At 38.9% G+C, this 57671-nt stretch carries 58 protein-coding genes (1 of these 58 only partly in view); 9 read left to right on the top strand and 49 right to left on the bottom strand.

What is annotated here, in order from left to right; genetic code table 11:
- The first annotated feature begins 526 nt into the window (after positions 1-526).
- Positions 527-808, top strand: coding sequence for a DUF6520 family protein (locus tag BM386_RS01480; RefSeq protein ID WP_091691292.1), 282 nt, complete (start codon positions 527-529; stop codon positions 806-808).
- A 46-nt stretch (positions 809-854) separates the two neighbouring features.
- On the opposite strand, the gene BM386_RS01475 is transcribed toward BM386_RS01480, so the two are convergent.
- From BM386_RS01475 to BM386_RS23410, 4 genes are all read right to left on the bottom strand, one after another.
- Positions 855-2234 (bottom strand): RagB/SusD family nutrient uptake outer membrane protein, encoded by a 1380-nt coding sequence (locus BM386_RS01475; RefSeq protein ID WP_091691291.1) that lies wholly within the window; start codon positions 2232-2234, stop codon positions 855-857.
- 41 nt (positions 2235-2275) lie between these two features.
- A complete protein-coding gene (locus BM386_RS01470) occupies positions 2276-5470 on the bottom strand; it encodes a SusC/RagA family TonB-linked outer membrane protein (RefSeq protein WP_139235823.1) in 3195 nt (1064 codons plus the stop codon).
- An 11-nt stretch (positions 5471-5481) separates the two neighbouring features.
- Complete coding sequence (locus BM386_RS01465; RefSeq protein WP_139235822.1) at positions 5482-7212, bottom strand: TlpA family protein disulfide reductase; 1731 nt, start codon at positions 7210-7212, stop codon at positions 5482-5484.
- 567 nt (positions 7213-7779) lie between these two features.
- Complete coding sequence (locus BM386_RS23410; RefSeq protein WP_139235821.1) at positions 7780-7971, bottom strand: hypothetical protein; 192 nt, start codon at positions 7969-7971, stop codon at positions 7780-7782.
- A gap of 333 nt (positions 7972-8304) precedes the next feature.
- Between BM386_RS23410 and BM386_RS01460 the strand changes: the two genes are divergently transcribed.
- Complete coding sequence (locus tag BM386_RS01460) at positions 8305-8850, top strand: helix-turn-helix domain-containing protein (RefSeq protein WP_091691288.1); 546 nt, start codon at positions 8305-8307, stop codon at positions 8848-8850.
- Between the two features lie 181 nt (positions 8851-9031).
- Here BM386_RS01460 and BM386_RS01455 read toward each other — a convergent pair whose 3' ends face one another.
- Positions 9032-9265 (bottom strand): hypothetical protein, encoded by a 234-nt coding sequence (locus tag BM386_RS01455; RefSeq protein WP_139235820.1) that lies wholly within the window; start codon positions 9263-9265, stop codon positions 9032-9034.
- A 230-nt stretch (positions 9266-9495) separates the two neighbouring features.
- Here BM386_RS01455 and BM386_RS01450 point away from each other — a divergent pair, with 230 nt between their 5' ends.
- From BM386_RS01450 to BM386_RS01435, 4 genes are all read left to right on the top strand, one after another.
- Positions 9496-9828, top strand: coding sequence for a hypothetical protein (locus BM386_RS01450; protein ID WP_139235819.1), 333 nt, complete (start codon positions 9496-9498; stop codon positions 9826-9828).
- Positions 9829-10410: 582 nt separating this feature from the next.
- On the top strand, positions 10411-10650 hold the full coding sequence (locus BM386_RS01445; RefSeq protein ID WP_091691285.1) for a hypothetical protein: 240 nt from the start codon (positions 10411-10413) through the stop codon (positions 10648-10650).
- Between the two features lie 55 nt (positions 10651-10705).
- On the top strand, positions 10706-11086 hold the full coding sequence (locus BM386_RS01440) for a hypothetical protein (RefSeq protein ID WP_091691284.1): 381 nt from the start codon (positions 10706-10708) through the stop codon (positions 11084-11086).
- Entirely contained in the window at positions 11086-11379 is a 294-nt protein-coding gene (locus tag BM386_RS01435) for a hypothetical protein (protein ID WP_091691283.1), read from the top strand. Before BM386_RS01440 ends, BM386_RS01435 begins: the two co-directional genes overlap by 1 nt.
- Before the next feature lie 48 nt (positions 11380-11427).
- On the opposite strand, the gene BM386_RS01430 is transcribed toward BM386_RS01435, so the two are convergent.
- Positions 11428-12144 (bottom strand): Cthe_2314 family HEPN domain-containing protein, encoded by a 717-nt coding sequence (locus BM386_RS01430; protein WP_211482870.1) that lies wholly within the window; start codon positions 12142-12144, stop codon positions 11428-11430.
- Between the two features lie 231 nt (positions 12145-12375).
- Between BM386_RS01430 and BM386_RS01425 the strand changes: the two genes are divergently transcribed.
- The gene (locus BM386_RS01425) at positions 12376-12765 is read left to right on the top strand and encodes a helix-turn-helix domain-containing protein (protein WP_244545432.1); all 390 of its coding nucleotides are present in this window, start codon (positions 12376-12378) and stop codon (positions 12763-12765) included.
- 422 nt (positions 12766-13187) lie between these two features.
- Here the strand turns inward: BM386_RS01425 and BM386_RS01420 are convergent, their stop codons facing one another.
- From BM386_RS01420 to BM386_RS01230, 38 genes are all read right to left on the bottom strand, one after another.
- Positions 13188-14372, bottom strand: coding sequence for a hypothetical protein (locus BM386_RS01420; protein ID WP_091691911.1), 1185 nt, complete (start codon positions 14370-14372; stop codon positions 13188-13190).
- Positions 14373-14478: 106 nt separating this feature from the next.
- Positions 14479-15606 (bottom strand): glycosyltransferase, encoded by a 1128-nt coding sequence (locus tag BM386_RS01415; RefSeq protein WP_091691280.1) that lies wholly within the window; start codon positions 15604-15606, stop codon positions 14479-14481.
- Positions 15603-16829 (bottom strand): glycosyltransferase, encoded by a 1227-nt coding sequence (locus BM386_RS01410; RefSeq protein WP_091691279.1) that lies wholly within the window; start codon positions 16827-16829, stop codon positions 15603-15605. Before BM386_RS01410 ends, BM386_RS01415 begins: the two co-directional genes overlap by 4 nt.
- Positions 16826-17755 (bottom strand): glycosyltransferase family 2 protein, encoded by a 930-nt coding sequence (locus BM386_RS01405; RefSeq protein ID WP_091691278.1) that lies wholly within the window; start codon positions 17753-17755, stop codon positions 16826-16828. The genes BM386_RS01410 and BM386_RS01405 overlap by 4 nt, the downstream gene beginning before the upstream one ends.
- A gap of 121 nt (positions 17756-17876) precedes the next feature.
- The gene (locus BM386_RS01400) at positions 17877-18557 is read right to left on the bottom strand and encodes an FkbM family methyltransferase (protein WP_091691277.1); all 681 of its coding nucleotides are present in this window, start codon (positions 18555-18557) and stop codon (positions 17877-17879) included.
- 57 nt (positions 18558-18614) lie between these two features.
- Positions 18615-19565, bottom strand: coding sequence for a glycosyltransferase family 2 protein (locus BM386_RS01395; protein WP_091691276.1), 951 nt, complete (start codon positions 19563-19565; stop codon positions 18615-18617).
- The gene (locus BM386_RS01390; protein ID WP_091691275.1) at positions 19562-20221 is read right to left on the bottom strand and encodes a class I SAM-dependent methyltransferase; all 660 of its coding nucleotides are present in this window, start codon (positions 20219-20221) and stop codon (positions 19562-19564) included. Before BM386_RS01390 ends, BM386_RS01395 begins: the two co-directional genes overlap by 4 nt.
- Before the next feature lie 9 nt (positions 20222-20230).
- A complete protein-coding gene (locus BM386_RS01385; protein ID WP_280140984.1) occupies positions 20231-21106 on the bottom strand; it encodes a glycosyltransferase family 2 protein in 876 nt (291 codons plus the stop codon).
- A gap of 1 nt (position 21107) precedes the next feature.
- Positions 21108-22016: a glycosyltransferase family 2 protein gene (locus tag BM386_RS01380; protein ID WP_170857004.1), complete on the bottom strand. Its 909-nt coding sequence runs from the start codon at positions 22014-22016 to the stop codon at positions 21108-21110.
- A gap of 1 nt (position 22017) precedes the next feature.
- Complete coding sequence (locus tag BM386_RS01375) at positions 22018-23211, bottom strand: glycosyltransferase (protein WP_091691272.1); 1194 nt, start codon at positions 23209-23211, stop codon at positions 22018-22020.
- Positions 23208-24131 carry a class I SAM-dependent methyltransferase gene (locus tag BM386_RS01370; protein WP_091691271.1) on the bottom strand — a complete coding sequence of 308 codons (924 nt, stop codon included), beginning with the start codon at positions 24129-24131 and terminating at the stop codon, positions 23208-23210. Before BM386_RS01370 ends, BM386_RS01375 begins: the two co-directional genes overlap by 4 nt.
- A 168-nt stretch (positions 24132-24299) precedes the next feature.
- Positions 24300-25109 carry an FkbM family methyltransferase gene (locus BM386_RS01365; protein ID WP_091691270.1) on the bottom strand — a complete coding sequence of 270 codons (810 nt, stop codon included), beginning with the start codon at positions 25107-25109 and terminating at the stop codon, positions 24300-24302.
- 179 nt (positions 25110-25288) lie between these two features.
- A complete protein-coding gene (locus tag BM386_RS01360) occupies positions 25289-26173 on the bottom strand; it encodes an FkbM family methyltransferase (RefSeq protein WP_091691269.1) in 885 nt (294 codons plus the stop codon).
- 2 nt (positions 26174-26175) lie between these two features.
- Entirely contained in the window at positions 26176-27957 is a 1782-nt protein-coding gene (locus BM386_RS01355; protein WP_091691268.1) for an ABC transporter ATP-binding protein, read from the bottom strand.
- Complete coding sequence (locus BM386_RS01350; protein ID WP_091691267.1) at positions 27950-28687, bottom strand: glycosyltransferase family 29 protein; 738 nt, start codon at positions 28685-28687, stop codon at positions 27950-27952. Before BM386_RS01350 ends, BM386_RS01355 begins: the two co-directional genes overlap by 8 nt.
- Entirely contained in the window at positions 28684-29649 is a 966-nt protein-coding gene (locus tag BM386_RS01345) for a hypothetical protein (RefSeq protein WP_139235817.1), read from the bottom strand. Before BM386_RS01345 ends, BM386_RS01350 begins: the two co-directional genes overlap by 4 nt.
- Positions 29650-30033: 384 nt before the next feature.
- A complete protein-coding gene (locus BM386_RS23865; protein WP_244545459.1) occupies positions 30034-30303 on the bottom strand; it encodes a polysaccharide biosynthesis protein in 270 nt (89 codons plus the stop codon).
- 129 nt (positions 30304-30432) lie between these two features.
- Positions 30433-31395 carry a glycosyltransferase family 10 domain-containing protein gene (locus tag BM386_RS01335; protein WP_091691265.1) on the bottom strand — a complete coding sequence of 321 codons (963 nt, stop codon included), beginning with the start codon at positions 31393-31395 and terminating at the stop codon, positions 30433-30435.
- Positions 31396-31461: 66 nt separating this feature from the next.
- Positions 31462-32394, bottom strand: coding sequence for a hypothetical protein (locus BM386_RS01330; protein ID WP_139235816.1), 933 nt, complete (start codon positions 32392-32394; stop codon positions 31462-31464).
- A gap of 3 nt (positions 32395-32397) precedes the next feature.
- Complete coding sequence (locus tag BM386_RS01325) at positions 32398-34026, bottom strand: MBOAT family O-acyltransferase (protein ID WP_244545430.1); 1629 nt, start codon at positions 34024-34026, stop codon at positions 32398-32400.
- Positions 34027-34335: 309 nt separating this feature from the next.
- Positions 34336-35304, bottom strand: coding sequence for a hypothetical protein (locus tag BM386_RS01315; protein ID WP_091691262.1), 969 nt, complete (start codon positions 35302-35304; stop codon positions 34336-34338).
- 25 nt (positions 35305-35329) lie between these two features.
- Positions 35330-35470 (bottom strand): hypothetical protein, encoded by a 141-nt coding sequence (locus BM386_RS23550; protein WP_170857002.1) that lies wholly within the window; start codon positions 35468-35470, stop codon positions 35330-35332.
- A 464-nt stretch (positions 35471-35934) separates the two neighbouring features.
- Positions 35935-36219 carry a GIY-YIG nuclease family protein gene (locus BM386_RS01305; protein WP_091691260.1) on the bottom strand — a complete coding sequence of 95 codons (285 nt, stop codon included), beginning with the start codon at positions 36217-36219 and terminating at the stop codon, positions 35935-35937.
- A gap of 167 nt (positions 36220-36386) precedes the next feature.
- Positions 36387-36686 carry a hypothetical protein gene (locus BM386_RS23405; RefSeq protein ID WP_139235815.1) on the bottom strand — a complete coding sequence of 100 codons (300 nt, stop codon included), beginning with the start codon at positions 36684-36686 and terminating at the stop codon, positions 36387-36389.
- 80 nt (positions 36687-36766) lie between these two features.
- Positions 36767-38197 carry a hypothetical protein gene (locus tag BM386_RS01295; protein WP_091691258.1) on the bottom strand — a complete coding sequence of 477 codons (1431 nt, stop codon included), beginning with the start codon at positions 38195-38197 and terminating at the stop codon, positions 36767-36769.
- A 614-nt stretch (positions 38198-38811) separates the two neighbouring features.
- Positions 38812-39552 (bottom strand): ATPase, encoded by a 741-nt coding sequence (locus BM386_RS01290; protein WP_091691257.1) that lies wholly within the window; start codon positions 39550-39552, stop codon positions 38812-38814.
- Positions 39549-39767: a hypothetical protein gene (locus BM386_RS01285; protein WP_091691256.1), complete on the bottom strand. Its 219-nt coding sequence runs from the start codon at positions 39765-39767 to the stop codon at positions 39549-39551. The genes BM386_RS01290 and BM386_RS01285 overlap by 4 nt, the downstream gene beginning before the upstream one ends.
- Before the next feature lie 492 nt (positions 39768-40259).
- The gene (locus BM386_RS01280) at positions 40260-40601 is read right to left on the bottom strand and encodes a HepT-like ribonuclease domain-containing protein (protein ID WP_091691255.1); all 342 of its coding nucleotides are present in this window, start codon (positions 40599-40601) and stop codon (positions 40260-40262) included.
- On the bottom strand, positions 40591-40962 hold the full coding sequence (locus tag BM386_RS01275; RefSeq protein WP_211482869.1) for a nucleotidyltransferase family protein: 372 nt from the start codon (positions 40960-40962) through the stop codon (positions 40591-40593). Before BM386_RS01275 ends, BM386_RS01280 begins: the two co-directional genes overlap by 11 nt.
- A gap of 473 nt (positions 40963-41435) precedes the next feature.
- A complete protein-coding gene (locus BM386_RS01270) occupies positions 41436-41843 on the bottom strand; it encodes a type II toxin-antitoxin system VapC family toxin (RefSeq protein WP_244545429.1) in 408 nt (135 codons plus the stop codon).
- On the bottom strand, positions 41828-42115 hold the full coding sequence (locus BM386_RS01265) for a hypothetical protein (RefSeq protein WP_091691254.1): 288 nt from the start codon (positions 42113-42115) through the stop codon (positions 41828-41830). Before BM386_RS01265 ends, BM386_RS01270 begins: the two co-directional genes overlap by 16 nt.
- A gap of 255 nt (positions 42116-42370) precedes the next feature.
- Complete coding sequence (locus BM386_RS01260) at positions 42371-42658, bottom strand: type II toxin-antitoxin system RelE/ParE family toxin (protein WP_091691253.1); 288 nt, start codon at positions 42656-42658, stop codon at positions 42371-42373.
- Positions 42648-42875 (bottom strand): hypothetical protein, encoded by a 228-nt coding sequence (locus tag BM386_RS01255; RefSeq protein WP_091691252.1) that lies wholly within the window; start codon positions 42873-42875, stop codon positions 42648-42650. Before BM386_RS01255 ends, BM386_RS01260 begins: the two co-directional genes overlap by 11 nt.
- A gap of 544 nt (positions 42876-43419) precedes the next feature.
- The gene (locus BM386_RS01250; RefSeq protein WP_091691251.1) at positions 43420-44118 is read right to left on the bottom strand and encodes a hypothetical protein; all 699 of its coding nucleotides are present in this window, start codon (positions 44116-44118) and stop codon (positions 43420-43422) included.
- An 11-nt stretch (positions 44119-44129) separates the two neighbouring features.
- Positions 44130-44843 (bottom strand): hypothetical protein, encoded by a 714-nt coding sequence (locus BM386_RS01245; protein WP_091691250.1) that lies wholly within the window; start codon positions 44841-44843, stop codon positions 44130-44132.
- Between the two features lie 11 nt (positions 44844-44854).
- Positions 44855-45121: a hypothetical protein gene (locus BM386_RS01240; protein WP_091691249.1), complete on the bottom strand. Its 267-nt coding sequence runs from the start codon at positions 45119-45121 to the stop codon at positions 44855-44857.
- A 108-nt stretch (positions 45122-45229) separates the two neighbouring features.
- A complete protein-coding gene (locus tag BM386_RS01235) occupies positions 45230-45964 on the bottom strand; it encodes a LytR/AlgR family response regulator transcription factor (protein ID WP_091691248.1) in 735 nt (244 codons plus the stop codon).
- Between the two features lies 1 nt (position 45965).
- On the bottom strand, positions 45966-46787 hold the full coding sequence (locus BM386_RS01230) for a sensor histidine kinase (RefSeq protein ID WP_091691247.1): 822 nt from the start codon (positions 46785-46787) through the stop codon (positions 45966-45968).
- 557 nt (positions 46788-47344) lie between these two features.
- Here BM386_RS01230 and BM386_RS01225 point away from each other — a divergent pair.
- A complete protein-coding gene (locus BM386_RS01225) occupies positions 47345-49885 on the top strand; it encodes a coiled-coil domain-containing protein (RefSeq protein ID WP_091691246.1) in 2541 nt (846 codons plus the stop codon).
- A gap of 536 nt (positions 49886-50421) precedes the next feature.
- On the opposite strand, the gene rffA is transcribed toward BM386_RS01225, so the two are convergent.
- The 5 genes from rffA to BM386_RS01200 form a co-directional block, all read right to left on the bottom strand.
- Positions 50422-51672 (bottom strand): dTDP-4-amino-4,6-dideoxygalactose transaminase, encoded by a 1251-nt coding sequence (rffA, locus tag BM386_RS01220; protein WP_091691245.1) that lies wholly within the window; start codon positions 51670-51672, stop codon positions 50422-50424.
- 756 nt (positions 51673-52428) lie between these two features.
- Positions 52429-53301, bottom strand: coding sequence for a methionyl-tRNA formyltransferase (locus tag BM386_RS01215; RefSeq protein ID WP_091691244.1), 873 nt, complete (start codon positions 53299-53301; stop codon positions 52429-52431).
- Entirely contained in the window at positions 53298-54224 is a 927-nt protein-coding gene (locus BM386_RS01210; protein ID WP_091691243.1) for a glycosyltransferase family 2 protein, read from the bottom strand. The genes BM386_RS01215 and BM386_RS01210 overlap by 4 nt, the downstream gene beginning before the upstream one ends.
- Positions 54225-54960: 736 nt before the next feature.
- Positions 54961-55467 carry a winged helix-turn-helix domain-containing protein gene (locus BM386_RS01205; RefSeq protein WP_091691907.1) on the bottom strand — a complete coding sequence of 169 codons (507 nt, stop codon included), beginning with the start codon at positions 55465-55467 and terminating at the stop codon, positions 54961-54963.
- Between the two features lie 393 nt (positions 55468-55860).
- Complete coding sequence (locus BM386_RS01200) at positions 55861-57429, bottom strand: hypothetical protein (protein ID WP_139235814.1); 1569 nt, start codon at positions 57427-57429, stop codon at positions 55861-55863.
- Positions 57430-57554: 125 nt separating this feature from the next.
- Between BM386_RS01200 and BM386_RS01195 the strand changes: the two genes are divergently transcribed.
- On the top strand, positions 57555-57671 hold the 5' portion of the coding sequence (locus tag BM386_RS01195; protein WP_091691241.1) for a hypothetical protein. 186 nt of this gene lie beyond the right edge of the window; 117 of the gene's 303 nt are visible here — the first part of the coding sequence; it begins with the start codon at positions 57555-57557; its stop codon lies off the right edge, out of view.

Genomic DNA, 57671 nt, shown 5'->3' with positions numbered 1-57671 from the left:
GGGTAAGGAGGCACGACGCAACCCTGGACGAAAGAGGCAGGAATTTGTCAGCGCTGGCCCTTGGTCATCATTCGGAGACGATAGCTTTATGCCAGCAAGACGGAGACGGGTGAGTGGGAAGTCGCAGTATATAGTCGCCTGTGAAAAATCGGATTACAAATTCCGTTCAGCATAAATAAAAAGGGGCGGCTGCTGAAGACCGCCCCACAGTCCAAGGTTCGCAATAGGACTGCAAAAAATACTTCGACAAGCTTAGTAACCAATGCTAGGTAATCAGTCAACGAGCGCATTGAAGTAGAAGAAGAATAAAACTTCGAGGCGATCCCTCTCTTGTCTGCAACAGATCGGGATGAAACCTTAAAGGATAACAATAAATAAAGAGACTCATTTCTCTTGATAGCCTGGGGTAAGAGACTGGCTAACCCAATGAGACTCCCAAGGGAGAAGCCGAAAACCCTTTTTTAGAGTAGGCAAACAACCACAAACGGTTTTCCTGTTTTTGATGGGTTAAAAAACAGGACATATTATGAATAAACTAAAGGGCGCTTTGCCCATAATCGCTTTCGTATTTGCTGCCTTTGCAGCATTTGCGTTTAACTTTCCCCAAAAGGGAACTGATCCTAGATACGGCACCCACGACGGCAAGGTCTATGACGTCACAAATGTAAACATGGGTGATGGTATTGATGAATATCAGTGTGATGAGCTAGAAGACCAATGTCTTTTTGAAAATCAGGCATTGACCATTCCAGTAGAGAATTCGGACGGCGAATTCATTCCTGGTCCTGCTCTGCCACATATCCCTTAACTGAATATTACAGCCATTGGAACTATCCAATGGCTGTTTTACTATTTTAAAATCCACTGTTTAATTCCAGTTCATTAGGAGGTATTTCAAGCATATATCTTAAAGGTGATTTCCCCAACTCATATCGCTGACCTTCAATTACCCTGGCCTTCGGACCTTCCCAGTCATTATCGGATAAAAACCTCCGCATATCTCTCCACCTGCTAAGTCCCCTGAACACCAATTCCTTTCTACGTTCTGTCAAAATAAACTCAACAAGTTCCTTTTCATTCTGAATTACAGCGGGTGAATAAGAATCAATAAAGTATCTGTTTGACAAAAATTCATTTATAACAGCAAGGGCTTCCGTCAGTTTTTCTGTTCTCGCCAAAGCCTCTGCCTTCATCAGGTATAATTCCCCTACAGATATCCCTGAAAAAACAAGGTAGGTTCCTGTAAGATGCCCTATAAAGTTCACGTTCCCTTCAGTATCTGGTGCAGTGAAGTACAGGTATTTCCTGATATCATTTTCGTGAAACAAATCATATATATCTTTTTCAACATAGGTCAATGCTGAATTCTGAAATGTATTTGATACGGCCTGGATGTGAATTACGACTTCTTGATTGAAGCTTGGGAAAGGATATTGGGTTCTGGATAAGGGTACATCTACCAAGGCCTCAACTGTGTTGAAGTCCAAAAGCTCCGGTTTAATCTCCAGTGCTTTTTCAGCATGTTGAAGGACCATTGGGTAATCTTTCAATTGAAGGTAAATCTTGGCCAAAAGACCAAAACATGCTGTCTTTGAGGGACGCAGAACATCCTCGCTTTTTTCCGGCAAATATTGTGAAGCTGAATTAAGGTCTGCTATTATCCGGGTATAGATTTGCACAGAAGGGACCGGCCCCTGTATATCATCCATTTTGGATGATAGTTTTAGAGGAACTGCCTTTCTGTCCAGATCAGCAGATCCTATCAATGGATGTGAAAAAAGCTGAAGCAGGTCAAAGTATTGATAGGCCCTATAAAACAGTGCCGTAGCCTTGATCTCATCGACTTTCATTTTCTCTGCCTGTGTTTTGGGAGTAAACTGCTCCAACTCATCCAAAACTACATTAAGCCTGAAGATCCGGGAGTAAGGAGCGCTCCAGGAATCCAGAGATCCCCGTGCATTACTTAGGTTGCTTTTCCATAGATAACCATTTCTAGTTTGTTCATTCCAGGATATCCAACCATTATCCGTGGTGTATATATCATCAGACATCAGCATTCCAAAACCATCACCGGAATTTAGCACGTCCACAGCATTTAAGATGCTCTCCAAATCCTCCAAAGTCTGCGGAACCACGATAGCTTTTGAGGGTCTTTCGTCCAGGTAACTTTCACAGGAAAAGGCTAAAAATGCAAGAGAAAGCCATATTCCGAAATAATTATATTTTTTGTTCATGGTAAGTTTATTTATTGTTATAAGCTAAAAGTGCCAACATGTTATAAGTCTATTTTAAGTCCTGCGGCTATACTTCGTGCGGGGGGTATATTTTGGAAGTCGGGGTCTATCGGCTGCTTTGTCTTTTTCCAAAGGATTCCGAGATTATTCACATAAGAATAGATTTCGATGGATCGAAATGGTATCAAGTGAAAGTCTTTTCTGGACATACGATAAGCAATACGGAAGTCCTGTAGCCTGACATGGTCCCCCCTCTCCACCATAATTTCAGACTGGGCATATATTGCATGCCTATTTGAATTATGCCTCAAAGGCATCGATGGAACCTGGGTGATATTTTCATCTCCTGGTTTGGTCCATCTAAGATGATAATCAGAATGCGTCATTCGACCATTGACCAGATCGACGTAATCCACTGTGTTTCTTCTGAAGTAATAGCCCAGCCTGTAGGAGATATTGAAGGATAGACTGAGCCCCTTATAACTTACCGTATTTCTGAACGACCCAAAAGAGGTTGGTCTAGCCGATCCATGAAAAACAATGTTCTCCGGAGTAAGACTTCCCCTAATTGCAGAATAGTCAGTACTCGGCTCTCCATCCAGCAGCCCTCTAGGATCGCCTGTATCCGGATCGAGTCCTCCCCAGGGATAACTATAGACTGAAAAAAGCGGATTGCCTTTAACAGGTACCACAAGTAGGCCCGAAAGCATGTTGGTTGCACGTGGCTCTACCCCGAATTCTGTTACCTCCTCCCTTACCAGGCTGTGGAAATAATTAATATCCCATCTTATTGCCTTCCTGATAGGGCTAGAGCGCAATTCAAAGTCCAAACCTTTGGTGCGGGTAGAGGCAAAATTCCCTCGGAACTGGCTCATTCCCAAGGACGGAGGTGTCAGAATATCCCCAATAAGATCCTGCCCATTTTTCACATAAAATTCAACTGAGCCGTCCAGAAGCTCATTTTTAAATCCAAAATCAAGCGCCAGATTCCAGATTTTTATTTTCTCCCAGCGAAGATCAGGGTTCGGGGGATTACGGATTGAAGCAGCCCGTTCACCAGGATTAAGGGTATTGTTTGATGTGATGTAATAGGAAGCCGTGGTGAATGCAGAAATACTTTTGTCCACATTTCCGTTATACCCTACAGTTGTCCTCAACTTCAAAAAGGGCAACAGTTGTGAATGGTAGAATTTCTCCTGGGATAAAATCCAGCCCAAGCCTGAGGACCAGAGCGGAACAGCCCGTTGGTTTGCATTTACCCCAAACAGATTGGAAGCATCTTTTCTGGCACTGGCAGTAAAGATGTAGCGTTTTTTATAACTGTAGGACATGTTGGTAAAGGCCGATACAAACCGGTCAATAGTACCTGAGTGATCATCTCCGTTGGGGATTGTACTGAGACCGTTGGTCGGGTTGATCCTGTACCGGGTGATATAATCCACCGGGAGGCTCAGGGCAAATTCATCATCGTACCCGTAATATCTGGCTGCCGAGGAATGTGCTGCTATTCCTTTTACCTCTGCCCCTACTATTCCATGAACCTCATGGTCTGCTTTCCAGGTATGGTCGATATTCATTTGCCCACGGAGATAATGACCTGAGGAACTGCCGTTGTACTGGTCCAAAATCCCGCCTATCGGAACAGGGTAACTCAACTCTCCTTCCGGTGTGGTTTGGGTATAGCGGTTGACCAGCCAACGGGAATAATAACTTTCGGCAGGTTGGTGAAAACGGGTCTCACGCGAATTAGCCCAATATTGATAACGGGCTGTTGCCCTGAGCCAGGGTGTAATCTTATAGCCCAGTGAGAAATTGAGACGGGTATCGGCCTGGCGGGAAAGGTTGGAGGAAAGTCCAATCTCCCTGAGCGGAACGTAGGTACCATTTAACAATCCCATTTCAGGCAACTGGGAAACATACCTTGTATTGAAGTCCTTTACAATAGCAAGCGGAACACCATCATTATCCCTTAGCCGTTCATAAGGCATCATAGTCGGAAGTTCTGTGCCGGTTTCGTTTTCCGAGTGTGCCCAGTAAACCGATGCCCCCAGGTCAAGACGCCCATCGGCAGACTTCCAGTCATTCTGAAGGGAAACCGTATAGCGGGTATTCCAGTTTTCAGGCAGGGTATGGCTATTATGGTCAAACCCCACTGAAGCCGAATACCGGTATCGGTCAGTGCCTCCGTTTATACCTAAACTGTACTGCTGATTGACGGCATTCTGATAAAAATCCTCCATCAATGCCTTCCTACTGTCGTAAGCAGCAAATCTTGTCAGGGCAGCATTTTTTTCAGTTTCGGAAATATTACCCTCCCTATGGGCAAGCAATGTCTCTATCACAGGTGAAAGCGGGGCCTGGCTGGCCAGGTTTATCCAGGGATCAAAGTTGCCGTTTAGAAAGAGCATTTCTTCCACTTCAATGAGCTCTCCTATGTCCATCTGCTGCCTGGCAAAAAGATCCGGCTTCTGGACAATATTCACATTGGAATTGATGCTGACCTGCATGGGAACATTGAACTGTCCTGTCTTTGTTTTAATCACAATGACCCCGTTACCTGAGCGGGCACCCCAGATGGATGCAGCTGCAGCATCGCGGAGTACCGTGATGCTTTCCACATCGTTGGGGTTGATGTTTTCTATGGGACCGTCATAGGGGAAATTATCCACAATGATCAGGGGCTGTGTTTCCGCGAAAAGCGTATTTCGGCCCCTGATCGTAATCGGATCTTCCGCGGAACCTGTTCCCCGGTTGAAAATCAGACTGGGGGTTACGTCTTCCAGTCTGTCAAGCAGGCCGGTGCTCACTTTTCTGTTGATCAGCTCCCTATCCACCTGGACAAAGGACCCTGTAGCCCGTTCCTTGGGGATTTCCTGGAATCCTGTGGAAAGGACAGTCACCTCGTCCAAGCCCCTGGCTTCTTCCTCTAGGTAAATAGCAGGCCCCTCCACAGCCAGAAGATTTCTTACCACCACTTCTTCTGTCCTAAAACCCAGAAATGAAACAACCAGCATTGCTTCAGGATCGATCTGTGTAATCCTGACCAATCCCTCACCGTCAGAAATGGTCACTTCATTGGTGGAAGCCACTTTTACTGTCGCCCCCGGAAGTGGAAGGCTGTCCTGTGCGGATAAGATCCTAGCGGTGAAGGCAACGGTTTGTCTGGCACAAAGTCCTCCGGCGGTAATGCCTACCAGAAAAACTAAAATAATTGCATGTTTGATAAGTAAGTTCATGGATTTTTGAATCAAGGAGTGAGAAGGTTTTCTTTTTTGAGGGATTCAATGTATTCGATCAGGCCTTCCGGGGATCTTGGAATATTGCCCAGACTGGCAACTGTGCCGTCCATGCCCACCACCATCCTGGTAGGATAGGCATGGATGTTATAATGAGCCAAAAAAGGATGGGAAGTCCCCGGCGCATTCAGGTTGAGGGATGATCCATCGGCATAGTCGCCCGATCTTAACTCCTCCAACCACCTTTCTTCTGATCTACTGCTGGCGATGAAGACAAATTCCACTTCAGGATCATTTCTATAAAAGTCTATTACCGGCGCCAGCAGATTTTGGTATTGTCGGGACGATGCCTCACAGCCTGTCAGCCAAAAATGTATAAAGCGTACTTTTCCGGGTTCCTGTTTAAGGATATAAGGCTTCCCTTCCACGGTCATTAATGGAATCTCCACCAGAGGCTCTCCTATGCGCTGGGCATGATACAGAGCGCTGACCAGCTTTCGGACCCATGGCGTTTTCATCCGTGCAAGTGCATTCTCAAACTGTTGGTTGCTGTCGCTGAATCTCCGGTAGTTTTTGACGATGTATTTGGCATCCACTTGGTCACGGACACTTGCCGGGACCGAGGGCAATAGCTCAGCGAGTGGAATGTTCTCCAGATTTGAAATGATCACTAAGCGATGGTAGAGAAAGTCGGGGTAGTAGGCGGACAATCCTGCTCCATCTGGGACCAGGGGTGTATTTTCCAGAATCTGTTCCTCAAAAAGCTTCCGGTAAGCTTCCTCGCTATCCTTTCCCCCACGTAGGTATAGAAAATCGGCAATCTGGTCGTATAGAAGCTTTCCCTGAACATCCGCTTCCAACACATTCAAAAACTCCAAAGGCAGCTTTCCCCTATATCTGTTGATAATTCCGAATGCAGGATGGGCGGAAATATCCCGGTCAAACGCTTTCTGCAAATAGGTTAAGGCACTTTCTCCGGGGCTGATGTACTCCATGGATCTAGTGATGGAAGACTTCGTGGATTTGACCCTTGCGATAAGCAGGGAATCTTCCTCGCTATAGCCCCAGAAATCCGGCTTGGAAGTGAACATCACCGGACTCTGGTGATAGCGTTCATTTTCAAGTGCCAGGGCAAGTTCATACTGTATTAGGAATTTATCTTCAGAAGGCCCAGAAAACAGGACATTTGCAGTCTGAAAGTCTAATCTGATCCGTACACTGTCTCCGGGCTGTACCAGAAAGCGGTCCAGGTATATAAAACGGTTGTTTCGGATGGTAACTCTGGAATAACCAGCTAGAGGAGGTGACTTCCACTGGCCGACTTGGGCACCCCTTGAGCCTTCAAATAAGTTCCCTGGTGACAGCTGGACATAGGCTACCTCGGGTTTGGGAAATCCCCTTTCATTCAGATAAGGATCCCAGAGACGGAACTCCAATGAATCCATGGGTTCTAGGCTGAGCGTTTCCACATAGATCACTGCCGGAGCAGCCTCCCCCACCGAGGCAGAAGAGCTTTCGCCCTCCTGCCCTTGAGCGCCAGAGTAAGAAACCAAATCAATTCTCTCCGGCATAGTATCGGAGCGGGTGCCCCCGCCCCGATGGGTGTCCCCTGTACGAAAGGAGACTTCGGTAACGGACCTATGAGGAAAATCCGCCCCGGGTGAATCAGCAACTTGTGCTGGGAGTGTGCTTCCGTATAAGCATAGCGATGCCAGGAAGCATGTGAATAGATGTTTTTTCATGCTTTGAGTGTGTTTAAGCTGGTGGTTCGACATGCTCACCAACCGGTGTTGGGAGACGGGAGACGGAAGTCTGTCACGCCAGAACTAAGTCGAAACGAATTACGCCTAGTACGCTCTGAAGGAAGTCCGATCCGCCAAGGCGAGACAAGTGTCGGATGACCGATGTCCGGTGAGAGCACCGTCATTGCTATCCCGAGAATCGGGAGAAGCAATCTCAGTCGCATTTCCGGGTCATTTCGACGACGAGGAACGAGGAGAAATCTCTTCTTCAAGCAAATCCATCATTTTAATAGTAAATGTCGAATGATGAATTCTGAATACTGAAGTGAGCACTCCCCTACTTGCTACTTGATACCTGCTACTTGATACTTCCCACAAGACATAGTAATTCCACCTCGGTCTATCCGACCAACCACTTGTGGTGAGCCCGTCGAACCAGCATTAATTAATAATAAGATGTAATGTGTCAGCTCTACCGGCTATTCTGAGCTTACTGACCTGAGTGTGTGGTAACCGATCTGCTCAGGGATGTGCACCTCCCCTTTCACGGTCTTAAAAATCAAACCCTTAGATTGGGTTTTTGGGCTTCAGAGGATACAGGCGATCTGATGCGATAATGCCCTGTACCTCTGGTAATGAATAATAGGAAATAGGTAATGAGCAATGTGACCCAAAGTAAAAAAGCGCAGACATCTCCTTAATCCAGAATACTGATCCCGGGAAGTAACTTAATCCAGAAAAAATCAAGGTCTGTTCCATGATACTTGGTTATAATGAAAGTCCAAGTTGAGACCAAGCCAAAAGAATAGAGGCAGGTTCTCAAATTGCAAGTTGTAAGGTACGTAGGAGAACCTTGGTGAGAAATTTCACCATAAAACGCATGCAGAGAGAACCCACCTCTATACTGTAAATATAGAGAGTGGGCTTCTACTCTATGTCCTGCGTTTTAAGAAATTTCCTACGTTTCTACAACTGGACTCCGAATAGACGCCAGAATTGTTAAATTCTATTCTCTGCTAATATAAGTATTTGTATTCAAAAAAGAAATTAAAACATAAATAATGAGGACAAAAATTTCTGTGAATTTGCCTGATGGCAGCAAAAGAGAAATTAAAAGCAGATTTAAAGGTATTATCAGAAAATTTAAAATCACTCAGAAAACAAGCCCTTATTAAAATCAAGGGAATAGAAGGTTACTTAGGAGTTGATGGAGGTCATTACCGAAAATATGAATATTCAGATAATGAGATAACTCCAAATGTTAATACTCTTTCTCGACTCTCTAAATTCTACGGAGTAACCTTAGACGATCTTATTAAAAAGAGAAATCTTGCTTTAGGATCTGACCTAACCGATTTAGAATCATTTAAAAAAAAATACAGCGCATTTCCAGAATATTTCATGGACTCTTTATCAGTACCTGACTTCATCAGACTAAAGGTATTTCCTCTTTCGGAAATGGAGAGTGGTCTAAAGGTTTCAGAAATTATAGATTTATTCCCTGATGAAGCAATAAATAGTAAATCCCTTTCGAGGGAGCTATCTCGAATGGTGAATAAAGGAAAACTAGGGAGGAAAGATTCTAGCGGAAAGGGATCTGTTTATATCTACAATTTAAAAGAATCCGTAGACAGATAAATCATTATTGGGTGGCGAAGTACTACAAAAATTACTTACATTAAGTAAATGGTCTAAAAGTGGAAGTCGCATGGTGAACAAGTCCAGAAAGCCCCCTCTGGGTGTAATCAAATTGTTGGTCGGGACTGGGTGTTGTTTGCAACTACACCCTAATATTCTTACCAATTTGCAATTGGCTGTTCTACCTCACCCCGCCCTCTCCTTGAAGAGAGGGTGATCGGCTCTGCTCCAGATGGGAATTAAGGATAAGAAGTAGGTTGGCCGTTCCAGAATCGCTTTGCTTCCCGAATCGCTTTGCTCTCGGGATTGAAATACCGGGATCTTCGATCTCAATAACTAAAAGGCTTACGTAAGAAAAGGAAAAAAATGACACCATCCCAGCGCGCAGGCTGGCGACTTCGCTAAATCTCTTCACAGAAGAGATTTTTAACGCTCGTCCCTCCTGTACAGGGTATTTTTTAAGGCAAATGTGTAAAAAACTGAGGATTATGAGCCATTTTTTAGGTTTATGACCACCTTAGTCCTTCCAAATCAGAAACTTTTAATTCCCTTTCTTCCTCTTTTAGAACCTTTACACCGGTACACTTAATTCTGTTCCGAATTTGTAATGCCCTATATTTTTCTAAAAAAGAAAGCCTATTTTTAATGGACTTTCCACCATTCATGCATTCTGAGTTTTTCATCATGAAAACCCTTATCATTCCCACTTACCTTGGTACCGAAATCCAGATTCCTGATGACTACCCCATCCCTCCAGTAGGAGTTGATTTTTGGATCAATTTCCATCGGTTTACTCCGCCCGAAGATTGGAACCTGGTCCGGAGAGTCCTGGAAGACAACTCCCTGAGTGTATCGGTAGTAGATGGAGATAGGATCTACCTGCAGGAAGGATCTGTAGAACATGAAGTAGAGGACTACCGCGAAATATTCCTTCGCTACTGGGAAAAAAATCCGGATACCCGCCCACCTGGAATTTGATAGAAAATCTCTGAGGCAGTTATCTGATGGATGATGGAAGTTTGAGGTGTAAAATCAGAAAATATTGGCGGAGGTGGAAGAGCAGTCTGAAGACTGCATTGCCATAAGGCACAAGTCAGCTGACCACTACCTTATTTCTTGTCACTTTTGAGCCTAAAAGTAACCAAAAGGCTTGCTGAAAAAATGCTTCAACCCGCATTCCAGCCGCCTGCCCAGCTATTTCAGCTTCCCACCTCTCACTTACGAACAGCTGCGGTTTTACCATTGGAATTTTATTTCGCGGGTGGCGGGTGGCGGTTGGGGTAACACAGATTAATATTCCTACGGTTTGTTGTTCGACATTGCAAATGTCGCGAAGCGGGGGAATTTGGGATTACAAATCCCGAACAGCTATGGGCCTATGACAGCTGTGGCGGTGGTAATGTGTGAAATCAAAAACCTTCGAGGTTTGATAAACCCCCTTCTGTAAGAAATGTGATTTCCCTTTTATTATCCATATCCTAAAAGTAATAAAAATGGAAGATCGACCAATATTGGTAAAAGTTTTCTTCTTAAATTGATAGTGCAACCTGTTTTATTAACATGAGAAAATTTCTTTTAGTCCTAATCTTCTTATTCTCCACTTCCACGCTCCTTCTCGCTCAAGAAAGGTATGGGCCATATAAGATTCATAAGTTTGTGGACGGAGATACGTTCTGGGTTAAAATAGGAGTTGGGAAAACTGAGAAGATACGGCCAACCAAGGCAAATACTACGCAGGTCAGGTGGGATATTACAAAAAAAAGTATATTTTTGAGCTATCCTGATAGTTTTTTCGTTTGATCATATTACTATTATTGAATTCAGTATATTTGCACCTCAAACACAATAAACAACAATGACTACTCTAGAAGCGAATATCGACATAACTAGAAATCCTGAAGGAATTCTAAAATCCGTTTCGCTAGCTTTACCTGTATGGACAAAGGAAAGTGAAGATGGATTTTTGTCAGTCAACATTCCTATTCTGGGAATCAAAACATTTGCAAAGGATGAAGCTGATGTAGATTCAGCAATTAAGGAAGCTATAACATTATTCTGCCTCAATGCGGAAGATTTTGGCAATGGCCTAGAAAATGAGCTTAAGATGGCAGGCTGGAATTCCTCTGAAAGAAAATTTCATAATTCCTCTCTCTATTGGGCAACCAATGATGATATTATAGATTTAATAATAGAGACGGGTAGTCCATATAGTGAAACCCTAGAACTTACAGCATAATGTCTAACAATTTTTATCCTAGTGTTAGTGAAGATTTTTTGTTGGATAGAATAAGAAAAAGTCCAAAAATAGACCCTGAAACCGAAAAACAAGTTGGCAGTTCATATTCGTTTATGATGCGTGGAGATAGGCCAATATATAAACGTCAAATTACTTTACGGTCAGTTAATGGCGAATTTAATTTTATGCAAGCCTCCTCGAAAGCCATATTATTAGGCTTTATGACTGAATTACTGGAATACCTTGAAAATGAGAAAGGCTATAAGGATGGCGGTTATATCTCTAATAATTGACTGTAGAAAAAAATTTGTCTCATACTTTAGCCGTTTTGATCTGAAAATTTAATCAGTTTCTAATGGAAATTGTTTTCTAAGTTCACTTTCAATCCCAGAATAAAGTTGATATAGATGCTCAAGTCCAGTCTCAAGCTTCTCAATTCTTTTATCATAATCAATCGCCTTCCGCCTATAAGAACTATATCTCCTACCATCTTCTGATATTTCGCTTCGAAAGTCATTAGTGGTTTTAGGAAATTTATGTGCCATTGAGTTTCGCAAATCATTAATTTCCTTTAAATTTTTCGTGGAAAAGATTATCATATTCTTTACTTCTAAATTTCCAATCTTTGCAATAAATCCTGAATCCAGCTTAACCTTAGATTCATGAAAGCACTTTTCTATAAATGCCAAATTGACAATTTGCAAAATAACATCCCGAGTTGATATTAAATAGTACAACGTAGTTTCAAAATAAAAATCAAATTGCCTTAAATTAATAACCTTTAGTTCATTCTTAAAGTCCTGGTCTTTTTTGGCTATTCCTCTTTTGAAATTCACTAGAGTATTGACATACGACTGCCTTAAATTCCAAACTTTAGTACTTAAAACTGAGTCCCAGTGATAGAGATTCTGGATTTGATGAACTTCCTTAGATGATTTCTCACCCTCTAAGAGAAGCGTGAATTCTTTAACAAAAGAAAATCCAAATCTTCTCATGACAGGAAAAGTCATAGAATACTCTAACCACTCATCACGAGTTGGGTATGAGTAATTTTCCATTTTTAAGATCATAGTGCAAGAAAAAGATTTTTGAATACAAAACCAGGCCTCAGCCTGGCTTCCCGATATCGCGATGCTCATCAGGACAGGCTCTTCACTAAAATGTTCCAAAGGGAACATTTTTATACGCTCGGTCCTTGGATATTCCGGAGCCCATAAGGTTGAGATTCCGAAGCATATTGAGTGGAGGCAGTCAGGAGACTGCAGTAAGGTGGATCCAAGTCGGGAGACTTGGACCAACTGGGTTTCACTGTACTGGAGAACAAAACTATAGGAAGGAATTTTTATATGTACCGTAAACTGACGGATACCAAAGCGATGGAAGTAGCTGAGTTCCTAGGCATCAAGGAAGCTACCTATACCAAGTACGAGCGGGGCGAAAGCAAGATCACCGTGGATATGGTGCAGAAGGTCTCCGAGTTTTTTAACGTGGATCCACTTCAGTTAATCTCAACCCACCCCGGACATATTATTGATAATCATACAAATTCACCATTTTCAATTTCTGGAAACGTAAGGGCAAACTATGCCGATAAGAACCAGACAGAGGTGATGATGAAAATGATGGAGACGATGATGCAGATGAATGAGGCTATTAAGAAGATTTTGGAGGGGAAATAGGTTTTGGGCAGGTAGGCAGTCTGAAGACAGCATTATCCCAGGCTGGCGGTTGTCAGGTGGCAGTCTGGAGACTGCATTGCCATAGGCACAAGTCAGAAAGACTTGCGCCAAAAGGGGTTCTATCCAGATTTCTCCTCGCAACAAGTCCAGTAATCATTTTCTTGTTTTGATTCGCTCGTCGAAATGACGCAGGAGAAAAATGAGAAGTCTCGATTATAAGGTAGCTTGTAGAGAACCACAGGTCATTTCGACGACCAAAGGGAGGAGAAATCTCCTTTTAAAGCAGAAAGATAAATTGAGAAAGCTAAAAAACTGACACGATTATCGGTTGTCAGGTACCCAGTGCCGGGTGTTGGCAGGTGGCAGGGAAGAGATTTCTCCCGTTGGTCGAAATGACGGAAAAAACTGATCACTGATACCAATCACCTCACCCTCTTTTCTTGCAGCTTCTTCGCCTTAATCCGCGCCCGCTCCTGGAAGAACTTGATCTTCTGCTCTACCTTCTGGATTCTGAGCTTTTTATTATAGGATATCAAAAAGAAGCAGAAGAGCAGGAAATAGATCATGGTCATGTTTTTCATGCGCATGATGATCCCGAGGTTACTGAGCGCACCCATAAAAGCAAAAGTAACCGGGATAAAAGTGATCATCCCTGCCTTGATAAATAAGGGCATGTCACGGATAGCCTCGGGAGTCCAATTTCTGTAGATAAAAAAACTCAACCAGAGATAGACTAGATTTTCCACCGAGGAAAAAAGCGCGACAAAATTATGTGCGTCAAAAAACAAGGGACGGAACATATAAGTAAATAACTTCATCGGCCAAGAATAGGAAGCCAAATCAACTCCGGAACCTACATTACTGGTATTCAACCCAGCACTTCGTACCCCTGACATGGTTTCTAATGCTTCGAAACTTAATTCTTCAATTCTCAGCGCCTCCAATGTACTGGGCAATAAAAGAATTGCCCCTACCCCTGCCAGAGAGCCTAAAACAATCTTATACACCAACTTCACTTCTGACCCTAATAGAATAGCAATCCCAGCTCCAGAAACTAAGGCCTGACCCATATGTGGTCTTGAGAGGTAAACAAAGAAGAGCGCAAGTGCAGCCTGCCACCACCTGCTTTTGTATTCCTGTATCGCAAAAAAGAACCAGGCAATACCCCAAAAACAGATCGCATCCTTCCCTACTCCTGCAGTCCAAAAATGTAGATTTAAGAAGTAAAAAACAGTAGGGAATAAGGGAACACCCAGAATCTCATGATTGGTAGGAAACAGCTCTGCAGTCATCACAAAAATGTACCTGATCCCTATAAACCCTAAAAATCCAAAGAGAATATTTCCGGTCAAGTAGGACAAGCCCATCAACTGACTTGGGATATAGCAGAGCCATAGTATAAAGGTAGTTCCTTCCCCAAAGTAGGAAAACCAAGATTTTTCTCCCCTAATTAGAACCTGCTCCATTCCAAACTTCCAATAGCCCTGGGAATCTCCACCATAGTTAATAATATACCAGGTGAAAAAAGCACTAAAAAAAATATGGTAGGCTAATAGGTAATGAAGATGGAGTTCATTTTTGGCAGACAATGCAAATCGCTTAGCCATGGAGGAATTGGTATTCACCATGACTACGGAAAAGAGGAGTATGACTATAAGATCGAGCAAAAAAGAAGGTGAAAGGTGAGTGGTAAAAGGTGAAAGGTTAATTGAGTTATTTTAATACTGAAATTCCTTTTGTAGCAAGAAGGTCAACGTAGAGGGTCTCTATTTCCTTGCAATATCGCTCAGCGGAATAGTTTTCCAAAGCTCTAGCTCTTCCCTTTTGCCCCATAGTATTTCGCAATTCAGGATCTGATGCCAAAATCTTGATTTTTTCTGCTATTTGATTAGGAGAAAAAGGAGGTGTCAAAAAACCTGAATTCTCATCCTTTACCACATCCTTTAAGCCTCCTACTTTGGTGGCGATAACAGGTAGTCCATGCATCATGGCCTCAGCGGCAACCAAACCAAAGCCCTCATGAGCAGATGCTATGCAAAAGATATCCATAGTACCAAAAAAGGGATGAGGGTTGGCTTGATGTCCAGTAAACACTACCTGCTTACTTATGCCAAGAGTTTCAGATAGTTCTTTTAAGGAAGCTAAGTCCGGTCCATCACCGATTACGAGCAACTTAAAATTCGGATCATTTAAAATCTTCAATGCTTTAAGAATATCTGAAAACCGCTTTACCTGATCATAGACTCTTCCCACAGACCCTATAATAAAATCCTCTTCTTTAAATCCCAACTTCTCTTTCAACTCATGTATCTCAGAAGGAGGAGCTGATTCAGGGATAGTCACCCCGTTATTGATCAAAATGATTTTTGAGTCAGGTAATTTGGCTTTTTCGGCTAAGAACTGAACTACCGATGGAGAGATTCCAACGATCTTATCGGAAAACCTTAGAAATAATCGCTGCAACCAAATCGATTTTTTACTTCTACCTGTTGGCTCTGAGGTCTCTTCTAAAATGCGAACAGGAACAGCTCCTATGGCACCCGCAATTGCAGCCATACTCATGCCCTCAAAAATAGCCCCATGGATAATATGAGGTTTGAATTTTCGGATTACCTCTAAAACCTTCCTGTGCTTTTTGACTTCAAACGGATGTGTAAAGGATCCGACCTGAACCAATTCCACCCCTTCAGCTTCAAAGGCATCAGCAATTGCCCCTCCACCCCAAGTGCAGATAATTTTATGTTCGAACTTTGATCGATCTAAACCTCTCACCAAAGTCAAACGAACCTGCTCGACACCTCCGGAGGCGATGGTCTCGATGCAGTGAAGAACCCTGATCATAAGTCAAAAGGCTTAGGCCCCGCCACGGCGGGCAAGTTGAAGTCTGAAAGTCCATAGAAGGACATTAACGTATCAATGTAATTTTCAACAGAAAAACGCTTTGCTTCTTCTTTAGCTCGGAGGCCTATTTCCTTTCGCTCATCAACTGAAAGATCTAAAAACGACTGCATAGCATTTTGAATTTCGGAAGTGCTGAGTGGATCAATTAAGATTCCCGATTGGGATTTGCCAAGAATTTCCGGAGCTCCTCCTACTTTGGTGACTATACTGGGAAGTCCGGCACTCATGGCCTCAGCCAAAGAAACCGAAGAACCTTCTTGAAGTGATGGAAGAACAAAGGCATCTGCTTCTTGCAAAAAAGGCCAAATATCTTGCTGGAAGCCTACTAATTCCACATGATTTCCTAATTCTAAATTCTGAATTCTGAAATCTAAATTCTGCCGCTCAGGGCCATCTCCAATAATCTTAAGGAAAATCTGTCTACCCTGATTCTCCTTTACCAACTCATCAAAGGCTATTAACAATCGATCCAAGTTCTTTATCGGCACGAAACGACAGGTAGTAACAAAAACAAAGGCTGAATCACTCGTATTTTGGTCATTTCGAACTGAGGCACGAGGTGAGAAATCTCTTTTCTTTTTTTCCTCTCTTGCAACTTGGGCGCTCTCTTGCCCATTATCTTTAAACGCTTCCAACTGATCACTAACAACTGTCAACTGACTACCCACTGGATTATAAACCACCTTCACTTTCTCTTCCTCTACTTCTCCTAACTCCACAACATTCCTTTTTACTGCCTCAGAAATTGTAATTATGAAATCAGCTTTTTTATAAACCCATTTAAAAACATACCTCCAAAAAGAATGGTGATTTGGAATTCCAATTTCCTCTCCGATAATCAAAGGAACGTTAGAAAATTTAGCTGCCCAAATACCATGGAAATTTGCCTCCCCTCCCTGGGCATGGACTACATCGGGTCCAAACTCTTTTATAATGCCTTTGATTTTCCTAAGCAATTTGAAATTGGGGATTTTGGGATTGAAACCTAGAATCTGGAGTGGGATCCCTTTGGCGGCTAATTCTTCAGCTACTTTTCCGCCTTGACCCAATACAATCAGTTTGAGTTCCAAGCCTTTTTGTTTTTGAAGTGCAGGCAAGGAATTGGCCAATACCTTTTCCACCCCACCAAAATCTAGTTCAGATACAATTCTGACAACTTTCATTGGGTGTAGATATACCTAAAACAGAATTTCAAATAGTTTCTAATAAGTTTTTTTAATCTGGGGTGTTTTAAAGCAAACTTAAAAAATGAGAAAGGAAGCAAATAGAGAATCTGAGTCAAAGGATAAGAATTCGATCTTTGTTTTAATAAGTTTTGACCCATCGAAAAATTAGCTCCCGAATCAAAATATTGATAAAGATTAAGGGTCAAATACTTATCCTGGAAAACACTCCAAGAGGAATCTTTAGTGAATATGGCATAATCGGGCTTGAACATTTCTGTGAAAATTGTACAACTAAGGCTGGGAGTATTTTTCAAACTATCTGATGCGTCCAAATCGTAATGCATCAATGGGGCTTGAACATAATAGGCTTTTCCAAACCATGCAAAAGCCCTTAGCCAAACATCTATGTCCTCACCCTTTATCAAATGAGCTTTAAACCCTTCATTTTGTTTGAAAAAATCTTGGTGAATAATTGTTGAAGAGGAAGTGAATAAGGTATTGTATACTGCTTTTATGAAATAATCGTCAATTTCTAAAGTAATAGGATTTTCAATTTTTACTGGCATCTCTTCATTGGAATATGAGCTTCCAAACAAGGTTGCCTCAGGGAATCTGTCCAGAACAGATTTCATCCAAAATAAATAATCTGGGTGCCAGTAATCATCTGCATCCAAAAAAGCTATATAGGGAAATTTTGCTTCTTCGACTCCTCTATTTCTGGCAGCTGAGACCCCGTGGTTTTCCTGATGAAGGTATTTCACCTTTTGCCCATAAGTGCTGAATACCAACACTCCACTCTCATCAGTAGATCCATCATCAACTACGATAATCTCAAATTCATGAACTGATTGATTTAAAACAGAATCTATTGCTCGCTGTACGTAAGCGGCTTTATTGAAAAGCGGGATGATTATAGAAAACAATAGCTAGTTATGGAATTATATTCTTTCATAATTGGTGATTTCTTAGGAACCTGTTTATTCTTTCCATAGTCTATAAAATAACCTTAGTGATAATGAAATTGCACGAAAACATCCGCTTTTATTAGTCTTTCCTTTTATAGACAATATCGAAGTAGCTACCTACTGAAGTTCGACTTGCAAATTTATTACGCGAGAATTCTTTATATCCATGTTCAGCCATAAAGTGCTTGATGTCTGAAAGCTGGCAACACCCTTCATATGACTCAAAATCAGGCACTTCAAGTTTAATGAATTTAAAATTATTTAGAATTGGAAGGCTGCCTTGTAAGACATGTAATTCCGAACCTTGTGTGTCCATTATCAATGCTTGATAATTCTTTAGGTCTATATATTCCTTCTTAAATAGAGTAGTTAAGGTTGTACTTTTAAGTTCCACATTCTTAGTATAGTGGACTTCAGGCCAAATATCCTTGTGCTGTTTCAGATCTAATATGGATGATGAACCTCCATTATTATTTGCAATATGAAATTCATATTTCTTATTATCGAAATCTGTAACAAGGGCTTGAAATGCACGTTGGTTCTTAAAGTCTTTTAAATTATCAATAAGTTGCTCGAAAACTTCAGGAATTGGCTCAATCCAGATTACATCTAACTGGTATATTCTGTATAGTCCCCTTTCTTGTCCAGAATTCGCGCCTATATGAACTACTCCAGAAACTTCTTTCAAGAATTTATCAGGATTCTTTCTTAAATTTTTCCTAATTAAGCGGATCAATCGTTTAAACTTAGCTTTGATCATTTTAAAGTTTTTTTAACCAATATCTTTTCTATACTGATCATTTGTGGGCCATTTTTTTTATTTTAATAATCTTTTAAGCAGAAGGGCATTTTTAAAACCTATTAGACGGGAAAGCTGCTGGAATTTCGGTCCCCCTATAAAGGTTTTTTCAGAAACATTTAAAGCCTTCATCAATACTTCCGCTTTCGCTACCAAATGAGGGTAATTCGGAAAGCAATCGTAGATAAACTTCTGATAGACTTTTTTTAGGGCCTTCCTAACTCGATGTGAGTCTTCTGCAGAAAGCACATTCCGCTCATAGGCTTTGTAAGAATCCAAAAGTGAGGTATATGCTTTTTCGGACTTCTGCTGGGAAACATTGGATAGCCCGGGCTGTCTGTAATAAACTCGTTCAGTCGGTTCAAAAAGCACTTTGCTGGCCTGGAGTAATACTCTCATAAAAAACTCCCCATCCTGATTGATCGTCAAGTTCTCATCCCAAGGCTCTGTCTTTTCGATAAGTTTACGATGGGTTAAATAGGAAGAGATAGCCATCATTTCCTGATTGTTCCAGAACCTAAGCTGCAGATCTAATCCTGATTCAAAATCCTTAAAAACTCCATAAGGTGGACTTGAAAACTCCACAATATCCTCCTTGAAATTTACCCATTCACAAGATGCCATTACTTTGGAATCTTTATTTTCAAGAAGTTTTATTTGTTGAAAAATCTTATCCGGAGATAGGATGTCATCCGCATCCAAAAACTGGATATACTCGCCCTTACTTGCTTGGATCCCTACATTGGTAGCTTTGGAGACACCACCATTAGGCTGATTTATCAAATTAATTTTATCAGGGAAATTTGACTGATACGTTTCCAAGATTGCCATGGATCCATCAGTGCTGCCGTCATTCACCAGGATCAGTTCGATATTCGGATAGCTCTGTCCCAAAGCTGAATCCAAAGTCTCTATAACAAAAGCAGCCTTGTTATATACAGGGATAATTATGGAAACTAGTGGTTTCATCCTTTTGAAATTTCGCGAATTGCAAAACTTGGTGAAATCCCCCTTTCCATAGTTAAATAAATGATCTCCCAGTTATACTTTTCGCAAAACTCATACACTGCCTCAATCACGCCGTATTTCCAGGGTACATCAATCTCCCCTACAATAAAATCATGACCAGCTATAACTCCTCCAACTTTCATCTTTGGTAGGTAAGACTCCAACTCTGCTTTAGTCACCAAATAGGTATGAGCGGTATCAATATAGATCCAATCAAAATATGCATCTGGAAATTGATCCACTACCTCTGTGGAAAGGCCACGATTGATCACCACTTTTCCCTCTTCCTTCTCTTTTTGAAACTTTTGACTTACCTCATGGAAAAGCTTTTCAGGATATCGTTCACTTTGCCATACATCAACTAAATGTAATTTGGATGGTTTATTAATCTCCAAAATCTTCCTACTGAAATCTCCATGAGCAACTCCCAATTCAGCAACGATTCCATTATGTGGAAGCAGCCCTAACAACTGCTCTCTATTCGCCAGAAGTCCCCCATTTTCAACATGTTTGTATCCAATTTCCGGAGTTGGCATATTCTCAAAATTTGGTTTTTGAATTAGCCTATGCTTTTGTGTATAGAAATCGTAAAACTTCTTTTTAATAGCTCCTAACATATTTTAATCTTATCGTTTGGTATCACCACCTTTGACTAAGTTGTTAAATTCTTTAAATGCTCCTTGATTAATGGCATGGCAGACTTTGAGGATTGCCCATGATTCTTTAGGTGTAACAGTAAAAATCTTTTTTATGGCAAATCGATATCTTTTCACTAAAAAATCTAAAAAGAAAATACGAAAACCTTGCCGATTTTCTTGATACTTCCTGGTATAAGTCCCTCCAAGCAGCCGCTTGTATTTATGGACCAAATCTCGGGTATAGTACCGGGCAGGATGCAATACTTTAATATCATCTGTGTAAACGACTTGATATGCCTGACTTATTTTACCAGATAAATCAGAGTCTCCATTGGACTTCAATTGGGCATCAAATCCTCCAAATTCTTCTAAAACTGATTTATAGGAGAACCAATTGGCAGTAATGGCATGGCCTGCCATGGCATAGGATTCTGTAGTAAAACCAGTGTATTTTTCATACACTTCTGCATCGGAAAGTGCCTTGGGATTTTTGAAAAACAAGGGGACAGGTCCGGTAAGAATTCCAATTTCTTTTTTGAAATCCTGTGAAAAAAGATTCCAAGCGTTTTTCAACCAATCCCGGTCGGGTAAACAGTCTGAATCCGTAAATGCAAGGATTTCCCCTTTAGCATTTGCAATTCCCATATTTCTGGCGGCATATGATCCAGGAATTGTCTCTTCCAAAATCCTTAAATTATAGGAAATTGAAAATCCGTCAGAAAGCCTCAATGGTATTTCGGGGTCATTATTTACAACGATAGCTTCCCATTGCTTATAGGGTAAAGATTGATTTTCTAACTGTGCAAGCAATAGAATTAGGTTTTGAAGGTCTTTGTAATAAGGTATAACTATAGAAATATCCAATTTAATTTACCTTCATTTGTGACTTATAAAACCATCTTGTAAAGATATTTCTAATAGGAATCAAAAAAGTCATATAGACTTTAAATAGCAACCTCCTTGATAAATTTGATTTGATTCCATTAGACTGAGCCCTAGCGTAGAGATAAACCAAATTTCTTAACTCACAATCCATTAAGTTTTCTAATCCGATATTATCCAACCAAACCCATAAAAACAATAACTTTGATTTTTTGGATCTTTGAATAATCGTGTTTTTATCATGTCTTCTAGCAACAGATACGGGTCTACTAAATTCGGCTGGGTGAAATAAGCAAACCCTTGCTATACGGCTCCACAATTCTGTATCCTCATGAAGCTTAAGTCTATCATCAAAATATCCTACTTGTTCAAAAACAGATTTTCTAAATGTATTGGCATTGGTATGCCCCAAAATTATATCATGGGTCATGATATAACAATAAATTTCCTTGATACTCTTCGAGTTTAATTTCTCGAAAAAGTTATCAGAAAACCCAAAAACTTCTTCTCTTCCATTAGGATAATGTATTGCCCATACTGAAAATACGGCCATTACCGCTGGGTTACTGAATAATACTTTGTCCTTGGCAAATCTTGCAGGAAAATACCAATCATCTGCGTCCAAAAATGCAATAAACTTGTGTTTGGCCATTCTAATCCCAAGATTACGACTTTGGCAAACCCCTAGATTTTTCCCTCCTTCATGAGTAAACAATTTCACCCTTTCATATTCCCTACTTAATCGCTGGCAAACAGATAGAGAATTATCCTTTGATCCATCATCTACCAAAATCACCTCTGCCACTTCAGATTGGGTTAAAGCTGATTTCACCGCCTCCTCTACAAAGTGACCTACATTATAAACTGGAATAATAACAGAAACTTGGAACAAGTTAAGGGACATTGTAAAACTGAACCATTTTATTTAAAAAAGTAGTTTTTCCACATTGATCTATAGCTAATTCACGAATCTTCGTCGAAGAATAATTAGAATAGTTCTCTTTTACCTTCAATATTGCATTTACCATATCCTGTGGTCTCCTAACAGGAACAACAATACCAGTTTCTGGAGTAATGCTATCTTCTACCCCACCATTTGCAGTACTGATAATTGGTAGTCCACACATCATGGCCTCGCGAACTGCTATACCATGAGGTTCTTGAATCGTAGGAGACACAAATACATGGGCTTCGTTAAGCACATTCGAAATATCCTCCCGTGGTACATAAGGTAGAAATTCTCCCATTTCAAAAACCCCCAATTCTTTACTTTTTTGAATAAAAAGACTATTGTCACGATCAGCAGAATGTTCATCTGCACCCTTACCAACCATGATAAATTCAATTTCAGGATTAGCTTGTCTAAGTAGAACCATGGCATCCAAGAAATCAACCGCCCCTTTTATTGGTAAGGAATTAAGAATAGTAATGACAGTAAATTTTTTTCTTCTCTTTGACAAATCAATTTCATAGCGACTTTCATCCACGAAATTCCAGATTACTTCAGGATTGCATAAAGATTGATTCATCAAAATTTGACGACGCTCATCATAGCTTACTGCAGCAGTTTTGCTAGCAGCTGCGAAAGCTTGAAGAACAAGTTTTGCTTTAAGTTTTGAATAATAATGAAAAATGAAAACCTGATGTTCAAGAATCAAAAATGGAACATTATGTTTCTTAGAAAGGAAATGCGCATAAATCCCAGCATCCATCCCACTTTGAGCATGGATTAAATCGGGCATCTCATTAAATTTTAGATACTCCTTAAATGCTTCATCATGTAATTTTCTTGCGAAATAAAGTAAAACTGATTCAGGAATTCTTCTATTATTAGGAACTCGAAAATAGAATGATTTAGGTGATACAAATGAAAAATGATGATCAAGTTTAATAATTGAACCAAACTGCGCTAAGAAATAAAGCCAAACTGTTTTAATAAATTTTTCTGATTGAATTTCTCCATACAAAATTTGAACATTGAATTTTCCAGATTGATTTAAAAATTCTGCCTGCTCTCTAAAAAATGACCCCAGTATAGGATTTTTTTTTGTAGGATACCAAGATGGAATTAACAGCACCTTTTTCATTTAATTTTCAACCAAAAACTTTGCCCATGATTTGCTATTCCCTCAAAGCCTTTTGAAGCCCAAAATTCATGAAAAACAAATTTAAGATCATCATCTTTACTTATAAAAAAATTAGGTAAAAGTATTTCAAAAAAGTCAGGATTAGCTAACAAATAAGATGCTAGCATATATTGTTCTGAATAGTATCTTTCAATCCAATAAGGAGGGTAGTCATACGGAAGGAAAATATCATGAATTTGAATAATAACACCTTTCTTCAACCGGGGAATAATATCTAAGAAAACTGTGGTAACATCAGAATTCATAAATACTCTATGTGAATTATCAATAAACAGAATGTCATTTTCATCCAATTCATCAAAAATATCAAGATCAACTTCTTCTAAAGGAGACCTAATGATGGAATCGCAGATAGCATCAATCTCATCTCTAGGATGTGGATCAATAGAAATAATTTTAGTCCTTAATTTATTGTCATTGATAGCCTTAAATGCAAACTTTGTAGAATTCCCAGAACCAATTTCTAGAAATATTTTAGGCTTAAGGGAACTGACAAAACCATAAATACAAACTCCATCCAAACCAGGTAACCAAATGTTATCCCAAGTAGGATCTGTGCTATTTTTAATTTGATCCCTATTTGATGAAATTTCTTTAAGTTTTTCTTCATATTTTAAAAAGCTTAGAAGAATATTCTTATACCTATCTTTATTTTCACTTATTAAATCTCTAATTTTTTTATGTGGTTTTTCAGCAGTATACCTTTGAGATAAATTCAAAGGATAATCTAAAATTGCAATTGTCTCAGGTGAAACCTGATTAGCAAACCATGAAAATCTCACTAAATTAATTTGACTGGATTTTATTTTATGTGAAATTTTCCGAATTAATTTATGTTTATATCTTTTTAAAAATTCCATAATTTATATAATAATAAAATTAAAACTTTGCACAAAAGATTATCACAATAATGAAACATATTTATTCTTAATCACTAATTGACTATAATTTCACTTACAAAAAAACAAACATCCTCAGACTAATTTGAAATAATAATTCAGTATTAATGAACCATTTATATTAAGCACCTAAATATTAGATTGAAAACAGTCATTTGATAATATCAAAGACTTACCTTTGATATTATCCCTATCTAACGGATGTGGAAATTCAGTCACATATTCACCTAAAACACCACTATCATTTCTTAAAAATGTAAACTCCATAACTTCGGGAATAGTAATGTTATTTTTAAATATACTTCCCCCACTATTGTTTGGATGAATATGGACAACACTATGGTATCTTAGAATTTTAGAAAATGTTAACTCTATTATATTGAAAAAATGTGGATGCCAAATCGATTCAAAGCTGTGGAATTCAATTATAATTATTCTGAATTTTTTTAACATTTCTTCTGTAATATTGATTATCGCAGCATATTCAAATCCTTCAATATCCATTTGAAGCATCAAATCAGATTCCGTTTGAGTTGTAGTTCCACGTATCCAATTATCCATTGTGATATATTCATCAGAGTTTATACATCCAATATGCTTCTTCAAAAATTCATAATTAAACTCATTTTTGTTCAGGTTGGGTCCACTTACAGATTTATCAGCCATATATACTTTCATTCCTAAATCCATGCAGGCTTTTTCGAATTCACTTATATCAGAAACACCTGGAGAATAGCAAGTGCTTATTCCCATCAGGTTGTTAGGGACTAGATATCCTCCATCTGCTTCTGCTCCCATTCGAATCAAATCATATTTTGTCTTTCTAGGGTATATCTTTGTAAGAAAGTCAAGCATTCTTTGTTTAGAAATCCCCCTAGTTAAATCGTAATTCCTTTCTTGAATTTTTGAAAAAATCCATTTTTTAACAGATAATATCATATAATACTTTCAAGCATACTAATTCAATAATACTAAATAATCATTTATTTAACTCTGTTCCTCAGTATTTCGAAATTGTCCCTCAACTGGTTTAGGATAAATGACATACATTTTCCTTGAGCATATTTTTCCGATAACTGTATTTTAAGAAATTTGAATAGGAATTTAAATCTTTTGATTTAGTTTAAAAATGGGTTGATTAAATCCTGCCTACATTTTGGGCAAATCAAATAATTCCTATTCTCTTGAGAGGAGGTATCGCCAAGTGTTGAAACTTCTATTAGCCCTTTGGATTCATCAATATGAAAATACCTCACTTCTTCCGATTGATATAAAGAACCAACTTTTAACCCGAGTTCCTTATCCTGAATCTCAAGAATGATAATAGGCTTATGCTCATGCAATAAGCTACCATATCCACTGAGAACTTCATATTCTAGCGTTTCTACATCAATCTTAATCAAATCAGGTTTTAGAATTTGTTTACTCTCAATTAAGTCATCGAGTCTATCAACCTTAACTAGGATTGAGTGTTGCTTGATAGGTCTCCATTCTTTATTTAAACTACCATGGTTCGTATTTTCCGTAGTGAAAGTTTGATCCCCTGTGTTATAAAAAGGAAATTCGCCTTTAGTGTCTGAAAGTGCAACCTGATGACAGTGTATATCAAATCGATTAATTTCATTGTTTTTGACAAGGACTTGGTAAATATTGGGTTGGGGTTCAAAAGCATGTACTGTTGCTTTAGGGTTATAAGCTTTGGCCATTACAGAGAACCATCCGGAGTTAGACCCTATATCAAAAATAAGTTGAGAAGATTTGGCTAATTGGCACCAAATCATGCGTGTCTTTTTTTCATAGTCAAAGTTTTCGAATCCCGCCCAGAACATTTCTGTTTCCCAGTAGAATGCATTATTGTATAAAAAAAAAGAAACCCCATCTTTAGTTTTAACATTAAACTTATCGAAGAATGTTCTTTTCTTAAATTTGAAAAATGGATGGAGAGACCTTAATATTGAATAAATTGGTCTAGCGAAATGTTGGTGAAAATACGATTTGATCATTCTTAAAAACTTTGTAATTGAACCATTCCACTAAATTTTGGTGATTCTTCCATTAAAGATTCAAAATTATTAACTCCTAGTAATCTCCCCCCAGAAAATAAAGCAACTTGGTCAAGATTTTTAATTGTTGATAAACGATGTGCTATCACAATCAAAGTGTATTCACCTTTTAGACTTTCAATATTTTCCTGAATCACTTTTTCAGTTTCGGAATCCAAAGCAGAAGTGGCTTCATCCATAATGAGTATATCTACAGATTTGAATAACTCCCTTGCTATAGATACCCGTTGCTTTTGCCCTCCAGACAACATCACACCATTATCTCCCAGGTCTGTATCTTCCCTCAAATCACTTTCTTTAATGTAGGAAGCTATGTTAGATTTTTGTACAGCTGTCCAAAATTTCGATAGATTCTCTGAGTTCTTTTCAGCCCACATTGTCACATTGTTAAAAAAAGTATCTGAAAAAATCACTGGCTCCTGAGTGATGTAACCAATCCTCTTCTGATAAGAGACTATATCAAAATTTGATAGTTCAATCCCGTCAATTTTAATAGTCCCCATTTCATAGGGCATCAGTCCACAAATTAAATTTGTAAGTGTAGTTTTCCCACTGCCACTTTCTCCAACGAAGGCAATAGATGTATTTTTTGGGATGGTGATATTTATATCTTTAAGAACATTTTTTTCGCCATAAGAAAATGAAACTGAATTAACCGTAATTCCAGATTGAAATTCACTAAACACTAAACCACCATCAGAAACATCCTTACCCATTTCTAATGTATCAAAGTACAAATGAAGGTTTTCCAATGCCCCACCTGAAGTTAGGAACGAATTATAAAACGTCTGAAAACTCATTAAAAAAGTAAGTGCTCGATAGAAAAACAATAAGCTTAGAACAATTAACCCCATACTCAAATCAAGAAAGCCAACAGAAAAAAGGATGACCATAACTACAACGAGCATCACTAATGGCTCTCTAAGCGAATTAAGAACAGCAAAGTAATGCCCAATTTTAATATTATTACTATTGATATTTAGAAGCCTTTCTCTGATCTTTTCTGAAAATATACCCATCGTTCCAGTAGCCTTCAAGTATTTAAAGAAGCTGACCTTTTGAGTAAGATAGCCCTGAAAAGCATTTCCCTCACGGGTGATATTTCTCGAAGCAATCAATGTCTTTTTATTAAAATAATTAAAAACAAAGTTTGAAAGAATCCCTCCTACTATAACTAAACCCGAAAATTGAGGATTTGCCAAAAATGCCAAAAAAGAATACACGATAATCATAATCACACTTTGAAGCATAAGAAAGTATGAATTTGAAGCAGCTGCAACTTTTACTATCTCCCCAGATAAGGTATTTATAATCCAACCTTGATCAGTTCTTGAAAATGTTTTGTAATTAAAATTCGACAAATGACTAACTGCTTTCAACCTGATATCAGTTATAAACTCATTCTGAACTATGGAACGATAATAGGTCTCTATGTATTTAACAAGTCCTTTTAGCAGAAAAAACACTAATAGAACTCCCAATACTGAATAAATGTTGATCTCAAAGCCAACAAGCTCAAAGCCTTCTAACAAGAAATTTAAATCTCCCATCTCAGTGCTGGAAGCCATATCAGTATCTTCAGCATATTGAAGTAATGGCAAGAACATCACCAAGCCGAACCCATCAAGAATGCCAACAAAAAAATTAAGAATAATAGAAACAAACATCCTATTACCAATATTTTTATAGAAAAAAGAAAAGTATTTAAAATATTTATTAACCATTTTGTGAAATTGAATTTTTAAGAAAATTATCCAAAAAAATATTGCTCCTATTAGAATGTCTTATAATCATTTCCTTAAACACTTTAAATTCAATATCAGGGCGATGCCCTCTTTCTACTTTCACGAAATTAAACAAATCGATAGAAGTTTTGTCATTCATAGCTTTCTCATAATCATTTAAATATTTGGTTTCATAAAACGAGAAACCAGATATAAAACAACTTTTGAAATCAGAATTAAGGACATTATACAATGACACAAAACCTATAGTAGGTTTTATGTCAAACTTCTCACATAATTTCTTATAAGAAGAAAAACTTGAATAATATGTATTAATACTATAAGTATATTTCTTATAAAAATTAAATATTTGTCTAATCCCTAAGAGATTAGATCGACCTAATATAAGAAAATCAATATTTGCTTTATTAAATTTCTGTAAATTAAAATAACCAAAGTTTGTATTATCTCTTTCAAAGAAATTCCAAAAAAGAATACTTGTTTTACTACCTAGAAACTTTTGATTATCTTCTGACAAAAAACAATAAGACCGATTAATCCTTATAACTATATCAAATGAATCAATATATGAACCATTTTCACACTCAAAAACTGTATCAGCTGAACCAATGATCGCAATATTTTTACCTTTAAACAATTTGTCTAAATCAATCCTTTTGGAAAAGAAAATAAAATATATAAGACCAATAAGAGCTTTAATAAATTTCATTCAACATAGGGTTTCAAAATAATTGATAACAATGAAGTGAACTCAATTGATGAATCCTTACTTAAATGAAGGCCATCTGTATAAACATAATTGGAAGAAATAGAATCAAATTCAAAATATTGTATATTGGAATTTAAAGAAAATTCTTGAATTCTTCGTTCTAAATCAGGATAAATTTTATCCTCATATTGCATAACTGAGTCACTAACAGGTAATTTAACAAGAAATACTTTCCCTAATTCATTTAAATTATTTACTAACATTGAAAACTCATTAAACCTAGATTCCGAAAAAATCAAAGATTCTGATTGAATTTTTATGGAATTTAGTTTTTCTAGGTGTCTATCACGAATGCTAACTTTATCCATTGGAAGTTTCAACTCAAGCCACCCATCATCATGTAGTTTAAAATAAGAATGATCAAGATTTCTCAAAATAATATCATAGAATGATCTATTAAAATGAAAAAGCATATATAGAAAATTAGGATTTTGATTAGGATTGGTCACCATACTAATAAAGCCATCCTTTTCTATAAAATCACTTGGTTTATCTTTAGAAACCAAAAATGCCCAAATATCTACGCAAACTATAAAATAATTACCCGAAGTATTATAAACTTTATTCAATACACTTTCTGAATAATATTTACCAAAGGGAGAATTGTTCGCGGTAAATGAATAGTTGTAAAAATCTACATTTTTACTTGAATTAATATTTTCATTGAGAATAGAAGGAACAATACCTTGTGCTGCCTTTGAATCACCAATAATTAAGGAAGACTGTTTACCGGTAGTAAATCTTTGATAATAGAAATCTGAATAACCATTCTCAATTAAGAACACTGCTATTAAGGAGGCAACTGGAACACCTGAAAATAACAATATTTTAAATAAAAATTTAATCATTTTACTAACATTTAATTTTTTATTAAAATTCATAATCACTTTTACTACACTCACACTATTTAAAATTTACTAATTCATATAGCTAAATTATTTGAAAACTATATTGAGAATTTTGAATCAAAATGTAGTCTATCTTCAAAAAATTAGCTTTTTTTAATTTCATTAAAGTCTTGGTGTAGAACTCCTGTTTCTATTGCTAATTCATTAAATCCTTTAAAAACGTAATTCTCTATTTCTAATATCTCATCAGATAGGAGCTTTCTAATTAAAAATACATCACCTCTTTTTTTATCAAAAGAATTACCTCTTTTAGATAGTTAAATCTTAATTCAGAAAAAGAATTCTGTTCACTATAATCAGTATAAAATTTGATCATGCTATTTGTTCGAGATAAAAAAGTAGCAGAATCCAAATAATCTTCAGTTTCAAGACAAAGATCTACCACATTCTGTGCGCCGCCAATGTTTGTTTTATACACTCATCTGGTTTGTATTCAGCTATATGTACATTCTTAATTGCAGTGGCATGAATCACAAAATCGATTCCCATCAGAGCACGTTTTAACCTGTCTCTATCACGAAAATCACCTATAAAAAACCGCAATTGAGGGAATTTTTCGTGAGGAAATTCTTGTGCCATTTGATACTGCTTTTGCTCGTCTCTATAAAAAACTACCAATTGCTGGATTTCCGGATGTTTTTCTAAAATATATTTTGTTAGAGCTTTCCCTAATGAACCAGTACCTCCTGTAATTAGTAAGGATTTTTTTTATCACTCATATAATTGATTCATAAATAAACAAGGACTTAAAAAAATCCTTTTAAAATATAAATTATATTAATTTAATAATTTACTTACTTTAATAAGTAAATTATTATACCTTCTTTTTAAAAGAGAAAAACTCTTTCGCCAAGTCTTAGAAACAGGGGTTTTATTTGAAGAAAATAAATCATTAAGAAATAATAAAATATTACCTCTATCAATAAATTTATTAATTGAATTTTGATAGAAAACAGGTTCATTTACCATAGCCAAATACTTCTCATCATCTTGATCTAATTCAATAATTTTACTAATAACATCATCAAAATTCGAATAATCATGACAATTTATAAATCTATTTGTATTAAAATCTAAATTTATGCTAGAACTACCCCAATATATCGGAATCATATCTACAAAAAAAGGCTGCCAAATCTTCTCAGTGACATACCCCGGATAACTAGAATTTTCAAATGCTATTATAAATTTATATTGTTTTATGAAATTCATTTTATCCTCAACTCTAAAACCCAAATTGTTTAACACAAGTCCACCTGAATCAATATGTTTATATTCCGATAATTTTTTAAAGAATAATATCCTCTCTGCTGAATCTTCATTAGAGGTTAAAAAGCAACAAAATTTCTTATCCCGTATCTCATCTAATTCAACTTTATCTCGATTAATTAATAGCTCTGGCTCCCATTTTAATAAAGTCCCATAAAAAGGCAACCTATAATGATTTGTAAACTTGTTAAAATCAAAGCAAATGGAAAAATCACATTCCAAATAATTTGGTCTGACATTCTCTGCACAATAAAAGACTTTGTAGCAATCATATTCTAAATGCTTACGCCCAAATGAAGAAAAGAATAAAAAATTAGGTTCTTCTTCGCATAAAACAACATCGAAGTTTCTATTTATAAACTGAAACAACCAGTCCTCTTCAGGAAAAAAATTAGGCCAAAAATCAACAAACTTAATTTTTATTTTAGACAAATTCTCAACCTCCTCCATAGAGTTTGACAATGATTTCATTTAGAATATTTTTTTTAAACTATACAACTATTCGTTTTCTTAATTACCCTACTATTATTTAAATATTCAATTTTTTAATTCTTCAAATCTCGATATTCTTTCAACTAATTGATTTGAAAAATTTTCAGCTGATTTTTTATCCAAATGAAGTCCATCTTTAAATTCAAATACATTTACAGATTTAGAATAGTCGAAAAATGGCACATCAAAAAGATTACTTAATTCATGAATTTTTTGATCAAAATCTATAACTACTTGCTCTTCAATTTTTAATATATCTGTATGCAAAGGCATCCTAACTAAATAAACATCACCTCGCTCTTTAAGGAATCCGATTGTCTCTTTTAAATATTTTAATCTCAGTTCTGATAAAGAGTATTTATTCAAATAATCGGTATAATAATCTACCATTAATTTTCTTTGATGGTCCATTACATTTTTGGAAACATTTTCCCCGGTCATAAACCATCCATCCTCATTTAACTTCGAGAGATTATTTTTTGACCTCATGAGAATAATTTCATAGTAGGATTTAGAAAACCACTTCAAAAGATAAGGGACATTTGGATTGGATGACACATCGTTTATATCGGAAATAAACCTATCATTTTCCTCAAATTTATCTAGGTTATTGGGATCATTTATATCACTTGAAATGCTCCATGGATCCACTGTGATAATAAAGTATCTTTTACCATCGTATTCAGCAAGTTTGTTTTTTACACTTTCCAAATAAGCGGGGCCAAAGGGGGAATTATAAACTGTAAATGAATAATTATAAAGATTTGCTTGATAGACATCAGCTAATTGCTCAATTATAATTGAAGGTATTATTCCTTGAGCAGCCTTCGAATTTCCCAAAATCAATGCTTTTTGTTTAGGAGTTACAAATCGCTGATAAAAAGGATCTGCAGTCCCATTTTCAAGTAAGAAGATCAAATAGAGACTTGCTAAAGGCAAGATCGAAAATATTGACATTTTCAAGATGAATCTTTTCAAATCCTAAAACTGAAAATAGATAAACTCCTGTTCCTTTCGAGCAAATAGAAATACTGCCATCACCAAGCCATAGTACAAGCCATACCTAATCAAAGCAGGCTTACTGAAAGCCATCTTTTGAATGGCATATTCCTCTCTCCTCCCCATCCATTCCAGAATGATAAAAATCAGCACCCAACATATAAAAAGATAAACTCTAATATCCATTTGAGGCTTTGTGAGAATACTGGCAGAAAATAACTGACTGAGATACGTTCCCGCAGTACTTAAATCTGGAGATCTGAAGAAAATCCAAGCCAGAGTAGTCACAGAGAAAGTCAGTAGTACTTGGCCTAGCTCATAGAATGTTGGGAAAGCACGGTTTTGAGCAACGATCCCTAAATGAACCCTATTTTTCCCAAACCAAAAGAGCGGAATAAAGAGTACCGCGTTGATCCCTCCCCAAGCTATAAATGTCCAGTTGGCTCCATGCCAGAATCCCGAAACCAGAAAGATGATCAAGATATTTCTAAGGCTTTGGAATTTGCTTCCCTTTGAACCTCCCAGAGGGATATAGAGATAATCCCGAAACCAGGTAGAAAGAGAAATGTGCCAACGTCGCCAGAACTCAGCTATATCCCTAGAGAAATAAGGAAAAGCAAAGTTTTGCATGAGATGAAAGCCGAAGAGTTTCCCTGTTCCGATGGCGATATTGGAGTAACCGGCGAAGTCCCCATAAATCTGAAAGCTAAAGAACACGGCACCTATTAACAGATTGGAAGCGAGTTGACTTTCCGGATTATTGAAAGCCTGATTGACAAATACCGCACAGTTGTCTGCAATTACTACTTTCATAAACAAACCCCAAAGGATCTGTCTCATCCCATCCATTGCCATGGTATAGTCAAAGCTTTTTTTCTGAAAGAACTGAGGCAATAAATTACTTGCCCTTTCGATAGGCCCGGCGACTAACTGGGGGAAGAAACTCACATAAGCAAAAAATGCAATCGGGTCTTTGGTAGGCTCAAGTTTACCTCTATAGGCATCGATGGTATAGCTTAGCGTTTGGAAGGTATAAAAGCTGATTCCGACTGGCAGAATGATATTAAGGGTGTGGATATTGGGTTGGAAGCCTAAGAAGCTGATCAAATCTGTTGTGGATTCTATAAAGAAGTTGAAGTACTTGAAGAAAGCGAGGAGGCCGAGGTTGAAGAGGAGGGAGATGGTTAGGTAGAGTTTTCGTCCATTGAATAGACTGAAGATTTTAGACTTTGAGATTTCTTCCACCGCGGCGGATCGAAATGACTTGGCGTTTAGGTCATTTCGACTGGAGCCTGCGGAAGGAGAAATCTCTTTTTCTTTAATGCTACTATCTTTGGGATTTCTCCCGTTGGTCGAAATGACTACGCTATCAGTTGAAATGACTCGGTTATCGGACGATGTAACTGGTCCCAACTGAAGCCCACACCAATAATCCACTGCACTACTCAATGCTATCAGTCCAAGAAATCTCCAGTCCCACCAGCCATAAAATAGATAGCTGGCAGCAAGAAGGAATAGGTTTCTGGCTTTTAGATTTTTACTAAAAACATACCAGTAGAGTAGAAAAACTACTGGCAGGAAAATTAGATATTCGTAGGAGTTGAAGAGCAATTTTGGCGGTTAGCGGTTATAGGTTGGCGGTTGGCGGTTGGCGGTTTGAGATTTCTCCTCCCGTTGGTCGTCGAAATGACTATAATGTCGGGTCATTTCGAAGGAGGAACTGCCAGTCCCGATTTTTCGGGAACTGAGAAATCTCTGTTGGTTCTACATTACTTGGGTTTGAGATTTCTCCCGTTGGTCGAAATGACTAAGACAAAGGTTGAAATGACTGAGTGAAGGGTCGAATCCGGTAGCTCGAAATGAAGGGCTCATTCTTTAGTGTCAAATGATACTACTGTTTTATGCTTCGTGAGCTTTGGTTCAATCCGATTGCTTTAGTTCTTCCAATCTGGCTGAAAGAGAAGGGATCAGAACCTTATTATATCCTTCTGCTCCCTCGTGAGTCAAATGTGCTATGTCATAGAAATTAGCAGCACTAATCTGTTGCCCGGCGAATATCTCATTGAAATTGAGAAAATCCTCGGCCAAACCTTGATTGACAATGGATTCATAGTAATCAAACCATTCTTGTTGGTTCTGAAAATTCTGGATAAATCCATCTGATTTGGGTGAGTAAACAAGCAGTACAGGAATTGATCTCTTTTTCAATTCTTTGAGCTCAGACTCAAATATTTCTTTTTGCACCTGCAAGCCCTCATAACCAAAACTGTCTATTGTCGCAGGGGATTCAGGTGCATCTACATAGACTTCCATAAAGCCCCCGAAATAGTATTTGCTGATTTCTGATTCTCTTGGAAAGGTAAACTCCTGATCCTCGAATGGCTTTAGCATCATTCGTTTGATATAGGTATTCCAGGCAAGGTCACTTTTTGTCTGGAAAAGCATGGATATCATACCTCCACAATCATGACAGTTGATGATCAAATCAACTGTAGATTCGACCCCCCTATTTGCAAATACGTAAGGATGAACATCCCATATCACCAGTTTCGGATTAAATGAATCAAGGTATCTATCAAAAAGATAGCGGGTCTGTATAGGGGACTGAGATCCTGAAGCAAGGTTGAAAGCTCTTAACTTGAATTTCTGAAATCTTCTAATGTCTATACTTTGAGCCAAGGAGGAGCCTACTATAAGAACGTCTATATTCTGAGTGCTGTCTGCTTCTCCTTGTCTGGTCCATTGATGGCTGGTAGTTCCTTTCTTCAAGGAAATTTTATTAGGTAATAAATCTGCTATTGTTTCTATTTCAGTGGCTGCTAAAGTTGTCAGGAATAGTAGCAATATTAAAAATCCAAAACCAAGGATTTTGGTTATGAATTTTTTCATTAAAGCTTAGTGATAAGTTGTTGCATTATTGGGTTGAGATTTCTTCCTCCGCGGCGGACAAGCTATCCTTTTGGTCGTCGAAATGACTGAGCGTCGGGTCATTTCGAAGGAGGAACTGCCAGTCCCGATTTTTCGGGAACTGAGAAATCTCTGTTGGTTTTTTCATTATTTGGGTTGGAGATTTCTCCCTCTGGTCGAAATGACGGTGTTTTCGGGTCATTTCGAAGGAGGTTATCAACTTGTTTGTTTTACACATCACGCAGACCGACTGAGAAATCTCTGTTGGTTCCTCATTGCTTGGGTTGAGATTTCTCCTCCCTTTGGTCGTCGAAATGACTGAGCGTCGGGTCATTTCGAAGGAGGATATCAACTTGTTTGTTTTACACATCACGCAGACCGACTGAGAAATCTCTGTTACTTCTGCAATACTAGGGTTGAGATTTCTCCCGTTGGTCGAAATGACGGTGTTTTCGGGTCATTTCGAAGGAGGAACTGCCAGTCCCGATTTTTCGGGAACTGAGAGATCTCTGTTGGTTCCACGATACTAGAGTAAGAGATTTCTCCCGTTGGTCGAAATGACGTGAGAGAAGTCGAAATGACGTGGGAGAAGTCGAAATAACGGAATATCTTTCACTCAATTTCACTATTCAAAAACTCCCAATTTGGATTCTCAATCTCAATTAATTTGTTCTTCTTTTCTCGCCTCCATTTTTTAAGTTCTTTCTCCCTAGCAATGGCCTCTTTGGGTGTAGCGTATTCTTCAAAATACACCAGATAGTGGCATTTGTATTTTGAGGTGAATGAATTAGGGTTGCCAAGGCCATTTATATGTTCATACAGTCTTCGTTGAAGATCATTTGTCACACCTATGTAAAGTGTTGACTTGGTCTTATTGGTGAGGATATAGACGAACATGGACTATTTAATAAGAGACCTCTCCTCCCGTTGGTCGTCGAGGTGACTGTAATTCCGGTCATTTCGAACGGAGCTTGCGGAGAGAGAAATCTCTGGTGGATCTGCACTATTAGGTTGAGATTTCTCCCTTTGGTCGAAATGACTGAAACGTCGGGTCATTTCCATGCCTACGGCAGGCAGGCGAACGGAGCTTGTGGAGAGAGAAGTCTTTGTTGGTTCTTTATTGCTTTGGTTGGAGATTTCTCCCGCTGGTCGAAATGACTAAGTCTCCGGGTCATTTCGAAGGAGGTTATCAACTTGTTTGTTTTACACATCACGCAGACCGACTGAGAAATCTCTGTTACTTCTGCACTACTAGGTTGAGATTTCTCCCGCTGGTCGAAATGACTGAAACGTCGGGTCATTTCGAAGGAGGAACTGCCAGTCCCGATTTTTCGGGAACAGAGAAATCTCTGTTGGTTCCTCATTGCTTGGGTTTGAGATTTCTCCTCCCTTTGGTCGTCGAAATGACTGAGGGAAGGGTCGAAATGACCGTGTAAAGTCAACATCAATTCATTACCCGTTGATACTTCTTTCTCCTGAGCACAAAGCCCGCTGTAAGTAGGCTTAGCAGCAGCCCTGCAAGCAGTAACCCTGTAAATGAAATCAGGTCAGGCTGGTGCATGGCCCATCTCTGTACGCCGAAGTTGGAAAGCAGTTCTGGGTCTCTGGTACTTAGGTAGCTGATCAACGTATCTGTGTTGAGGCTAAGCCAGGCCAGGGAGATGAGCAACGCTATACCTCCATCTAGAATCAGGTCTTTTTTGGTCCATCTGTACCTTCTGAGGGCTTTGATCAGAATGACTCCTGAGATAGGTATCCAAGCGGCCAAGGTGCCGGGGCTGAGAAATGGCAGCAGGACAAGGGTAAGCAGGGTAATGATGCACACCGACCAGCCCATCTTGCCCATTTCCTGTATAAACCGGAGCAGATAGACCAGTACAAAGAGCATCAACAATCCCCAGTGCAGGGCGGTGGAAATCAGGAAATCTGCGGGGAAGCGGAAAGCTCCATTGCCTGTTTCCCTGATAAAGGAGAAAATCCCCAGTTCGCTGTTGCTTCCCGAAAGCATTACCAGTATCAGTAGAATTCCTACAAATCCCATCAGGCCCTTGCTCAGGCGGTCGGCTTTGGTTCTTTTCTTTAATTGATCTAAGGCTGCCTCCCAGTCTATGCTGTTTTTCACTGCCAGAAATATGATAATAAGCGGAAAGGTAAGTATGGCTAAGCCATGCATGAGCTGATCCAGGAGTGGATCGGAGGACCAGTTCCAGATAAACCAGCCGGCTATGCCCACTGCTATCATGGAGATGAGAGAGAGCAGCACGGGGAAACCTGATTTGGGCCGTTGTCCTTCATAGACGGGAAGCTTCTCTCCCGGCAGAAACAGCATGAGCAGCCCAGAAATCAGCAATAGTGGAGATACAAATATCCCCAGTATGGATACCATGCCCAGTTTGAACTTCTCATAGCGTAGGAAGTAATTCACCTGTCCCATGCCCAGGGCGAAGGCCATCAGGTCTGGGGTAAAAGGCTGGTACCAGACGGATTTGAGCCAGGCATAGTTGAAAAACAGGAGGATAAAACCAAGGGTGGTCTGGGCTACTTTGAGCCTGAGTTTTTTGCTGATCCGAAAGTACCAATAGACTGCTATGGCTAAGTAGATTACCTGCCAGATGATCATGCCGTTTTGTAAACCCTGGTTGTCCTTGACTATATGGAAGGTAGAAAAGGATAGGTTGAGCAGGGCGAAGGGAAGGATTCTGGTGAGTTGGACCAGGTTGTAGCCTGCATTCTCTATATCATCCAGGAAGAATCTACCCACATCTCTATAGAATACCCCATTTCCTAGCGTGCCTTCATTGACAGGGATTTTCTCTCCATTGATCTGGAAGAAAACTATCAGGGTGAGAAGGGCTATGAGGAAGAGGTTGCGCAAATTAGATAGGAAGTTGGAGGTTGGAAGTTGGAGGTTGGTCCCGATAGTCCCGATAGCTATCGGGAGTTGCCGGATGTCCGATGCGGGGTGTTTGTTGTTTTGCTTCTTGATACTTGCTACTACTACTGGCGGTTGGCAGTTGGCAGTTGGCTGTTGACGGTTGTCTGCTTGTTTCTTGGCTCTTGATTCTTGGCTCTTGATTCTTGGCTCTTGATACTTGATACTTGATACCTGATACTTGCTACTATTTCATTGTAAATCCCCCTAGCCCCCTTTGATTATTGCTGATTTTCCAAAAGACATTGTCCGGTGCCGGATGTCCGATGCGGGGTGTGACCCCCGACCCCTAAAGGGGAGAATGGGCTTAGTGGTAAAAACCAGGAATTGTTGATTGTTAGTTGGCAGTCTGGGACTTTGTGCTCTTTGTGTACTTTGTGGTTAAAGGGTTTTACTGATCGTGCCTTTGGCACTTTAGTTCCTTGGCATACGGTCTTGCTACTTGATACTTGCTACTTGCTCCTTCTAACTATCTTCTAATCCAGTCCAGCTTCAGGAGAAGCAAGACAACGAGGGGTTTTAGTCGCCTGAATCTTTAAATAAATCGCTGTTTTGTTTTATTCTAACTCTAATTTGGAAAGCAAATATTCATCTACCCAGCCAGGAATTGTCTCTGAATGCACTGTAACTCGTTGGCCACTTTTCTCCAAAATCAAGTTTCGGTTTCGGTTGGAGCTGTCTATCACAAAAGCTCGATCTGCTATCATAAATGCTGAGTGGAGTTGTTCCAATGATCGAAAATAGCGGCTTTCAATCAAGTGATGAGGTACATCATGCCCACCCATAGCCTTTCTATTAACAACACGTTGCACATTGATCTTTGGATCGTCGGTACAAATGAAATATAGATAAGTCTTGTATCCTGCAAGTTTTAACTTTTTCAAAAAATCAACCTTAGTTGAGTGGGACATAACTGTTTCAAAAGAAAAAGATGTCCCTTTTTTAACTAATTCATATCGGAAAAATGAAGCAATTATAGAAGCTACATAGCTATCAATTTTCGTTCTGCAAATCAGAACCCCCTCTTGGATTGCCACTATGCCCGGATTCAATTGAATTGCCCTACTATCCTCATCTTTATAATTATCAAAAAAATCTTTCCAATCACTTTCTTTCAACGAATTATTGCCAAAAATTGACGTCAGTTCTATATACTTCTTTTTGTCCAACTCATACTCTATCAAATCCGCATTAATGAAGACTCCAAAATTAAATGACTGCTTGATCTCACTAATCAGTGTAGATTTACCACTTCCGTTTGGCCCAGCAAAAAGTCTAAATTTTGTAGTTGAACTCACTTTTTAAGTGTAAATGTACCTTTACTGACTTTCTTACTTTTATATTGAGATTCCTTTATTGTCGCTTCTTCTCCATTTGGACTAATTTGGATCACTTTATTATTCCTTACCACTATATCTTCCAGCCCAAGAACTCTAATTAGTTTTTTAGCCTTTTGAGTTGCTCTATTTTGGGCATTAATAAGTTCCCTAGCTGAAATTTCTTTATTGCTCATAATTTGGGATAGTTTGAATTTAGCTTCAATAAAGCAAACGACATGTAATTTATTTAGTTTGCGGTAGTAAAATTTATAGCAGTTTTCGGTTGGCGGTTGGCTGATGGCTGTTGGCGGGTTGTACCCCCGACCCCTAAAGGGGAGAATGGGCTTAGTGGTAAAAACCAGGAATTGTTGATTGTTAGTTGGCAGTCTGGGACTTTGTGCTCTTTGTGTACTTTGTGGTTAAAGGGTTTTACTGATCGTGCCTTTGGCACTCTGGTAGAGTTCTCTTTATTCTAATACCTGAATTTCGCGTTGCTGTATTCAGGGCTGATACTGGGTGTGCCGTTGGCACTTTAATTCCTTAGCATACCGTCTTGCTACTTGATACCTGATACTTGCTACTTATTACTTGCTACTTTTTCATTGTAAATCCCCCTTGCCCCCTTTGACTATTGCTGATTTCCAAAAGAATCCTAAAGGTAAAGGGGGAGTTGGCGAAGTCACTGTTCATTTGTCCCTCTCCAATAATTCATTCACCTGCTTTTTTAACAATGGCAAATCTTTGTGCAGAATTCCCCAGATTATAATGGAGTCAACTGAATCGTAAGAATGAATCACCCAGTTTCGAAGGTTTACTATTCTTCGAGCCTCTGCTATAGGGAAGCCTGGATTGATTTTGAGCAATCTGTTTGTTGCTTCACCAATAATCTCCAATTCCCGCTCCACGGCTCTACGAAGTATTTTTTTATTCTGATATTCTTTAAAGTCTCTTTTTTCACCAAGATAAGTCTCTATAGATTCTATTGAAATGGAAATATCCAATAAGAATTTCTTCTCTTCAAGCTGCATAAAGCAAAAGTCTTGAATTGGTGATTTGATCCTTAAAAAACTTATTGCTTAAAGAATTTTCAGTCAGTAGGTCTATCTGTCTATTCAGTAGGCTTTCCAATGCTTCATGCAAAGCGAAATAGTTATCTGTATATCGTTCAAAAGGAATATCCTTGAACTTAATCAAAAAGTCATAATCACTTTCCTCACTAAACGTATGTCCCAAAACAGATCCAAAAACATAAAGTCTTTCTAATTCAAATTTTTCACATAGCTGGATTAGTGCCTCCTTTTTTTCGAGAAGCATCTTTAGTCCTGTTGATGTGACATACAAAGATCTCTGAGAATCCGATACTTGATCTAAAAGGGCTTTCTCTTCCATGTTTGAAATTTACAAATATTGTTTGTCAGTTGGTTGTTTGTTGTCCGGTGTCCGATGCGGGGTATGACCCCCGACCCCTTCCCGATAGCTATCGCGGAGCGGAGAATAAACTTAGTGGTAAAGACTAGGAGTTGTTGGTTGTTAGTTTGCAGTCTGGGAATTTGTGCTCTTTGTGCCTTTTGTGGGTTAAAAGATTTTACTGATCGTGCCTTTGGCACTCTGGTAGAGTTCTCTTTAATCTAACCCCTGAATTTCGCGTTGCTGTATTCAGGGCTGATACTGGGTGTGCCCTTGGCACTCTATTTCCTTAGCATGTCGTCTTGATACTTGCTACTTATTACTTCCTACTTTCAAATTTTAAATCCCCCTAGCCACCTTTGATTATTGCTGATTTCCAAAAGAAACCTAAAGGTGAAGGGGTAGTTGGCGAAGTGAAGCATCAGAAGCTGAGGTGAATTTGAAATCTGTCTGCTTCAAGCATTTGCTTGTGGCAATCTCAGAAGTTCAAGTTTACTGATTCTATTAAAATGTTTGCTATTAAGTGTAGCCAAAGCGATTTGGTTAGTCATTGCAATCGCGGCAATCAGGATGTCAGCTATATCAATGAGCTTATTTTCGACTTTAAGTTGTTTATAAATATTAGAAGCCGTGATTGCAGCTTGTTCATCAAATGAAAGAATCTTTACTCTCCCAAATAATTCCTTCCAAAAGTTAACTTGAGAGTCATTTGCCCCCAATAAAACTTCGTATTGAGTTATTGTAGCTACTTTGAATTCATACTTTTCCAAAGAAAGCTGATAAAGAATTGAATTCTCTTTATCCTTTTTCCGGAAATAATCTATCAAGATTCCTGTATCCAAAAGGATTATTTCTTTCTCCATTGATTAAAATCCTTTCTTTCCTTTAGGAAGCTTTCAAACTGCGTATCATCCATAACAGGACCAGAAAGGAGGAAGCTTGAAAAGTTTGTACTTGAAAGTTCTGATTGCTTTTTCACCATCACATCCAGCTTTTTTGTCAATTGAAGTATTTCGCTATTTGAAAGCTTTTTAGCCAAGTCCAAAATCTTTGAAATGTTAGATTTTGAAGCAGTTTGATATACCTGACCACTTGGTTCGTTAACTGTATCTATATGCTTTTTTTTGGCTTCCATAACTAGTTATCTACGATCCTATGTGCAAACACTATGCTGATTATAAACCTCCTATGAATAGAATCGGTTCGTATATTTTTATCAAGGTATTAGACTGAAACGAAAAACACAAGCGGTTGGCGGGTGGCGGTTCGCTGTTGGCGGTTAGCGGTTAGCGGTTGGCTGTTTGACCTTACCTGACTTTGGTTGTCTGCTTGGTTCTTGGTTCTTGATTCTTGTTTCTTGCTACTTACTACTTACTACTTGCTACTAGTACTAAGACGAAAGCCCTCTTTCATAATTCACAAGTCCAAAAACGAGGATCTCCTTTGATTCTGGAATAATTTCATAAACAATGATATACCCTCTAAAAACCAAATCTCTAAAATTTTCAGATTCAAAAAATATTGATTTCCTGCATTTCAGCGGGTGTTTTGGAATCATCTTAATCTGTTTCAATAGATCTTTCTGAAACTTTCTTGCAGCTGAAAGTTTATCTGACGCTATAAATAGTAATTGGGTTTGGAGTTTTATCTTAAAGACATGAGCAATTCTAAGTGTCATATTTCTCAAGCATGGTACTCAATTCCTTTTCAAGTTCTTCGATAGAAAGGGAGGTGGTATCATTTTTCTTGGCATGGTGGTAGTCTGCGACTACTTCAGCTTGAAGTGTGTTGAAATTTTCATTAATTATCTCAAGCTCCTTTGGATTTATAGTTTTAAGTAATCTCATCAACTGATCGTACGCCGATTCTGATACTTTTAAGGTTATGGTCTGCATAGGGTATTGATTTCTATTTCAATGTATTACACGAAAAGGAAAAACACAAGTTATTGGCGGGTGGCCCCGGGGCGATAGTCCCGATAGCTATCGGGATCGGGAGCAGTTGGCTGCTTGTTTCTTGGTTCTTGGTTCTTACTACTCGCTACTAAAAAAACACAGCTTCGCCCTTTCACTCACACCCCCTAGCCCCCTGAAGGGGGAACATCGTTACCACTAAGACTATTACTAAATGAAATAGATTAGTAGATCCGATAGGGAATTAGAGCTAAGGTCTGACTGAGTAATAAATTTACTCGGTTGTTTTTGAAAAACAAGGGATGTTCGATTTCGGATGTGGATTTATGATTTCGGATTTCGGATTTGGGATTTCGGGTGTGGGATTTCGGATGTGGGAGCTAGTGGAGAATTGGCAGTCTGAACACTGTAGTAGGATGTGGACCTAGGCAAGAGACTTAGGGCAGAAGGGTCGAGTGGAGTCCTTGTATGGGTCATTTGTAGGATGAGATACAGCCTGTCCGCCACGGCGGAAGGAGTAGAAACCTTAGCTTTCTTTTTGGATTCGTGAGTTAGCACCTTGATAGAAAGAATTCCCTTCGTATAAATAAAGTCCAGTAGTGAAAAATCCATATTGGATTATGTTGACCACATTCTTCATCCCCCAAATTTCCTCCATAATCCCTACTGCCAGCATGATATCAATAAAGAAGGAACCAAAGCAATAGAAAAATATACCTGAAATAATCCAGAACCAGGGGTATGTCAGGAGTTGGGAGATGCGTTCTGCCATTTGCAGGAGAGCAAAAGCAGATAAAAAAGAAATGGAGGCCAGAAACATCCCATCCATTAGGGAGTTTAAGGGGGAAGGGCGATAGGGATCATCCAGATGGGCAAAAAACAGAACTCCTTTGATAAGGAACGCTATTGTGAGCAAAGTAAAAAAGCTAATCCTGATGCGTTCAACTTTGGGGTGATTTAAAAAACCTGTACATAGCCAGACAAAAAACAGGGCTTCAAAAAAAAGGTAGCAGTATTGAAAAACACCATGGAAGGTATATAAGTTTTCCAGTTCATTGGAATAAATGAACCAGCCCATTCCATCCACACAGGCTCCTACCAGCAGAAATAGAAAAAACAGGCGGATCTTTAGATCCCCTGTTTTAAGTGTGTACGCTGCAAAACCCAATGGCACTAAAATGGCGCAGGTAGAAATCTCCTTTATGGGAAAAGTGTTCAGCTCCATAATTGATAAGATTAAGTTTTTGGAGGCCAGGAGTATTGTAGCATACTTTCCTCAGCCTCTGATACGATATTCCTACCCATAGCATTTACTGGGATAAGCATTACCCGAAGGCAATTGTCCTCACATGAATGATCATAGCCAAAGCAATAGCCCAGGTAAGTAAAACCATTTCTATTGGCTAACTGGGTAATAAGTTTTCCCTTATCTGTTTCATCTATAAAATAAGTCCAACCTTGTTTGTTTAGAGGAAAATCTTTAAAGACTCTTAAAAATTCCTGCTTCCAACTTTCCACATCTGTGTTAGTAAAAGTCTCCTGCGGTGGAGAAACAAGATTTGATTCAGCATCCAAGTTCCCATCCTCACCTCTAAACCAATTAAATAAATTAATTTCCTCTAGATCCTCACCCATAATTAAACTTTTGGCAATGGAGAAATCCTGTCCAACCTGGACATTAGTGGGAATATCATGGGAAGTATAAAAGTCTTCAAATACAGGATCCATTACCAAAAAAACAGGTTTTTCTTCAGGTTTTTTACAAAACCACATTCTTATTCCTTTAAACTCTGAATTCTTGACCCATTCTTTCAAGCGCTCAGCATGGATTATTCCCCCAATACATCCCAAGTTCCAACCATCCCTGAGAGACCACCAAAACAACTTTGATAAATGCTCCAAGGCATCCTCATACCCAAGAGGGTCAGTATCTTTTCTCTTTTTGCTCATAATTATAGGTTTTATAGTTTAAAATAATATCCTCCTATTTCCTTGCCCGTCACTCCTATCCGCTGGGTCAGCTTGAATTCTGCGGCACTAGGTGATGACACGGTAATGGAAAAAACTGATTTGAATCTGGCCTGGACAAACCAATGCAAACAGTAATTCTCCCCTGATTTTAACTCCATGGAAGTATGCAACTCACCTGGGTTAAAAATCTCCTCCCCATCCAACAATAATTTGATTCTCCCCTCTTCCAAAAATGCAGAAACCACCAGCTTTTCCATAGTTTGTAATTTTAGGCTAAGGTTCTAAAATCAACTATTAACTGCCAGTTCCGATTAGATTTTGGTTTCCCTTTCTTAGAAATCGGCTATCCGGTGTATAGAATCTGACTACCTCAGTTTGCTGAGGAAGTCTTCTTTTCTTCTTCGGGACACATCGACTACTGAGCCATCTGCCAATTTGACCTGTCCCCCTTCTCCTTTGAAATATTCTTTGATCAGGGCTAGATTGACTAAATGTGAATTGTGAACCCTGCAAAACCCATAGTCCTCCAGCATTCCTTCTACCTCTTTGAGCGTTTTGGAGACAATAATCTGTTCTCTATTACTAAAATAGAATGTGGTATAGGTATTATCGGATTCACAGCGAATTATATCTGCAATGTCCACAAATGTATATCCCGTAAAAGTGGGCAGTGCCAGTTTGGATTTCACTTTGGGCGCAGACAGATTCTTTAGTAGCTGTCCTATCCTAAGTCCATCTGCCAAACTCTTTTTTCTATATTTTTCCAAAGCCGCATTAAGCTCCTCAGAAACTATGGGTTTCACTAAGTAATCGATAGCTGCTATTCTAAAAGCCTTAACTGCAAACTCTTCAAAAGAAGTGGTAAATATGAGGTCAAAAGGAATAGAATCCATATTCATAAGCCAATCAAAAGAGGTGGATGGCGGAACCATGACGTCGCAAAACACCAAGTCTGGCTTCAAAGCAAGACACAGTTCATCGGCCTGCGCCAGGGTAGTTGCAGTAGCTAGGAGTTGTATATCAGTTTCTACAGAGATCAGCTTTTGCAGATTTTCCAATGCGTGGATATCATCTTCCACTATGATTACTTTAATCGGCATATTATTCACAGAGGTATGGGAATTTGAGGGTTACGACTTTGCTCCCACTTACGGCCTCTCCAAACTCAAATCCGGATTGGAAACCTCTTAAAGCATTGAGGGACTCAAACCTATCTCTCATCAATTGTAAGCCCATAGAGCTTTTCTTGATCAGATTTGATAGGTCATAGGGCATTTTTTCATCAATGGCCTGCCCTTTGTTTTCTACTTTACATTCCAGATAGGTATCATTCAGGATTGCCAGAGACAGGAGTATATGCCCATTTTTACTTACTCCATGCCAGACTGCATTTTCCAAGAAGGGCTGGATAAGCATGGGAGGTATAAAAATCTCTGAAGGAGAAATCGATCCGGCGCATACAAAATCGAAGGAGAAGGCACCATTGTTTCTCATCTGCTCCAGCTCAAGGTAATTCCTATTTGTTTCCAATTCCTCTTCTAGAGAAACCCAGTTTTTGGAAGTACTCTCTAGTACATAGCGCACCAATTGGGAGAATTTAATCAAATATATACCAGCGGATTTGGAGTCATTGGACTGTATATAATGATGGATGGAGTTAAGACAGTTGAAAATAAAATGGGGATTGATTTGGGCCTTCAAGGCCTTCAGTTCTCCTTCAGCACTTTTTAATCTAAGGACGGTTTCCTTCTCCTTAAACTCTGCTTCTCTTTTGGACCTGTATATAACAAAAACAATAAAGGAAAACGCAACTAGGATGGGGAGCAGCCCCAAAATTATTGCCTTATCAAAATGATCTTCAGTCAAAGATACTTGTTCAGGAATGACCTGGACCAGAAGAAAGGCGATTATAAAAATACCCATATTCTACACATAGACTTAGAATTCAAAAGTATCTCAATATAAGAATTTCACCTTAAACCCTTAAGAATCTGCAGGAGAATATTAAGATACATGGATATACGGAATGCCACCGATAAGCAATACTTCATTAAGCATCACCTCGACTTCGCCCATTGCCCGTTAGTTTTGTTTTTCCCTCCTCCCTTTAATAACCTCAAATCCTGTGGCCGAGCGAAGTCGTGGCCCTTTTGATCTACTGGCAAGAATCTGATAATCAGATCAAAAACACAATTTAGGTAATCATCCTATCAGTGCACCGAAAAATAGCAATAAGGTACCATTTGCTAATTCTGGCCTACCGTCTTCACATTGAGGGTTTAATGTGGGTTTGGTTGTACCTAAATTTTCTGAAAGATTTTTATAAACCAAAAAGTTTTGTCATGAAATCTAGCCTGCCTGAGGCAGACAGGCATGACTAAAAAGTCACACAATGACATGATTATAATCGCTGCGAAATTCCATCCCGTATCCTTCGTCACGGGACAGGTTATGAACATTAAAAAATAAATTACGAACACATGAAAACATATCTCTACCTTCTTTTTTCCATAGTTTTAATTTCCAGCCAAGTACAGGCCCAAGAAGCCAGAAACTTGGGTTCGGTGGATTTATCCAAAAACAAAGACTATTACCTTTCTGCGTTTGAGAAAGGGGGAAAGTTCACTTACAAGATCTTCAATCAGAATGATCCAGCGACTGAGGTTGCCTCCTTTAGTTTAGTCAACAATAATTCAGATAATTTCAAAGAGATGCTTGAGTCAGCCATTCGGGAAAATAGTCTTATCGAAGGAATTGCCCCCGGGGAAATAGAGAAGTATTTTTTCTATTTTTCTACTCAGAATGTCTTTCAGATAGAGAATGAGCCGGGCAAAAAAGCGATGGAAATGGTTTTTAATGAAGAGCTACCCGTGTATGCCTATCACCATTCCAACTTTGCTTCCATCAATGTCAAAGACATTTACTATATGCTGAAATGGCTTTTCCCGAACCAAAAAGTTGATACGACATTTTTAGAGAATCCCTATGCTTCTGCCCAATACAATTTAAAGCTTTGCGATACATGTGAGGTAATATTTAAAGCCCCTTTTCTTTCAAACCTTGACAGTATATCCAGTATAAAGAATAAGAATGAGAGGTTGATAACACTCTATAAAAGCATCAACAAGGAATATTATGATGCTATCCAACTCGAGATAAAAGTCAAACTGGAAGAGTATGAGAGTACAATGGCGACCTTTTCAAATGAATTGGAAACAAAAATTATAGACCTAAGACAAGAGAAACTTTTATTGAAAAGTGATTCCAGTCTTTATAAATCAGAAATTGAATTGTTTCAACAAAAAATTAAAACCTTAGATAAAAGTATTTCTGAAAATGAGAAAATAGTCAAGGAGCCGATAAACAGGTACGAATTTACCTTACCTGAAGAGGAAAGTGAATCAGAAGGAATGCAAACAATTGAAATCTCTAACCTTCAAAACTTTATAAATGAGATTGAGGAAATTTATACTAAAATAAGTACAAATCAATTGATCCATTTATCTACAGAGCTTCAACCATTTTTTGATTCAACTGATATATCCTATGAAAGCAGCCTTCAAAGAATTAAAACTGAACTCTCAAAATTAAAAAATGTACAGACTGCTCTGAACTCCATCAGACGAGACCAAAATCAGAGCAGTTTAATTAGAGATTCAATTTTAATCAATAATGATAAATTGATTTTCATCAATGACACGCTAAGTCGAGTGGAAAGCGAACTTGGAGCCCTTACTCAAGAATTAAATGATATAGAAACCGAAAAATCTAAAGAAGTTTCTGATCAACTCAAGCAACTCTTTAAAACTAACAAATTTGAATTTAGGCCAAGCTCAGTACAGCTGGAGATTAATAGTGGCTATATAGAAAATATCACTGTCAATGGTTCGGCTTCGATATTTGACCATAGAAGTATCGCAGAAAAGGACAAAAGCATAGTCATCCCTGAGTATCATTTAAAATTTATCAATGACTACCCTTTTGGCATATCCTCCAAAAAAGATATAGAGCAGTTGGGCAATTACAAGCTCTATGCAAGGTTTAAAAACGGAACTCATTATGAACTAAAAATGGGGGATTTAGTCGATGTGATCACCGAGAAGCTGGAGTTGGACAGGAAGGATTATTCTCCGAAGGATGGTTCTTATGAGGTGATCCTACCCACCGAAAACAAAAAAACATTTTTTAAAGCCGATTCTAAGGAAATCCTTCAACTAAAGATCTTCTCTGATTTTGTCGGAATCCAGGATAACAATCCCAATGGGCTGATCCAATTGGAAATTGACAAGGAAATCCCACTGCTCACCAAGAGGTTTCAAAGGCCTTATGTGTTCTTCCTTCTAAGACTTTTTGTGCTAAACCAAGCCAATATTGGAGTATTCAACTATTTTAAACCGCAGTTTATCTACTCCAAGATAGAGAACAATAACAAGTATCTGGAGGTGGCAAGCTTTTCTACCGGGGCTGTAGGTGATGGATCTTCAGCATACGGTGTATCGACTTTAGATCTTAAACAGTATGAAGTATTTAGTGTGGGAGCTGACTTTAACCTATTTCTATATGACATACCCAATACAAAATCTACGTTTTTGTTCAATACCGGATTCCGATTTGGCAGAACTGATCTTGCATTGAACAAGGAAGAACCGGAGGCACATGATTTTCCAAGAGGATTTACAAATACTATTCAGCCATCTTTAGAAGGTCTGCTTCGAATCAATGGTGATGAGCGCTTTGGGTTTGAGTTTTCCTATGGAATCAACTGGCTACTTTCTGATGAGTTGTTTTTCACGCAGAAAGCTAAGGTAAATGGATTCACAGGTTTTGAAAGTTTTTCCAAATCAAACGAAAACAATACGCTTCAAAGAGTGACCATTCTTGCCTACCTTAATATTAATAAAGAGAATCAAGGGCGATTGTTTTTTCGCTATAGATTCAACTCAGAATTCAGGGATTTCAAGAACAACTTTGCCCAGCTCCAAATCGGCTATACTACTTATTTGACTAGGCCTAACAAATAATTGAAGGCAGATAGCTGTTGGCGGTTATCGGTTGGCAGTTGGCGGTTGGCAGTTAGGTTTTGCCATGGCCGACAGGTTCCGCCACGTCGGACCAGTCTTCGGTTAGGCAGGCAGGGACACTTTGGCTCCGTAGGATACTGATGCCTTCTTGGTTCTTGATTCTAGTAAAGGATTTGCATTATTGTTTATCTTGGTACACAAATACAGTATGATTTTGTATATCATGATGTACGATTTTATTTTTATGTTTACTGGGTGTTAGTTCAGCCACGAGGGATAGCTGTCAGATACTGAGTGCGTTTAGGAACATTTTCTTCCCTAAAACTTAGGGAAGTGGCTATAACATCCTTAGCAAACCTTTGACTCATCGAATTCGATCGCATTTTGAAGACAAAGGGTATAGCTATGGATCTTCCCTAAGGAACTTTAACTGAATTCAAGATCTTCCAAATCACAGGGTTGAAACCCTGGACAACACTATGGTGCGTCCCTTTGGGACTTATTTATAGCGGGACCGTAGTGCAATCTTCATCATATCAACTCCTTATGCATGCTGAAATCTCCGGTAATTCATAGAACAGAGGTAGTCTTAATAGGCAGTCAGAGTAGCGATCTGAATTAGGCAATTCTCTTTGGTATTGTTCAGGGAAATGCTTTCTGGAATATTCTGATTTATGAAGGCTTTGGTAATGGAAAACTGCCAGGATTCCTTGTTCTTTTAAAGCTGATGCGTAGGCTGCTTGGGAAACTAGGTTTGGGAAAAGGAGGTAGAAGAGGTGGGAGTTGGAGGTGGTCTGTTGGAGGTTATCGGTTGGAGGATAGAGGTTGGAAGTTGGAGATTGGAGGTTGGAAGTGGGAAGTTGGAGGTGGGAAGTTGGAAGTGGGGAATTAGAGATTATAAATTTTAAATTCTTAATTAACTCAAGGTAATCCGTACTCAAAACACTAGGTTTAGCGACATCGCTGGTAAAAGCACAAATGTAATCTTCCCAAATGGCTTTTCTTCTCGCCTGAATCTTATCAAGGTTCTCAAGTTGTGCCCAGAGATAAGCGGCGTTTAGTTCGGAGGGAAGAAAGCTACTTCCTACATCTATCCACCCATATTTGTCTATTTCTCCCCTAGCAAATGCTGATCTTTCGGTTCCTTTTTCCCAGAGGATTTCTGCTCTTTTAATCAAGGTGGGATCATTGATCATCAACATCCCTCCTTCTCCGCACTGGATGTTTTTGGTTTCGTGGAAACTCATACAGCCAAGGTGCCCTATACTTCCTAATGCGTTCCCCTTGTAATAACTATCAATTGCCTGCGCTGCGTCCTCTACCACAAATAGCTTGTGCTTATTGGCAATGTCCATAATCACATCCATCTCGCAAGGGACACCTGCATAGTGCATTACTACGATAGCCTTGGTTTTCGGAGTGATTAATTCCTCGATCAGCGTTTCATCCATATTGGGATGATCGGCCCGAGAATCTACAAAGACGATCTTTGCTCCCCGCAGCACAAACGCATTGGCAGTGGACACAAATGTGAAACTCGGCATGATGACCTCTTCACCGGGCTTGATATCACAAAGTAATGCCGCCATTTCCAATGCATCCGTGCAGGAGGAGGTGAGGAGGCATTTTTGGAAACCGCATCGCTCTTCGAAAAAGGACTGGCACTTTTGGGTATAGTAGCCATTTCCTGAGATCTTTCCCCGATTGATCGCGTCCTGGATGTATGTTAGTTCCTTACCGGAAAGGTAGGGTTTGTTGAAGGGAATATTTGATTTCGGATTTTTGATTTCGGGTGTCGGATTTGGGATTTAGTATCGAGGTCTTCCGATAGCTATCGGATTCGACCAACGGGAGAAATCTAATTGAATCACATTAGATTTCTCAGTCGCATAAACTATGCGGTCAAATTTAGCTATCAATTTGCTCCTTCGAAATGACTCGAAGACACCGTCATTTCGACCAACGGGAGAAATCTCATTTCATGTGTTTATAATTTGATTTTTAAGGTCACATGGAATCTCGCAGTGAATATAATCATGCCAGTGTGTGACTTTTTAGTCATGCTTGATTTCATCTGTTTAAAATTTGATTTTTAAAGGTCATAACCTGTCCAGTGACGAAGGATACAGGATGGAACCTCGCAGTGAGCATAATCATACCAGTGTGACTTTTTAGTCATGCCTGTCTGCCTCAGGAAGGCTCGATTTCATAACATTAGATTTCTCAGTCGCATAAACTATGAGGTCAAATTTAGATATCAATTTGCTCCTTCGAAATGACTCGAAGACACCGTCATTTCGACCAACGGGAGAAATCTCATTTCATGTGTTTATAATTTGATTTTTAAGGTCACATGGAATCTCGCAGTGAGCATAATCATACCAGTGTGACTTTTTAGTCATGCCTGTCTGCCTCAGGAAGGCTCGATTTCATAACATTAGATTTCTCAGTCGCATAAACTATGAGGTCAAATTTAGATATCAATTTGCTCCTTCGAAATGACTAAAGATTGCAAGCAGTTGGCGATTAACTACCCTTCACAATCAATGGAAATTATATCTAAGCCTTGAAAATTGCATTTGCTGCCCATTTTCATCTTGCGCATTGGCGATTGCCAGAAGTCCTTTTCCACAAACCACCACTAGATTTCCTTTATCCTTCCAAATGGCTTTTCCGGGAGTTCGATTGACTATTGTGACATCTGGAAAGCAATAGGCATCTAAGATTCTTATTTTTTTCCCATCCAAGTTTGTCCTAGCTCCTGCATAAGGAGTTCCAGAGGCATGAATCATCCTAAGTATTCTTTCTGAGTCTTCTTCCCACTTTATTACATAATCCTCATTCCCTCTCCATAAACTATAGCTTGCCTGGGCATGATTTTGTGGGGTACTGATCAAAAAGTTTTCAGAGATGTCTGTAATAGTTTTAAAAAGCAATGCTGAATACAGGTTTGAGATTTCAGCTATTGCTTCTGCAATGCGTATAGGATAAGTAATATTCAATTTGAGTTGGGATAAGATATCTCCTTCATCCATTTTCTCTGATGCCAAAAGCGATGTAACCCCAATTTCCGAATCCCCTTCTATCAAGGCTGTAACCAAGGGGTTAAATCCTCTATATTTTGGCAGAAGAGAATCGTGAAAAACAATAACTTTTCGAGTTTCATCAACTGGAATAAGCCATCTCCACCCCATCAATATCCAATATTGACTGCTACAGGTAGCTGGATTAAAAGCCTTCCTTTCTATACACTTTTTACCAGTCGCTAAGCACCATTTCTTTAAGTCTTCTGAGAAATCATTCTCTACATTTTCATCTTTTCCAACAACTATTGCATCAATTAAATTAAGCAAGGTTGATGGTAATGAGCTTATGGCTTTGAATCCTTTAGAGCCAAGTGTGAAAATTGTAATCATATCTTAGTAGAAGTCCGTTTCTCCACAATATAAATCGGCCTATTCTTTACCCCTTCGAAGGTCTTGCCTAGGTATAAGCCAATCATTCCCAAGGTAATTAACAGGAACCCAGTTAGCAACCAAATGGAAATGATTAAGCTGGCATACCCAGCCACTATGATATCTCCTCTGAGATATTTAAATAGTGTGTAAAGAGCAAAAAGAAAACCGGTGAGTGCTACCCCAAATCCAAGTTTGACAGTTAGCCGGATAGGTTTATCCGAATACGCCAGCATGATATCCAGGGCTAGATTAAAGAGTTTTTTGAAATTGTAGCTACTGCTTCCCTCCTCTCTTTCAGCATGAACTACATCAATACTAGTTTGCCTGAATCCCACCCATTTAACCATGGTAGGGAAATAGCGAATACTCTCGCGCATACCTATTATTTCGTCGATGACTCTGCGGTGATAAATACCAAAGTTGGCAATGCTTTCGTCCTGTTTGGAACCAGTAAGCCAAGCAAGGGTTCTATAGAAAAGCTTCGATGAAAGTCGCTTAGCAAATCCATCCTGTCTATTTGCTCTTCTGGCCAACACTACAGCAAATCCCTGCTCTGCCTTAGCCAACAAATTGGGAATTTCCTCTGGTCTATCCTGCAGGTCGCAATCCATTACAACTATCCAATCTCCTTTTGCGGCATCTAAGCCAGCGGTAATGGCATAGTGCTGTCCGAAATTTCTAGAGAGCTTAATCCCTTTAATCTCTGGGTGGATGCTAGCAAGTTCTTCGAGAATTTCCCAGGAATTATCGGGGCTACCATCATCTATCAGGATGATTTCATAGGAATCGGTAATCCCTTTAACGGCTTGATGTATTCTATCCACTAGTTCCTGCAGAACAGCCTCGGCTTTATAAATTGGAGAGATGATGGAGAGAAGCATTTTTGGGTTGGCGGTTTGCGGTTGGCGGTTAGTACCTTAGCTTGGTGGTAATACGGATTGAAGATTTTACGATTTCTTGTCCAGCAATTGCAAATGTCGATTAGCAGGAACTTCACGAGTACCCAGCGCCATTTCGACGAGGTACGAGGAGAAATCTATTGAACTTTTAGGGAGGAGATTTCTCCCGCTGGTCGAAATGACTCGGAAAAACGAGGGAAGTTGGCGGTTGGCTGTTGGCTGTTGGTTCCGGTAGCTATCTTAGCTTAGTGGTAAAACGGATTGAAGATTCTACAGTTTCTAGTTCAGACCTTGCAACTTTCGATTAGCAGGAACTTCACGAATACCCTGCGTCATTTCGAAGGAGGTACGAGGAGAAATCTATTGAACTTTTAGGGAGGAGATTTCTCCCGCTGGTCGAAATGACTCGGAAACACGAAGGAAGTTGGCGGTTGGCAGTTGGCGGTTGGTACCGATAACTAACTTGGGTTGGTGGTAAAACGGATTTAATATCTTACGATTTCCAGATCAGACTTTATAACTTTCGATTAGCAGAGACTTCACGAATACCCTGCGTCATTTCGAAGAGGTACGAGGAGAAATCTCTTGAACTTTTAGGGAGGAGATTTCTCCCGCTGGTCGAAATGACTCGGAAACACGAGGGAAGCTGGCAGGTGACGGTTTGCGGTTGGCGGGTGCCGGTTGGCAGGTGTTTGTTAGGTGTTTGGTAGGTGAAGGATTACTTGCCGTAAACCAAAATCCCCTGTATATCACCGGGATCAGACTGCATGATGGATACTTCTACTTTTCTCTGGACTTTCTCGTAGGTTTTTTCCTTTAAGAAACCCAGGTACTCCATATCCAGATTTTTGCCAATAAGAACCATCTGTATGGTACCCGAATCAATTCCATTGGCATAATCTCCTACGATGTAGGCCATGTCCACAGCTCCCATTCTTTTGACTATACGCTCCATCAAATCATCTAGCCCGAGGAATTTGGAGACCATGCCCTTTATTTCATTGAAGAAAGGGTGGCTGGTATTTGCCTTATACATTTTGGTCTTGCCTTCATCTTCTGACACGAGCAGTCCTGCTTCAGTCAAGCGATTTAATTCTACCCGAACTGAATTAGTAGATTCATCAAACTCTTTGGCTAAAGAACGCAGGTATCCTGAATTAGAGTGGGAAAAAAACTTCAACAAGAGTTTAACCCGGGTTTTGGAAGTAACTAGAGAATCGAGCAAATGGCGGTTGTGTATGTGTTTTTTGTCTAGGTGATAGGGAACATGTTTATCAATGGTCAATTTTCAATGGTCAATGGTCAATGGTAAATGGTCAATGGTCAATGGTCAATTATCAATGGAAAGCAGGCAGCGATGGTCAGATGCAGGATTTCGGATTTCACAAAACCTGGTTCAAGGGATAGAAAGCACTAAAATCCACAAAGCTTCGCCCTTTCACCCACAGTGCCATTATGGATTAAGTATAGGCTAAAATCGAATGAGTAATAAATTTACTCAGTTGAGGGTTAATAGCAAATGTTTGTGATAATTGTTGATTTGACATCCTAAGCTTCCCAAAACAATGGGTAAATGCAGTTAGTCCTAGCGTGAACTGGAAAATGAGATAATGGGTGCTTAATTTCCTGTTGGATCTTTACTGTATTTAAACAGTATCAGCGTTTCCGTTTCTAACTTTTCATCAAGAAAAAAATCACTGCTTATGCTGCTCATAAAGTCTTTGGAATAAAATGGCGCTTTTTCTTTTACAGCAATCAAATTAAACTTTTCAATATCTGTGAGTGATTGATATCCAAACCTATTTAAAGCCTTTTCTTGAAATGGACTTCTGGAAATCCAACCATGAATTAGAAATGGCACTTGTTTTTTTTGATCATATTCCCGTGAGAAATATTCCAAAGGTAATCCTTCCAGCATTAACAGAGTGCTTTTTTCTGATTCTTGCAAAAGGGAGTTGAACTCTACCAATTGTTTATTTCTCCTCTCTGACTCATCCCTGAAATTGCTAAAATGGGCCAATAGAACTACCAAAAGCGCCAGGGATAGTAAGCTAGGAAGGTGCTTGGAGGAGACCTTATTAAAATCGCCATGTAAGACCGGAAACAGTAAGACTATGTAAAAAAGAAACACAACCCGACCTCTGAAATGGAAGACATGATTTGCCAGAAAAAAAAGAGAAAGCCATATCAGCAAAAAAAAGAGCTTTTTATCCCTTCTATACAATCCCGCAAAAATAACTAGTAATAAAACACTTATAAAACCCTTAAACAGCTCAGCCGTTTGGACTTCCCAATACCTGGCAAATGATTTTGAGATGTATTTCAAAGAGAAATAGTCTTTATCCAACAGCTGCTTTTTAGCCCTTAAATCTTCCAGCTCAACCCCGCTATTTTGAAAAAACCAGTTGGCGAAATAATGCCATTTCTCATCTTTTTTGAACTCATCGTCTTTTGATTTCTCATAAAAAACAGGATGATCAATAACCTGATGTCTTAATTCATTGAATTCAAGGAAATCAGCATATTTGGAGTTTTGCTCAAAAAGTTCTTTTGAACCAACTAGAATTGTAAAGAGAACAGCTACTGCTAGAAACAACTTTCTATAAGCATTAAACTTGAATTTAAGCATAAGGAAATAGAATAGTACGCCTGCTGACACCAATACAAAGGCTTCTGCTCTAATCAGTATAGCTAAAGAAATCCCTAGCAGAAAGAGTAGTGTTGGTGTAAGTCTGCCACTTGTATTTCCTTGAAAAATGTAAACCCAAGCTGATAGCGCTAAGAAACCACTGACCAAGGTGAATTGAGGGAAAATGCATAAATGAATGCTTATTGCCAGCGTGAGGAAATTGAAAAACAGGGCCCAAGATGGAGAGATAACACTATTTTTTATTCTAAGATGTATTAGCAAAAATGAGTAATACACACCTAAAAACCAGAGCAAGGAATACCATGAAAGGCTAAAATCAAACAGTCTATACAATTGAGACAATACCCAAGAAAGGGCAGGGTGAATAAAGACTGCGTAATTTTCAAGTTCGCCAGTGTAGGCTCCCGAGACTATCCAAATCATGATTACATCGTCGTTCACCTGAAATCTCCAAGGAAGAAACCATACCATAATTATCGCTCCCAAACCAACTAAGGGCCAGAAAAGGAGGTTGGAAGAAGATTTTAATTTATCCATGAAATCGGGTGGCGGTTGTCAGTTGGCGGTTGATTAAGCTATGTTTTCTATGTTTCTATGTGGAGGAAATGAGCAATTGCAAATTAGTGGTCAGCAAAGTCAATGGTCAATGATAAAAAGATAACATGGATATACGGAATGATGCCAGTAACCAATATTTCTTCGCTCACCTGGTCAGAAGACCGAAGACCGAAGTGGCCTCAATTCTAAAGTTTAACATATGCTATATTGCTTTAGCCTCC

Source organism: Algoriphagus locisalis, assembly GCF_900116615.1.
GTDB lineage: Bacteria > Bacteroidota > Bacteroidia > Cytophagales > Cyclobacteriaceae > Algoriphagus > Algoriphagus locisalis.
The sequence above is the reverse complement of the archived record's forward strand: the minus strand, read 5'-3'. Positions and strand labels throughout refer to the sequence as shown.

Coding starts and splice junctions, on each gene's coding strand:
- BM386_RS01365 (WP_091691270.1), bottom strand. CDS start 25,109: ATGATATTATCTGTTAAAAAATGGATTTTTTCAAAAATTCAAGAAAGG.
- BM386_RS01470 (WP_139235823.1), bottom strand. CDS start 5,470: ATGAACTTACTTATCAAACATGCAATTATTTTAGTTTTTCTGGTAGGC.
- BM386_RS01430 (WP_211482870.1), bottom strand. CDS start 12,144: ATGGAAAATTACTCATACCCAACTCGTGATGAGTGGTTAGAGTATTCT.
- BM386_RS01235 (WP_091691248.1), bottom strand. CDS start 45,964: ATGCCGATTAAAGTAATCATAGTGGAAGATGATATCCACGCATTGGAA.
- BM386_RS01355 (WP_091691268.1), bottom strand. CDS start 27,957: ATGGTTAATAAATATTTTAAATACTTTTCTTTTTTCTATAAAAATATT.
- BM386_RS01260 (WP_091691253.1), bottom strand. CDS start 42,658: ATGACACTTAGAATTGCTCATGTCTTTAAGATAAAACTCCAAACCCAA.
- BM386_RS23550 (WP_170857002.1), bottom strand. CDS start 35,470: ATGAAAAAACCAACAGAGATTTCTCAGTTCCCGAAAAATCGGGACTGG.
- BM386_RS01465 (WP_139235822.1), bottom strand. CDS start 7,212: ATGAAAAAACATCTATTCACATGCTTCCTGGCATCGCTATGCTTATAC.
- BM386_RS01480 (WP_091691292.1), top strand. CDS start 527: ATGAATAAACTAAAGGGCGCTTTGCCCATAATCGCTTTCGTATTTGCT.
- BM386_RS01215 (WP_091691244.1), bottom strand. CDS start 53,301: ATGATTACAATTTTCACACTTGGCTCTAAAGGATTCAAAGCCATAAGC.
- BM386_RS01375 (WP_091691272.1), bottom strand. CDS start 23,211: ATGAAAAAGGTGCTGTTAATTCCATCTTGGTATCCTACAAAAAAAAAT.
- BM386_RS23405 (WP_139235815.1), bottom strand. CDS start 36,686: ATGAGGAACCAACAGAGATTTCTCTGTTCCCGAAAAATCGGGACTGGC.
- BM386_RS01410 (WP_091691279.1), bottom strand. CDS start 16,829: ATGAAAGTTGTCAGAATTGTATCTGAACTAGATTTTGGTGGGGTGGAA.
- BM386_RS01395 (WP_091691276.1), bottom strand. CDS start 19,565: ATGAAACCACTAGTTTCCATAATTATCCCTGTATATAACAAGGCTGCT.
- BM386_RS01265 (WP_091691254.1), bottom strand. CDS start 42,115: ATGGAAGCCAAAAAAAAGCATATAGATACAGTTAACGAACCAAGTGGT.
- BM386_RS01250 (WP_091691251.1), bottom strand. CDS start 44,118: ATGGAGCTGAACACTTTTCCCATAAAGGAGATTTCTACCTGCGCCATT.
- BM386_RS01360 (WP_091691269.1), bottom strand. CDS start 26,173: ATGATCAAATCGTATTTTCACCAACATTTCGCTAGACCAATTTATTCA.
- BM386_RS01390 (WP_091691275.1), bottom strand. CDS start 20,221: ATGTTAGGAGCTATTAAAAAGAAGTTTTACGATTTCTATACACAAAAG.
- BM386_RS01420 (WP_091691911.1), bottom strand. CDS start 14,372: ATGGCTAAGCGATTTGCATTGTCTGCCAAAAATGAACTCCATCTTCAT.
- BM386_RS01240 (WP_091691249.1), bottom strand. CDS start 45,121: ATGGAAAAGCTGGTGGTTTCTGCATTTTTGGAAGAGGGGAGAATCAAA.
- BM386_RS01450 (WP_139235819.1), top strand. CDS start 9,496: ATGGACTTTCCACCATTCATGCATTCTGAGTTTTTCATCATGAAAACC.
- BM386_RS01370 (WP_091691271.1), bottom strand. CDS start 24,131: ATGGAATTTTTAAAAAGATATAAACATAAATTAATTCGGAAAATTTCA.
- BM386_RS01350 (WP_091691267.1), bottom strand. CDS start 28,687: ATGAAATTTATTAAAGCTCTTATTGGTCTTATATATTTTATTTTCTTT.
- BM386_RS01210 (WP_091691243.1), bottom strand. CDS start 54,224: ATGCTTCTCTCCATCATCTCTCCAATTTATAAAGCCGAGGCTGTTCTG.
- BM386_RS01415 (WP_091691280.1), bottom strand. CDS start 15,606: ATGATCAGGGTTCTTCACTGCATCGAGACCATCGCCTCCGGAGGTGTC.
- BM386_RS01475 (WP_091691291.1), bottom strand. CDS start 2,234: ATGAACAAAAAATATAATTATTTCGGAATATGGCTTTCTCTTGCATTT.
- BM386_RS01200 (WP_139235814.1), bottom strand. CDS start 57,429: ATGGATAAATTAAAATCTTCTTCCAACCTCCTTTTCTGGCCCTTAGTT.
- BM386_RS01275 (WP_211482869.1), bottom strand. CDS start 40,962: ATGGAAGAGAAAGCCCTTTTAGATCAAGTATCGGATTCTCAGAGATCT.
- BM386_RS01280 (WP_091691255.1), bottom strand. CDS start 40,601: ATGCAGCTTGAAGAGAAGAAATTCTTATTGGATATTTCCATTTCAATA.
- BM386_RS01400 (WP_091691277.1), bottom strand. CDS start 18,557: ATGATCAAAGCTAAGTTTAAACGATTGATCCGCTTAATTAGGAAAAAT.
- BM386_RS01225 (WP_091691246.1), top strand. CDS start 47,345: ATGAAAACATATCTCTACCTTCTTTTTTCCATAGTTTTAATTTCCAGC.
- BM386_RS01245 (WP_091691250.1), bottom strand. CDS start 44,843: ATGAGCAAAAAGAGAAAAGATACTGACCCTCTTGGGTATGAGGATGCC.
- BM386_RS01305 (WP_091691260.1), bottom strand. CDS start 36,219: ATGTTCGTCTATATCCTCACCAATAAGACCAAGTCAACACTTTACATA.
- BM386_RS01255 (WP_091691252.1), bottom strand. CDS start 42,875: ATGCAGACCATAACCTTAAAAGTATCAGAATCGGCGTACGATCAGTTG.
- BM386_RS23410 (WP_139235821.1), bottom strand. CDS start 7,971: ATGGAACAGACCTTGATTTTTTCTGGATTAAGTTACTTCCCGGGATCA.
- BM386_RS01270 (WP_244545429.1), bottom strand. CDS start 41,843: ATGGAGAAAGAAATAATCCTTTTGGATACAGGAATCTTGATAGATTAT.
- BM386_RS01445 (WP_091691285.1), top strand. CDS start 10,411: ATGAGAAAATTTCTTTTAGTCCTAATCTTCTTATTCTCCACTTCCACG.
- BM386_RS01230 (WP_091691247.1), bottom strand. CDS start 46,787: ATGGGTATTTTTATAATCGCCTTTCTTCTGGTCCAGGTCATTCCTGAA.
- BM386_RS01315 (WP_091691262.1), bottom strand. CDS start 35,304: ATGAAAAAATTCATAACCAAAATCCTTGGTTTTGGATTTTTAATATTG.
- BM386_RS01335 (WP_091691265.1), bottom strand. CDS start 31,395: ATGAAATCATTGTCAAACTCTATGGAGGAGGTTGAGAATTTGTCTAAA.
- BM386_RS01435 (WP_091691283.1), top strand. CDS start 11,086: ATGTCTAACAATTTTTATCCTAGTGTTAGTGAAGATTTTTTGTTGGAT.
- BM386_RS01460 (WP_091691288.1), top strand. CDS start 8,305: ATGGCAGCAAAAGAGAAATTAAAAGCAGATTTAAAGGTATTATCAGAA.
- BM386_RS01285 (WP_091691256.1), bottom strand. CDS start 39,767: ATGAGCAATAAAGAAATTTCAGCTAGGGAACTTATTAATGCCCAAAAT.
- BM386_RS01440 (WP_091691284.1), top strand. CDS start 10,706: ATGACTACTCTAGAAGCGAATATCGACATAACTAGAAATCCTGAAGGA.